Consider the following 56,846-nt stretch of genomic DNA (forward strand, 5'->3'; position numbering starts at 1 on the left):
TCAGCATCAAACGCACGGCGGGCATCCTGTCCCACCAAACCACCAAGATCAAATGCTACGACCGGCTGAACTCGCCGTGCTCTGATACTCGCTCTGACGATTGTCACGACCTATCGGTCAGCTGGCTAGGCGGACGCCGACCGGGGGGACGTGGCCCAGCGAGGATTGCAGGGTTCGGCTTATGTCGGCGCCGACGGCCCACAGGGCTCGGACTGCCTGTTGGTCGTCGCGGCGGGATACGTCGAGGGTTACTGATACTGCGGCCACCACCTGCAGTGGGCCGCCCAGGGTGATCGGGACGGCGTACGTTCGGTAGCCTTCGACGCACTCTTCGTGTTCTTCGGCCCAGCTGCGGTCGCGGATCGAGGCGACCTGGGCTCGTAGTTGTTTGCTGGTTTTGACGCTGTGCCGGGTGCGGGGAGTGACCTGGCCCTGGTCGAGCAGGGACATCGTGTGTTCGGCCTCGGGGCTGTGGGCCAGGAAGAGTTTGCCGGAGGCGCTGAACCAGATCGGCATGCGCATGCCGGCCGCCGTGCTCATGCGGGTGTCGCGGCGGCCCGCCAGGCGTTCCAGCAGCAGGCTGTCGTGGCCGTCGCGCACCGCCAGATGGACCGCCGCCTTGGTGACCGAGTGCAGGTCGAGCAGGGCGGGGCGGGCCAGGCGGCGCAGGTTGGCCGGGCCGGGCACCAGCTGCCCGAGTTCGAACATGCGCCAGCCCAGCTGGTAGCCGTCGGCCACCCGGTCGAGCAGGCTCAGCTCGACCAGCTCCTGGGCCAGGCGGTACGCGGTGGCCTTGGGGATGCCGGAGCGGCGGCTGAGGTCGGTGAGGCCCAGCGTCGGGCGGTTGCCGTCGAAGGCCGACAGCAGCAGCTTGGCCTTGCCCAGCACCGAGGGCGGGTGGCTGTTCGGCATCGCGGCCTCCTCGTGTTGTCCACTTGGACAACAGCGATTCTGATCCCGACCGGGGGCCGGTGTCCAGGGCTGGATGTAAAACCTCGGCAACTTATGTTTCCGCTGGGTGCGAGCTTGGACCGCTCACTGGACCCTGTTGTTACGCCGTCTCGACGCCGGTGGCGACACTGTCCGGCATGGCGAAGAGCGAGATCACCGTCGATGATCCTGCTATGACTGACGCGCACGTTCCCCGGCAGGTCGACGCCGGGCGGGCCAGCACGCGGGAGCAGTTGCTCGACGCGGCCATCCACATTGCCGGCTCCCTGGGGCCGGACAAGGTCACCTATCGCTCGGTGGGCGCGCAGGCGGGCATGTCGCACAGTCTCGTCCGGTTCTATTTCGGCACCCGGGAGGCCCTGCTCAGCCAGGCCTTCGAACGGGCCGCGCGCCGTGACGCGGCCGAGGCCGGACTGTTCGCGCGCGACCTCGAGTCGTTCGCGGCGGGGCTGGTCCGCACGATCAGTGAGGGACCGGACCGGCAGCTCATCCAGTACGACTATCTGCTGCGGGCCGTGCGCGGCGGGGGTCCGCTGGGGCCGGTGACCGAGCTCTACGACTACTACATCGACCAGGTCGCCGGCACCCTGGCCGGGCTCGGCATCGACGACCCGGACGGCACCCTGGCCACCCTGGTCTTCGCCGCCCTGGACGGGCTCGTGCTGCAGCATGCGATCTATCGTCGGGGCGAGCGCACCGAGCAGGCCCTGGCCGAGCTGCGCCGGGTGCTGGCCACTCGGGTGAAGTAGGCGGTCCGGTCACCAGACCTACCGCATTGTCCGGCCGAGGGCTCGGGGCGAGGGTGAGCCCCATGAACATCATCGGGTACACCGACCGGCTCAGTTACCGGCCCGGCGAGACTGTTCACGCCCGCTTCAGCACCACCGCCGACAGCTTCACGGCGCGGCTGGTGCGGTTGTTCAACGGCGACCCCCACCCGCTCGGCCCGGGCGTGGACATCCGGGACGTCGCTTCGCCGCTCGACGGGCAGACTTTCGCGGGCCGGGTGCAGCCGATCCGGGCCGGCTCGTGCCTCGCGATCGCCGAGTCGCCGCTCGACGGCCGCGACGTACATCTGAGCTTCTGGGCCCGGCCCACGCTGGTCCCGTGCCCGCACCCGCAGACCCTGGTCGCGCTGGGGGACACGGTCGAGCTGGCCATCACCGCCGAGGGGCGCTGGGCGCTGGGAACGGCGGAGTCGGCCGGTGCGGTCGACCCGCAGCGGTGGTATCACGTCACGCTGACGGTCGGCGGTGGCACGGCCCGCGCGGTCATCTCGTCACCGCACCTCGATGACGTCGACCTGTCGGTGGCGGCCGAGCAGCCGGAGCGGCTCGGGCTCACGTTCGCGGCCCGCCCGGACGGCGACTGGTTCACCGGCTTCTTCAACGGGCGCATCGAGTCGCCGGTGCTCGAGGGCCTGGCCGAATGGGACTTCGGCCCTTCCCGTACGCCCCGGCAGGTCGCCAACCGGCTCGGTGCCACCTTCGCCGGTCGCACCCACAACTTCCCGCTGCGGGCCTGCCTCGGCCACGCCGGCGCGGGTGACGACGCCGACCCCCGGCTCAGTCCCGAGTCGTACCGGACCATCCACTTCCACGACGACGACCTGGACGACGCCCGCTGGTCCGACGACCTGACCCTCGACCTGACCGGCGACCTGCCCAGCGGCGTCTACGGCGTCGCGGTGACCGCGGCCGACGGCACCGAGGACACGTTGCCGTTCGTGGTGGCGCCGCTGGAACCCACCGCACCGGTGCTGCTCGTGCTGCCCACGCTGAGTTACCTGGCCTACAGCTGCGAGCACGTGATGGCCGACCCCGGTTCGCGCGACTATCTCAGGGGCGTCGGCGTGGCCGACGTGCCCGAGTTCGGCGGTAACAAGCACGACCGCTATCTGCTGGCCGAGGGCCTGCGCAGCCTTTACGACGTACACACCGACGGTTCTGGGTATTGCTTCACCTCGACCCGGAAACCTCTGCCCAACGTGCGGCACGACCACCGCTGGGCCGCCGTCGCCGGTGGCGACACGTCGGCCCACCAGTTCAGCGCCGACCTGCACATCGTGGCCTGGCTGACCCAGCAGGGCTACGACTTCGACGTGGTCACCGACGAGGAGGTGCACGCGGGCGGGGCCGAACTGCTCGGCCGCTACCGCGTCGTGCTGACCGGTAGTCACCCCGAGTATCCGACGACAACGATGTTCCGGGCCTACCAGTCCTATCTCGACACCGGTGGGCGGCTGATGTATCTGGGCGGCAACGGTTTCTACTGGGTCACCGCGATCGACCCCGAAGAGGGCCACACCATCGAGATCCGGCGGACGGCCGGGATCCGGGCCTGGCAACCGGAACCGGGGGAGTGGCATTTCCTGACCACCGGCGAGCTGGGCGGCCTGTGGCGCACGCGGGGCATCCCGCCGCAGCGACTCGTCGGCGTGGGCATGGCCTCGCAAGGCTTCGACCTCAACCGCCCGTACGACGTGAAGGTCGATGTGGCCGACCCGCGCTGGTCGTTCGTGTTCGAGGGTACCGAGCGGCCCGGCGACCGGATCGGTGACTTCGCGTCGATGGTGAACGGCTCGGGCGCGGCCGGCGTCGAGATCGACCGGGCCGACACCGCGCTCGGCACCTCGCACGACGCCGTGATCCTGGCCTCGGCGACGGGCTTCAGCCGGTCGTACGGGCTGGATCCGATCGAGGTCGCGCTGCCCGACGGCTGTTACGACGGGCCGACCAGCGACAAGGTGCGGGCCGACCTGGTGCTCGAACCCAAACCGGAGCAGGGCGCCGTCTTCTCGGTGTCGAGCATCGCGTGGTGCGGCTCGCTGCTCGTCGACGGCGGGAAGAACGACGTCTCCCGGATCACGCGCAACGTGCTGCAGACCTTTCTGACGCAAGACCGGCTGCCCTTCAACCACAACTGAGAGGACACGGCCATGCGCCATCCTTTGTTCGACGCCCTGACCGCCGACGAGATCAGCCGGGTGGCGGCCGCGATCCGGGCCGAGGGGATCGGGGGGACCCGCCCCGGCTTCACCTCCGTGTTCACCGACGAGCCGGACAAACACCAGCTGCGGGCCGGGCAGACGCCGCCGCGCCGGGCCCGGGCGATGATTCTCGACCGGGACACCGCCGGCACCTTCGACGTGGTCGTCGACGTGGACGCGGGCAAGGTCGTCTCGAGCACCCCGATCACCGACGGCTCGGCCCCCGTGCTGCTGCAGGAGTTCGAGCTGGCCCCCGAGCTCATCAAGCAGGACCCGCGCTACCGCGAAGCGCTGGCCAAGCGCGGCATCACCGACATGGACAAGGTGCAGATCGATCCCTGGGGCGTCGGCAACATGGGCGACGTGCCGGTCGACGGTCGCCGCATGGCCGGGTCGGTCTCGTACTACCGCCACTTCCCGGACGACAACGGGTACGCCCACCCGATCGAGGGCGTCGTGGCCGTCGTCGACCTGCAAGCGCGGCAGGTCGTGGCCGTACACGACTTCGGCGTACGCCCGATGAACCCGCTCGAAGCGAACTACACGGCCGACGCCAACCAGCCGATGCGTACGGACATCGCGCCTCTGGAGATCACCCAGCCCGAGGGGGTCGGGTTCCGGCTCGACGGGCCCGAGCTGACCTGGCAGAAGTGGCGCTTCCGGATCGGCATGCACCCGCTCGAAGGGCTGGTGCTGCACGCCGTCGAGTACCGCGACGGCGAGGACTACCGCTCGATCATGCACCGCGGCTCGCTGGCCGAGATGGTCGTGCCCTACGGCGACCCGTCGTCCGAGCACTTCTGGCGCAGCGCCTTCGACGTCGGCGAGTTCGGGCTGGGCAAGCTGGCCAACTCGCTGCGGCTGGGCTGCGACTGCCTGGGCGAGATCGTCTACATGGACGCGGTGCTGGCCGGCGAGGACGGCGAACCGGTGACGATCGAGAACGCGATCTGCATCCACGAGGAGGACGACGGCATCCTCTGGAAGCACACCGACTGGGTGACCGGGAAGGTCGACGTCCGCCGCTCGCGCCGGCTGGTGGTCAGCTTCATCGCCACCGTCGGCAACTACCACTACGGCTTCTTCTGGTACTTCTACCAGGACGCCTCGATCCAGATGGAGATCAAGCTGCTGGGCATCGTGCAGACGCGCGCGGTGGCCGAGGGGGAGCCGACGCCGCACGGCACGCCGGTCAGCGAGAACCTCGTGGCGACCTACCACCAGCACCTGTTCTCGTTCCGCCTCGACATGGAGGTCGACGGCTGGCAGAACACCGTCGTGCAGAACGACGCCTACAGCCCGCCGGTCGGCCCGGAGAACCCGCACGGCAACGCGATCGGCGTCCGCCGCACCGTGATCGGCACCGAGAACGCGGGCGACTGGGTCACCAACACGCAGAGCTCCCGCAACTGGACAGTGGTCAACCGCGGCAAGACCAACCGCTGGGGTACGCCCGTGGGGTACAAGTTCCTGCCGGGCTGGAGCTCGGCGACCATGCTGGCGCAGCCACCCTCACTGATCGCCGAGCGCGCCGGGTTCGCCACCCGCAACATGTGGGTGACCCCGTACCGGCCGGACGAGATGCGGTCGGCGGGGGAGTACCCCAACCAGAGCCGCTCGGGCGACGGCCTGCCCCGATGGACGAAGCAGGACCGGCCGACCGAGGACACCGACGTCGTGCTGTGGCACACCCTCGGCGTCACCCACATCCCGCGGGCCGAGGACTGGCCGGTCATGCCGGTCGAGAAGGCCGGGTTCCACTTGCTGCCGGTCAACTTCTTCGACCGGAACCCGGCGCTGGACGTGCCGCCCACCGAGGCGAAGCGCTGCCACTGATGGGCCGCCTCACCACCGCGGTCGCCGTCGCCTGCGTGGGCCTGCACGTCATCGTGCTGGCCCGCGGCGGCGCCGGGATGCTGGCCATGACGGCGCCGATGCTGACCCTGTCGGCGCTGTGCCTGCTGTGCGCGGTCCGGGCCCGCGACCACGTCGAGCACCTGACGATGGTCGCCACCGCCGTCGCCATGGCCGGCCTGCACCTGCTCACCGGCCACGACGACCCGCTCATGCAGGCCGCGGTCGGCCTGGCCGGGGTGCAGGCGGTGCTCGCCCTCGTGGGCCTGCGGACCGGTCACCGGAACGCCACGCGAGCCATCCGGCCCTTCGCGCTCGACGATGCGAGGACCCCCACCGAAGGGATCCGTTGACGTGACCCACGAAGACGCCACGGCCCTGGCCGCGCTCGTCGCCACCGGCCAGGCCAGCCCGACCGAGCTGGTCACGGCCGCGATCGGGCGGATCGAGGAGCTCGACGGCCGGCTCAACGCGGTCGTCCACCGCCGGTTCGAGCAGGCCCTCGAGGAGGCGGCCGGGCCGCTGCCGGACGGCCCGTTCCGCGGTGTTCCCATCGTGCTCAAGGATCTGCGCAGCGGCAGCGCCGGCGACCCCGACTATCAGGGCAACGCCTTCCTGCGCGATGTCGACCACCGTGCCGCGCACGACGCCCACGTGACGGCTGGTCTGCGGCGGGCCGGGTTCGTCATTCTCGGACGCACCAACACCCCCGAGTTCGGGCTCGTATCGACGACCGAACCGAAGGCGTTCGGCCCGACCCGGAACCCGTGGGACCTGACCCGCTCGCCGGGCGGGTCATCCGGGGGCTCGGCCGTGGCCGTCGCCACCGGGATGGTGCCGCTGGCCCAGGGCACCGACGGCGGCGGCTCGCTGCGCATGCCGTCCGCGCACTGCGGGGTGTTCGGCTTCAAGAGCAGCCGGGGCCGGGTCAGCGCCGGACCCGACGAGGGCGACGCGCTGGCCGCCCACAACGTCTACGGCGTCATCACCCGCAGCGTGCGCGACAGCGCGGCCGTCCTCGACGCGATCGCCGGCGAGCACAGCGGCGACCCGGTGGTGGCGCCGCGCCCGGCCACGACGTTCCTCGACGCCGTGACTGCCGCGCCGGGCTCGTTGCGGATCGGGGTGATGCTGGTCGACGACGTGAACGGCTACCCGGTCGACCCGCGGGTGAACGCGGTCGTGCGGCGGATGGCCGACCGGCTGACCGCGCTCGGCCACCGCGTCGAGGAGGCGTACCCGGCCGCGATGACCGACCCCGCGTACCTCGAGCACTGGCTGGGCCTGCTCAGCCCCAGCGTCACCGTGCTGATGGACGACCTGGCCGCCCAAGCCGGGCGGCCGTTGCGCCGCGACGAGTTCGAGGAGGTGACGTGGTGGTGGGCCGATCAGGGGGCGAAGGTGTCCGCGGCCGACTACGTACGCCACGAGACCTGGCGCGACGACTTCCGGCGCCGGATGGCCGCGTGGTGGACCGGCGGCTTCGACCTGCTGTTGAGTCCGGTGGTGCCCAACCCGCCCCCTGAGCTGGGCGTCTTCGACGGCCCGGACGGGATCCGGAAGTCGATCGACATCCTCTGCTTCACGCCGCAGTTCAACACCACCGGCCAGCCGGCCATGGCGGTGCCGGCTTCGCTTCCGTCGGAAGGGCTCCCGATCGGCGTGCAGTTCGCTGCCGCCTATGGCCGCGAGGAGTTGCTGTTCTCGCTGGCCGGGCAGCTCGAGGCCGCGCACCCGTGGACCGGGGCATGATCACCGGACCGGCCGACCGGCACATCCGCGCGGCCGCCGATTACCTGGCCCTGCCTCTCTCCGAGGCCGACATCGCTGTCCTGCAGGCCGAGATCGCGCCGATGATCGAGCTGCTGGGCGGGCTCGACGCCATGGTCGAGCCGCTGCCGCCGGTGCGATATCCGCGTACGCCCGGCCACCGCCCGGATCCGGCCGACGACCCGTACAACGGCTGGGCCGTACGCACCGAGATCATCGGCGCCGAAGGCGGTCCGTTGGCCGGGCATCGCATCGCCGTCAAGGACACCGTGAGCGTGGCCGGGGTGCCGATGACGGCCGGATCGGCGACGCTGCAAGGCTTCGCGCCCGACTTCGACGCCACCATCGTGACCCGCATCCTCGACGCGGGCGGTGTGCTGGCCGGCAAGGCCAACTGCGAGTACTTCTGTTACGGCGCGGGCAGCCACACCAGCGCCCACGGCGTGGTGCGCAACCCGTGGGACCCCACCCGCTCGGCCGGTGGGTCGTCGTCGGGCAGCGCGGTGCTGGTCGCCTCGGGCGCGGTCACGATGGCCGTGGGCGGCGACCAGGGCGGCTCGATCCGGGTGCCCGCCGCGCATTGCGGCATCTACGGGCTCAAGCCGACCCACGGGCTCGTGCCCTACACGGGCGTGATGCCGGTCGACCCGTCGATCGACCACGTCGGGCCGATGACCGCGACCGTGGCCGGCAACGCGCTGCTGCTCGACGTGCTGGCCGGGCCGGACGGCCTCGATCCGCGCCAGATCGGCGTACGCCGGGGAAGGTATTCGGACGCGGTGGCCGGGGGCGCCGAAGGGCTGCGGATCGGGGTGCTGGCCGAGGGATTCGGGCAGCCGCGGTCCGAGCCGGGCGTGGAAGAACTGGTCCGCGCGGCGGTCGACCGGCTCGCAGCGGCCGGGGCCACCGTCGTCGAGGTCTCCGTGCCTCAGCACCGCACGATGATGAGCGTCTGGGCGGCGATCATTCTCGAGGGCACGGTCCAGGTCGCGATGCTCGGCAACGGTGGTTGGCCGGGCATCACCGGGCTCAACCAGACCGCGCTGATGCGGGCCCACTCGGCCTGGCGGCAGCGTGCCCACCTGCTGTCGGCGCCCATCCAGACCGGGCTGGTCGCGGGCCACTACCTGCGTGAGGTCTACGGGGGCGTCTACTACGCCAAGGCGCAGAACCTGGTCCGGGTCGCGCGCCAGGCGTACGACGCCGCCCTGGCCGACGTCGACGTCCTCGCACTGCCCACCGTGCCGTTCGTGGCGCCCCCGCTGCCCACCGGGCGCAGCCGGGCCGAGATGTCGTCCCCGGGCTTCGATCCGGTCGTCAACACGGCCCCCTTCGACTGCACCGGGCACCCCGCCTTGTCCGTGCCCTGCGGGCTGAGCGAAGGACTGCCGGCCGGTCTGATGCTCGTCGGCCGGCACTGGGACGAGGCGACGCTCTACCGCGCCGCAGGCGCTCTCGAACGGGCCGGCGACTGGCGTGAGTGGCGGTCCGGTGGGCGGTCCGAACGCGTTGATCCGGCCCGGCCCCCGACCGAAGATCAGGCATCGCTAGCTGGGAGGACAGTGTGACCGAGAAGCTGTTGATCGCCGGGGAGTGGGTGCCGGCCGCCTCGGGCGCCACGAGCACCACGTACGACCCGTCCACCGCCTCACCGCTGGCCGAGTTCGCCGAGGCCGGCCCGGCCGACGTCGACGCCGCGGTGGCCGCCGCCCGGTCCGCGTTCGAGGACCCGGCCTGGCGCGACCTGACCCCCGACGCCCGCGGGCGCCTGCTCTGGAAGGTCGCCGACCTGATCGAGCGCGACGCGGCCGCCATCGCCGAGTTGGAGACCCGCGACCAGGGCCAGCCGATCGCCATGTCGACCGGGGTCAACGTCACCCTGGCGGCCCAGGTGTTTCGCTACTACGCGGGCTGGGCCACCAAGATCGAGGGCAAGCTGTCCTCGGTCTCGGTGCCGGACACGCTGCACTACACCCGGCGCGAGCCGCTCGGCGTGGTCGGCCTGATCACCCCCTGGAACTTCCCCTTCGCCATCGCCGCCTGGAAGCTCGCGCCCGCGCTGGCCACCGGCAACACGGTGGTGCTGAAGCCGGCCGAGCAGACGCCGCTGAGCACGCTGCGGCTGGGCGAGCTGTGCGTCGAGGCGGGCATCCCGGCCGGTGTGGTCAACGTGCTCACCGGCGGACCCGAGGCGGGGAAGGCGCTGGTGGCCCACCGCGGCGTCAACAAGATCTCGTTCACCGGCTCGACCGAGGTCGGGCAGCAGATCGCGGCCGCGGCCGCCATCGACCTCAAGCGGGTCGGGCTCGAGCTGGGCGGCAAGGCGCCGAGCATCATCACGCGCGGGGCCGACATCGACGCCGCGGTCATCGGGAACCTGCAGGGCGCGCTGTTCAACACCGGGCAGGCGTGCGGGGCGTACACCCGGTTCTACGTCGACAGCAAGCGGGCCGACGAGTTCACCGAGAAGATCGCGGCGGCCGCGCAGACGCTCAAGGTCGGGCCGGGCCTCGACTTCGACACGGTGCTCGGCCCGCTGGTCTCACAGGAGCAGCTCGACCGGGTGGCGGGCTACGTCGACGGTGGTGTCGCCCAGGGCGCCCAGCTGGTCACCGGGGGCGGCCGCGCTTCCGGCCCGGGGCTCGACGCGGGCTACTTCTTCAGCCCGACCGTGTTCTCCGGCGTGCGCGACGACATGACCATCGCCCGCGAGGAGATCTTCGGGCCGGTTTTGTCGATCTTCAGTTACGACGACGAGGACGAGGTCGTGGCCCGGGCCAACGCCACCGACTACGGGCTGGCCGCGGTCGTCTGGACGCACGACCTGACCGAGGCCCACCGGCTGGCCGCCCGCATCCAGGCCGGCACGGTCTTCGTCAACCAGCTGCCGCTGATCGACCCGGGCGCGCCGTGGGGCGGGTTCGGGCTGTCCGGCTGGGGGCGCGAGATGGGCACGTTCGCGCTCGACGAGTTCACCGAGACCAAGGGCGTATGGGTCAACCTGGCCCGGTGACGGCCGTGCCCGGGCGGCCTCGATCCGGCCCGCCGGCGGACGGGACCGAGCAGCGTCGACCCGGCCCGCCGGTGGACGGGACCAGGCGGCCTCGATCCGGCCCGCCGGTGGACGTGTCCGGGCAGCCTCGACCCGGCCTGCCGGCGGACGGGACCGGGCTGTGTCGACCCGGCCCGGCGGCGGATGTGTCCGGGCGGTCTCGATCTGGCCCGGCGATGGACGTGTCTGGGCGGTCTCGATCTGGCCCGCCGGTGGACGTGTCTGGGCGGTCTCGATCTGGCCCGGCGATGGACGTGTCTGGGCGGTCTCGATCTGGCCCGCCGGTGGACGTCACCGGGCGGCCGGAGACGCTCGTCGACGTGCTCACCCGGCGCGCCGAGGACGACCCGGCCGCGGTGGTGGCGACGTTTCTGGGCGAGGGCAGCATCACGGTCGGCGAGCTGATCCACGGGGCCGAGCGGGTCGCCCGGCAGCTGTCCTCGCCTGCCCTCGGCCTCGGCCCCGGGGCGGCGGTGGTCACCTGTCTCCGCCCCGGGACCGCCCTCGCCACCGTCGTCGCGGGAGTGGCCCGGGCCGGGTGTGTCGAGGTGCCGGCCGCCCTCGACATGCCCGGCTGGGGCGGGCCCCGCGCCGAGGTGCCGGCTGCCCTCGACACGCCGGGCTCGGGCGGTCTCCGGGCCGCGGTGGCGCTGCTCGGCACCGGGGCCTTGGCCGCCAACCCGGCGCTGGCCACGTTGGCCCCGATCGTGTTGACCGTGGACGACGGCGGTGGGCCGGGAACGCTGGACGAGCTGAGGCCCGGACCGTTGCGCCGGCCGCCCGAACCCGGTGATCCCGCGCTGGTGCTCAGTACCTCGGGCACCACCGGCCGGCCCAAAGGGGTGCTGCTGCCGCACTTCGCCGGGGTCCGGCACGCGCGGCGGGTGAGCGACTCGATGGGGTACGGCCCGGGCGACGTCCTCTACAACGCGTTCCCGTGGAACCACGTCAACATCCGGCACACCGGGTTGCTGGCCGCCCTCGTCAGCGGGGCGCGGTTGCTGGCGGTGCCGCGCTTCTCGGCTTCGGCGTTCTGGGCCACCTGCAGGGCCGAGGGCGTCACCGCGTTCAACTTCATGGGTGCGGTCGCGGCTATCCTGCTGCGCGGGCCGGGCGACCGCGATCACCAGGTGACCCGGGCCTATGGCGGGCCGGCGCCGCGGTGGCTGGCCGAGCAGTTCCTCGACCGGTTCGGGGTCGAGCTGGTCGAGGCGTACGCGTGCACCGAGCTCGGCGACGTCACGTCCAACCGCTTCGGCGACCGGGCGTTCGGCACAGCCGGAAAGACCCTTCCCGAGTACGACGTGACGGTGCGCGACAACGACGGCCGGGCGATCACCGAGGGCGAGATCGGGGCGATCACCGTCCGCGCCCGCCAGCCGCACATCAGCACGCTCGGCTATACCGCTGTCGACCAGCCGCCGCCGGAATGGATCACTACGGGGGATCTCGGGCGGTTCGACGGCGACCGCCTCGTCTTCTGCGGGCGGCACTCCGACGTGGTCCGGCGGCGTGGCGAGAACATCTCGGCCTGGGACGTCGAGACGGTCGTCGGCGCGATGCCCGGTGTCCGCGAGGCCGCCGCGGCCGGCGTGCCCTCCGAATTCACCGAGGAGGACCTGCTCGTCGCCGTCGCCGGCGAGGTGACGGCCGAGGACGTGCACGCATGGTGCCGCGACCGGCTGCCCCGGCACGCGTGGCCGCGCTACGTCGCCGTGCTCGACGCCCTGCCCCGCAACGCCGCCACCAAGGTCAGCAAACCCGCCCTGCGCGCCCCGGCCGTCGTGGCCGCCGCCACCGATCTCGAACATTTGAGGCGCGCGCCCGAAGAACATCTGGCGGCCACGCCCGAGGAACGTCTGGCGGCTTCGCCCGAAGAACATCTGACGGCCACGTCTGAGGAACGTCTGGCGGCCACGTCCGAGGAACGTCTGGCGGCTTCGCCCGAAGAACATCTGACGGCCACGTCTGAGGAACGTCTGGCGGCCACGTCTGAGGAACGTCTGGCGGCTTCGCCCGAAGCGCGTCTGGCGGCTACGCCCGAAGAGCACCTGACGGCCACGCCCGGAGAACACCTGGGGCGAATGCCCGGAAAGGAACGCTGATGCGAGTCCTGGATCTGACCGACGAGTTGGGCGCGGCCGCCGTCCGGGCCCTGGTGGGTCTCGGCGCCGATGTTGTGCGGGTGCCTGCCGTTCCGGCCGATCGGGCCGCCGCGCTGCACTGGTACGCCGGCACCCGCCTCGCGGCCGACGGCCCGGGCGTGCTCGATGCGCTCGCGGCCGAGGCCGACGTCGTCGTCGAGAGCGGGCCCGTCCGGGCGCTGCGCGGCGTCACCGCGGACGGTGAGTCCCGCTGGCCTGACCTGGTCCACGTGGTGGTCACGCCGTTCGGGCTGACCGGGCCGCGCCGCGACTGGTTGGCCGACGACCTCGTGGTGGCCTCGGCCGGCGGCATGACCTGGCTCGGCGGGCGGGCTGAAGGGCCGCCGAAGCCGCCTCCGCGCGAGTCCGCCCTGCAGGTTGCGGGGGCGCAGGCGGCCATCGGCGCCTATCTCGGCCTGCTCGCCCGCGACCGTGACGGCCTCGGGCAGCTGGTCGACGTGTCGGCCCAGCAGGCGGTCGCGGCCACCCTCGAGACCGGGGCCATCGCCTGGATCCACGGCGGTGCCTTCCCCCGGCGGACGGGCGGGGTCTACGGCCACGTCGCCCACCGGGTGTTCCGGGCGTCCGACGGGGCCGCGGCCGGCGGCTACTCGGGCAGCAACCGCATGTGGACCGACCTGCTGGCCTGGATGGTGGAGGCGGGCGAGGCCGAGGACCTGACCGACGAGAAGTACGCCGACGCGGTGTTCCGTTGGAACGCCCGGCCGCACGTCGACGAGGTGGTGGCGCGCTTCGCGGCCCGGCGTACGGCGGCCGAGCTGGGCGCCGAGGGCCGGCGGCGCGCACTGCCGTGGGCCGAGGTGAGCCGGGCCGACCAGCTGGCCACCAACGAGCAGCTGCGCGCGCGGGACTTCTTCGTCGAGGTGGACGGGCTCACCGACGTCGGCTACGCCGTCCGCCTGCCGGGCCTGCCGTCGCCCCGCGCCCTCGCCGCCCCGCAGCCGGTGGCCGAGCCGGTCACCTGGCGCGAGCCGCGTCGCCCGGCGCCCCCGGCGGCGACGTCCGACCGGTCCGCGCTAGCAGACCGGCCCGCGCTAGCAGACCGGTCCGCGCTAGCAGACCGGCCCGCGCTAGCAGACCGGCCCGCGCTAGCAGACCGGCCCGCGCTAGCGGACCGGTCCGCGTCGTCCGACCGGCCCGCGTTGGCCGGGCTGCGGGTGCTCGACCTGACCTGGGTGCTGGCCGGGCCGTACGCCACCCGGCAGCTCGCCGATCACGGCGCCGACGTCATCAAGGTCGAGTCGATGCACCGCCAGGACCCGACCCGGTTCGCGCCCTCGATGCGGCTGCGGCCCGGGGCCACCCACGACGATGGCGGCTACTTCCTCAACTTCAATCGCGGGAAACGCTCGATCGCCGTCAACATGCGCACCGCCGAGGGACAGGAACTGGTCCGACGGCTGGCCGCCACCTGCGACGTCATCATCGACAACTACAGCCCCGGCACGATGGCCAAGTGGGGCCTGGACCACGCGTCGCTCGGCCGGCCCGACCTGATCGCCGTCTCGATGTCCGGGGTCGGCCAGGACGGTCCGTGGCGCAACGCGGTCACCTTCGCCGACACCCTGGCCGCGATGTCCGGCCTCACCCACGAGACGGCCGACCCGGGCGGCGACCCGCAGGGACTGACGTTCGGCCTGGGCGACATGGTGGCGGCCAACGCGGCTGTGCTGGCCGTGCTGGCATTGCGGGCCGAGGGCCGGGGCGGCTTCGTCGACCTGTCCCAGCTCGAGGCCATGGCCGCCGCGATGGGCCCGGCCGTGCTGGAACAGCAGCTCGGCGCTCCGGCCACCGGCGCCACGCCCGAGCACCCCCACCGGCTCGCCGACCGGGTACCGCACGGCGTATACCCCGCGCGCGGCGACGACCGGTGGGTGGCGATCGCCGTCACCGACGACGCCCAGTGGCGGGCCCTGGCCGACCTCGCCGGCATTCCGAGCGCCGACGTCGCTGGCATTCCGAGTGCCGACGTCGCTGGCATTCCGAGTGCCGACGTCGCTGGTATTCCGAGTGCCGACGTCGCTGGTATTCCGAGCGCCGACCTCGGCCGGGTTGAGCGAAAGGCCGACGAGGACCGCATCGACGCCGCGCTGGCCGCCTGGACCGCCCAGCGGGACGCCGCCGAGGTGGCCGAGCAGCTGCAGTCGCACGGCATCCCCGCCGCCGTGGTGGCCACCGGCGAGGACCTCACCGAGCACGACCCGCAGCTCGCCGCGCGCGGCTTCTACCCCGTGCTGCGGCACCCTCTGGCCGGCGCCGTCCGGCACGAGGGCACGGTGCTGCACCTGTCCCGGACCCCCGCCCGCGTCGACCGCCCGGCCCCGCTGCTGGGCGAGCACACGAGCGAGGTTCTCACCGAACTGCTCGGCGGCGTCACCGTCGAGCCGACCGTCCTGGAGTGATGCCGTGACCTTCCTCAACGTCGACGTGGCGGCCGGGGTCGCCACCGTGGTGATCGACCGCCCGCCCGCCAACGCCGTCAACCCGGAGCTGATCGACGAGTTCCTGACCGTCCTGCCCGGTCTGGCCCGCGATCCGGCCGTACGCTGCCTCGTCCTGACCGGCGTGGGCCGCTTCTTCATCGCCGGGGCCGACATCGCCGTGATGCGCGACCTGTCGCTGGACAACCACGTGCGGATGCGCCGCTGGATCGAGGTGCAGCGCCTGCTGGAACTGGCCCCCAAGCCGGTGGTGGCCGCCATCAACGGCCACGCCCTGGGCGGCGGGGCCGAGCTGTCGCTGGCCTGCGACCTGCGCATCGCCGCCGCGTCGGCCGGGTTCGGCTTCCCCGAGATGCAGCTCGGCCTGTTCCCGGGCGCCGGTGGCAGCCAGCGCCTGCCCCGCCTGCTCGGCCTGCACAAGGCCAAGCTGCTGATGATCGAGGGCCGCCGCCTGACCGCCGTCGAGGCCCTGGAACTCGGCCTGCTCGACGAGGTGGTTCCCGACGAGGACTTCCCGGCCGTGGTGGCCGAGCGGGCCCGTGACCTGGCGGCCAAGCCGACGGCCACGATCGGCCTGCTCAAGACGTCGATGCTGGCCGGCGCGCCGCTCGACATCGAGGGCGCGATGGCCGTCGAGTGGGAAGCCGTCCAGCAGGTCATCGCCTCCGACGACGCGGCCGAGGGCCTGCAGTCCTTCCTCGACAAGCGAAAGCCGACCTTCCAGGGGCGGTGAAAGTATGGAGGCATGCAGCGACCGCATCGGGTGGTAGTCCTCGTCCTCGACGGGGCGCTCCCGCTCGACGTCGGGATCGGGGCCGAGGTCTTCCATCCCGAGACCGGGTTCCCCTACGAGGTGTCGACGTGCGGGGTCACGGCCGGAACGGTGCCGGCCCACGGGGACTTCGGGTTCGCGGTCCCGCGCGGCCTCGACGCCCTGGCCGAGGCGGATACGGTCCTCGTTCCGGGGTACGCCCCGCCCGGCCGGCCGATCTCGGTCAAGGTGCGCGAGGCGCTCCGGACCGCCGCCGGCCGCGGGGCCCGGATCGCCTCGATCTGCTACGGCGCCTTCGCCCTGGCCGATGCCGGCCTGCTCGACGGCCTGCGCGCGACGACGCACTGGGACGCGGCCGACAAGCTCGCGAAGCGGCATCCGCAGATCACGGTCGAGCCGAACGTGCTCTTCGTCGACGAGGGAGCCGTCCTCACCTCGGCCGGGGCCGCCGCCGGGCTCGACCTGTGCCTGCACATCGTCCGGCGCGACCTCGGCGTGGGCGCGGCCAACGAGATCGCCCGGGGCCTCGTCACCGCGCCCTACCGCGCCGGGGGTCAGGCCCAGTACCTGCCGAGGACCAACTCGGCCGCCGCCCAGGGCGAGACCCTGGCCGCGACCCGCGAATGGGCCCTGAAGCGGCTCGACCAGCCGCTCACGATCGCCGGGCTCGCCGCCCACGCGCGGATGTCGCCTCGCACGTTCCTGCGCCGCTTCACCGAGGAGACGGGCAGCACTCCGCTGCAGTGGATCCTGCGGGCCCGGGTCGACACCGCCCGCGAACTGCTGGAGAGTACGAGGCTGTCGATCGACCACGTCGCGCGCGAGGTCGGCCTGGGCACCGCCTCGAACCTCCGCCTGCACTTCCGCCGGCTGCTGGACGTGTCGCCCACCGAATACCGCGCCACCTTCGCCGGGCGAAACAAACCCTAGGCGACCTCGATCGCCACCTTGCCGCGGATCCCGTGGGCCCGCCGGTTCTCCGAGATCTCGTGGGCCTCGGCCAGGCGGTCGAGCGGCAGCGTCGCACCGATGACCGGCTTGACGAGTCCGCGCTCGACCAGCGCGGTCAGCGCGTCCAGCTTTCCGCGGTTCTGCCGGGTGAAAACGAAGTGGTAGGCCGCGTTCTTGTCCCAGGCCGCGATGAGGTTCTGCGGCTGCGCGAGGTCGACGATGCTGACGACCCGTCCGGCGTCGGCCAGGGTCAGCGGGCTCCGGGTGAGCGCGTCGCCGCCGATCGTGTCGTAGACGACGTCGACCCCCTGGCCGCCCGTCGTCCGGGCCACGGCCTCGACGTAGTCCGTCGTGTAGTCGATCGTCTCGTCCGCGCCGAGCGAGCGGACGAACTCGTGGTCGGCGGTCTTGGCGGTGGTGAGGACCCGGGCCCCCATCGCCTTGGCGACCTGGATCGCGATCGTGCCGACCCCGCCCGCGCCGCCGTGGACCAGGATCGTCTCGCCCACGGTGAGCCGGGCCCGTGTCACCAGGGACTCCCAGACCGTTCCGCCGACAAGGGTCAGGCTCGCCGCCTCGAGGTGGCTGAGGTTGCGAGGCTTGCGGCCGACCAGGTCGACGTCAGCCACGTGCTGCTCGGCGTACGAGCCGGGGCCGCCGAAGATCCGGGGCGTGTAGTACACCTCGTCGCCGGCGCGGAACTCGGTCACGTGCGACCCGGTTTCCTCGACGACGCCGGAGATGTCGTGCCCGATGATCGCCGGCAGCGGCACCTGGTCGGCGTAGTCGCCGCGACGGATCTGGAAGTCGAGCGGGTTGACGGCGGTCGCGTGAACGCGCACCCGCACCTGGCGCGGTCCCACCTCCGCCACGGGCACGTCGCGCAACTCGAACGCGTCGACCCCGCCGAATCGGGTGAGCACCACGGCCTTCATCAGATCAGTCATGACACTCAGAGTCGCGCGCCCGAAGTACGTCATCCAGTGGCGGCAATGCCAATATCCGCGAGGATAGTGACAGCCCCTACAGCCCCTCGACGAACGGGGTGTCCACGCCCAGCTCGCCCACCTTGCGGGAGCCGCCCGGGTTGCCCAGGGGCTCGTCGCGGCCGGGCAGGGCCAGGGTGAAGAAGTTGCGGGAGTCCTCGACGAACTGGGTGCGGGCCTCGTCGCCGCGGGCCTTGCGGTCGACGAAGATGGCCTCGACCGGGCACTCGACCTCGCACGCGCCGCAGTCGATGCACTCGGCGGCGTTGATGTAGCTCTTGCGGTCGCCGACGTAGATGCAGTCGACGGGGCAGACGTCCATGCAGGCCCGGTCGTTGACGTCGACGCAGTCCTGACCGATCACGTACGGCATCGCAGTCTCCTAGACGGTTTCGGTGGAGTGGCCGGGGAACAGCGCGGCCTCGGGGTCGAGCTCGACCGCGGCGTTGTTGACCGCCGTGGCCACCTCGCCGAAGCCGACGGACATCAGCCGCACCTTGCCCGCGTACTCGGTGACGTCGCCGGCGGCGTAGACGGCGGTCAGGTTGGTGCGCATCCGCTGGTCGACGACGATCGTGCGGCCGGACAGCTCGATGCCCCAGTCGGCCATCGGGCCCAGGTTCGAGATGAAGCCCAGCGCGGCGATGACGCTGTCCGCCTTGACCAGCTCGTCGTCCAGGCGGACCTGGGACACCCAGTCGTCGCCCAGCACCTCGGTCACCTCGCAGTTGACCCGGAAGGCCACGCCGGCCCGCTCGGCCTCGGCGATCGAGGCGGCGTGGGCCCGGAACCGGGCCCGCCGGTGCACCACGGTCACGCTGCGGGCCAGCGGCACCAACGCGTTGGCCCAGTCGATGGCGCTGTCGCCGCCGCCGACCACCACCACGTCGCGGTCTGCGTGGGCGCTGAGGTCGGGCACGAAGTACGACAGGCCGCGGCCCAGGAACTCCTCGCCGGCCGGCAGCGTCCGCGGGGTGAAGGTGCCGATGCCCGCGGTCAGGATGACCGCGCCCGCGTCGATGACGGTACCGTCGGACAGCGTGAGCTGCGGGCGACCGGTCTCGTGGGCGAGCCCGACCGCCTGCCGCTCCAGCAGGTAGCTCGTGCCGAACGCGTCGGCCTGGGCGGTCAGCCCGTCGACCAGCTCGCGGCCGGTGACGGCGGGCAGGCCCGCGACGTCGCGCACGACCTTCTGCGGGTAGAGCGCGGCGATCTGCCCACCGAGCTGGGGCAACGCGTCGACCAGGACGGTGCGCAGGCCGCGGAAGCCGGCGCAGAACGCGCCGTACAGGCCGGTCGGCCCGGCGCCGACGATGGCCAGGTCCGTGTTGATGGTCGTGGGTGGCATGGGCTGACGGTAGGAATCGCCGGGCACCGTGCCGATCCCGCTGTACCACTGAGTGGACCGTGGACCGCTGAGCGGAACGCGTTTCGGTGGGTGGACTCCTGTGCTGTGGCCGGCCCGCGATCGGTGGTTCTCTCCCCTCACTGAACAGCAAGAGGGGAGACCATCCATGGTCGCAGAATCCGCGCCGCGCACCCCGCGAGCCGAGCGTCCCCGGCGCTCACGCCGTGGTCGCCTGCCCGGGCGCCAGGACTGGTCGAGCTGGCCGCACTACCAGGCGGCCGCCGCCGGCTTCCGCGGCTACTGGTACCCGGTCGCGTTCTCGTCGCAGATCACCGGCAAGCCGACCGCCGTCACCCTGGCCGGCGAGCGGATCATGGTGATGCGGGACAACGGCACGGTGTACGCGCTCAAGGACCGCTGCCCGCACCGCGGTGTCCCGCTCAGCTACGGCAGCCAGCAGTTCCCGGGCACCGTCAGCTGCGTCTACCACGGCTGGACGTTCGACTTGAAGACCGGTGACCTGGCCGCGGCCATCACCGACGGGCCCAACTCGCCGATCTGCGGCAAGGTCACCCAGCCCACGTTCGAGGCGGCGGAGCGTCTGGGCATGGTGTGGCTGTTCGTCGGCGACGGCGAGGACGCCCCGCCGATCGACGAGCAGCTGCCCGAGGAGCTGGTCGGCAACGCGGCCGTGGTCGGCGTGCGGATCCAGCCCCGCGAGGGCAACTGGCGGTTCGCGGCCGAGAACGGCTACGACGAGGGCCACGCCAAGTACCTGCACCGGACGGCGCTGTGGCGGCTGTTCAAGGCGATGCCGGTGCACAACGACACCCGGATCGTGAAGCGCGGCCGCTGGATCTACCGCGTGCAGGACAACCAGTACTGGGAGGCCGACTTCCCGGGCCTGGGCAAGTGGAGCGGCAAAGCCTGGTACAAGATCGATCCCACGCGCAAGAACAAAGAAAAGGTCAACAGCAACATCGGCAACACCGGCGGCGCGGCCAAGATCAACGAGGTCATCGCGGCCCAGGAGTTCCCCGGCTTCGCGTCGATCTCGATGCCGGGCGTGCTGCGCATCGCCTACCCCGGCTTCATCCACTACGAGTTCTACGTGCCGGTCGACGCCGACAACCACCTGTACGTGGGTGTCATGGTCAACTTCGCCGAGGGCCTGGCCACCCTGCCCTTCTACGCCAAGTATCTGGGCGCGATCCGCTGGCTGTTCCACGGCCAGTTCTCGGGCCAGGACAAGTGGATGGTCGAGGTGACCGACGCCCCGCCGGAGCGCCTCTACCGCCCCGACGACTCGCTGCTGCAGTGGCGCAAGCTGGCCGAGGACGTCACCGAGGAGCGCCTGGAGCAGCTCAAGGGGCAGGGCATCACGGAGGCGGACGCGCGCCCGGAGGTCACCCGCTGATGGGCGAGATCGTGCTCGGCGTCGCGGCCTCCCACTCGACGCTGATGAACACCCACTGGGACAAGGTGGCCGGCATCGACCGGGCCGAGCGTTTTCGGGATGCATTAGAAGAAGCTCGCGACGCCATCGCCGAGGCCCGGCCGGACAACGTCGTCATCATCGGTTCCAACCACTTCCGCGGTTTCTGGCTCGACCTGATCCCGTCGTTCACGCTCGGTGTCGACGAGGTGATCGCGGCCGGTGACGGCGGCACCCCGAAAGGCCCGCAGAAATCGGATCCGGTGTTCGCGCAGGCGCTCGCCGAGGATCTGGTCGAGCGGGGGACCGAGGTCGCGATCAGCGCCAAGATGACGATCGACCACGGGCAGAGCCACGCCGTGCAGTACCTGCTGCGCGACCTCGACGTGCCGGTCACCCCACTCGTGATCAACGTCTTCGCCACGCCGCTGCCGACCGTGAAGCGCTGCGTCGAGCTGGGCGGCAACATCGCCCGCGCGATTGAGCGCAGCGGCCAGCGCGTCGTGGTCGTCGCGAGCGGTGGGCTGAGCCACCAGCTGCCCTGGCCCAGCCGCTGGCAGGACCCGGACGGCGACGACGAGGAGTTCCTGGTCGAGGCGTGGCGCAACGGCCGCGGCGAGTGGGAGAAGTACGACAAGCGCCGCCGCGAGATCATCGTCGGCGCCCGGCCCACCCTGTTCCCCGAGTTCGACGAGGCCTTCCTGGGCCGGCTCGACCGGGGCGAGCTGGGCCACTACACCGACTGGACCACCGCGCGGATCGGCGAGGAGGCCGGCAACGGCGGCCAGGAGATCCGCACCTGGCTCACCATGGCGGCCGCGCTCGGCTTCGCGCCGGGGGAAACCTTGGCCTACAGCCCGATGCCGGAGTGGCTGACCGGCATGGGCGTCGGCGTGATCCGTCCCGAGGCCGCCGGAGGGCCCGGCGCGGAGCGTGATCGGTGAGCGAGCTGCTCGCCGAGGTACTGCGCCGCATCACGCCCGAACGGCTGCGAGCGGCGGCGGTCGCCGTCACCTCGATCCCGAGCCCGACCGGACGGGAGGCGACCCTCGCCGCCTGGCTGGCCGACCAGATGCAGATGTCGGGAATTTCCGGACAGGTACAGCGGATCGACGACGATCAGGCCAACGCCGTCGGCCGCGTCGGAAGCCGCCGTACCGGACGCGACCTCATGCTCTACGCCCCGATCGACACGCTCACCACCGGCGATCCGGCCGAGGACGTGCCGTGGATCGGGCCGGAGTTGCGACCGGACATGCGGCCGGAGGCGATGGCCGACGGTGACTTCGTGCAGGGCCTGGGCGCCGGCAACCCCAAGGGTCACGCCGCCTGCGTCCTGGTGGTCGGTCAGGCGTACGCGGAAGCGGTCGAGGCGGTCGAAGCCGAGCCGAAGGGTGATCTGGTGCTGGCTTTCGGCGCCGGCGGCATGCCGACGAACGCGATCGGAAGCGGACGAGCGAACACCGGCCACGGCGTCGGAGCGTCGTTCCTGCTCGAGCGCGGCTGGTACACCGACCACGCGATCATCGCCAAACCCGGTGACTTCGTGGCGTACGACGAGGTCGGCCTGTGCTGGTTCGAGCTGACGGTCAAGGGCATTCACACGTACGCGGGCAGTCGCCACCGCCTGGCCTACGAGAACCCGATCGTCACCGCGGCCGAGCTGATCGTCCGCCTCGAGCGATGGCTGGCCGGCTTCCCGGCCCGGCACCGCACGGCCACGGCCGCCCCGCAAGGCATCATCGGCTCGGTCGCCGGCGGCTGGGAGCGGATGCTCGCCGTGACCCCGGCCGCCTGCCGCATCCGCTTGGACATCCGCCTGGCCCCCGGCCAGACCCCATTGGCCGTACGCCGGGAACTCGAGGCCTTTGTCGGTGCCGACGCCGAGTGCGAGCTGGTGGCGCACATCCCGGCCACCACCACCGACCCCGGCAGCTGGGTGATCACCGAGACGATCCGCGCGTGGGAGGCGGCGTCCGGCCGGCCGCACGCGCCCGTTCCGGACAACAGCGGCGCCACCGACGCCAACATCCTGCGGGCGCGCGGCATCCCCACGGCCCGGGTCGGCATGCCCAAGGCGCCGCTGCCCGGCATCGACTTCGCGCTCGGCATGAACACCGTGCAGGTGACCGAGATGCGGCGGCTCAGCGAGGTGCTGGCCCGCGTCGCGGTCGCGAACTCCGAGGAGGAACGATGACAGCAGCACCCGAAGGCAAGTACGCCGACGCGGGCGGGGCGAAGTACCACTACCTCGACCTGGGCGAAGGGCTCGACACCGTCTTCCTGCACGGCGGCGGCCCCGGCTGCACCGGCTGGAGCGACTTCGGCCCGGTGGCCGAGCTGTTCGCGGCCGACCGCCGGGTGGTCATCCCCGACATCCTCCAGTACGGCCGGTCGGAGAAGGTGCGCATCACCGGCCCGATGTGGGACTTCCACGCGGCCAGCCAGGTCAAGCTGCTGGACGCGCTGGGCATCGAGCGGGCCGACTTCGTCTGCAACTCGTGGGGCGGCACGATCGCGCTCAATTTGGCCGCGAAACACCCCGATCGCGTACGGTCGCTGGTCGTCACCGGCAGCATGCCGGTCTTCTACGGCCCGCTGGCTCCGCTGCCCGAGAACGGCCACCGCGGCCGGACGGCGCGCGACGTCTACTACGGCGGCGAGGGCCCGACCCGCGAGAAGATGCGGCAGCTCATCACCCGCCTGGAGTGGTGGGACGCCGCCGCGCTGCCCGAGTCGACGCTCGACATGCGTTACGAGCAGAGCCTCGATCCGGAGGAGCGCGCGCTCGCGGCGATGAGCGACTCGCCGCGCGGCGACTGGCAGGACCTCACCGCCGAGCTCGGCCAGGTGCAGGCGCCGGCGCTGTTCATGTGGGGCCGCGAGGACGCGTTCCTCACCCCGGACTACCCGATGATGCTGGCCCGCATGGTGCCGAACGGGAACCTGCACGTGATGGACCACGTGTCCCACCACCTGCAGGAGGAACAGCCCGAGCGCTACCACGCCATCGTCGCCGCGTTCCTGAACGACTGCGCCCGCCGAGAAGAGGTTTCCCAGTGAAGATCATTTTGTGGTTGACCGGCGCCGCCCTGCTGGTGGTGGCCGGCCGCGAGCTCGCCAAGCGCAGCAACACCCAAGTCCACCGCATCAACCAGCCGTAGGAGAGCCATGTCCATCTGGACCGACCTGTCGCCGTTGCCGTTCTCGCTCTCGTACGTCGACGCGGGCGGCGTGAAGACCCGGACGCTGCGGGCCGGCGCGGGCGCCCCGGTGGTGTTCCTGCACGGCACGAGCGGGCACCTCGAGGCCTTCACGCGCAACATCGGGCCGCACGCCGAGCACTACGAGGTGCACGCGATCGACATGCTGGGGCACGGCTACACCGGCAAGCCCAACCACCCGTACGAGATCCCGCTCTATGTGAAGCACCTGCTCGACTACCTCGACGCCGTCGGGATCGAGAAGGCGCACATCGTCGGCGAGTCGCTCGGCGGCTGGGTCGGCGCCCGCACCGCCGTCGACCACCCGGATCGGATCGCCAGTCTGCAACTGCTGTGCGCGGGCGGCACGGTGGCCAACCCCGAGGTCATGCAGCGCATCGACTCCAGCACCCGGCAGGCGGTGGCCACCGACGACGTCGAGCTGACCCGCAAGCGGCTGCGGCTGCTCATGGCCGACCCGGTCAACGCGACCGAGGAGCTGGTCGACGTGCGGCACCGGATCTACCACGAGCCCGACTTCGTGGCCAACATCGACAACCTGCTGTCGCTGCAGAAGATGGAGATCCGGCAGCGCAACCTGCTGACCCCTGCGCAAATGGCCAAGATCACCCAGCCCGCCCTGATCGTCTGGGGGCGCAAGAACCCGTTCGGTGACGTGCCCGAGGCCCAGGCCATGCACGAGGCCATTGCCGGCTCGCAGCTCGAGCTGTTCGAGGAGACCGGGCACTGGCCGCAGCACGAGCAGGCAGCCCTCTACAACCCGCTGTCGCTCGAGTTCCTGGCCAAGGCGGCCGGCTGATGCGGGCCCTGCGCATCCACGACTGGGGCAAGGACCCGGTGGTGGAGGACATAGCCGAGCCGGTCCGCGAGCCGGGCCAGGTGCTGGTCCAGGTGCAGGCGGCGGCGCTGGCCCACCTCGACCTGACCGTAGCGTCGGGCAACTTTGCGATGAAGCCGCCGCTGCCGTACACGGGTGGGGTCGAGGGCAGCGGCGTGGTGCTGGAAGCCGACGACCTGGAGCCGGGCACCCAGGTGATGCTGCGCGGGGGCGGTCTCGGGCTGCTGCGCGACGGCACCTGGCAGGAAAGAGTGGTGGTGCCGCGCAAGGCGGTCACCGTGCTCGACCCGCAGCTGCCGGCCGAGGTGGCGGCGACGTTCTTCGTACCCATGACGACCGGCTCGATCGTGCTGCACGACGTGGCGAAGGTGCAGCCGGGCGAGAAGGTGGCCGTGGTCGGCGCGGCCGGCGCGGTGGGCGCCTCGGTGGCGCAGCAGGCCGTGCTGGCCGGGGCCGAGGTCACCGGGTTCGTCGGCCGTGAAGACCAATTGGCCGGCGTGCCCGCGGGCGTCACCGGCGTTGCCCTCGGCGAGGAGAGGGGCGAGGAGTTCGACCTGCTGGTGGACACGCTGGGCGGCGAGGGCCTGATCGGCCGTACGGGCTGGGTGCGCAAGGGCGGGCGGGCCGTCGTGGTCGGCTACGTGGCCGGCACCGAGGTCACCATCGACCTGCCGAGCTGGCTGCTGGCCGACGTGGCCCTGCTGCCGGTCAACATGATCCGGCACGAGCGGCGGGCCCGGGAGCTGGCGCCCGAGCTGATCCGCCGGCTCGCGGCCGGTGAGCTGGGCGTAGCCGTCGAGTCGGTGGACCTCGACAACGCCGCTGACGCGCTGGAGCGGATGCGTTCCGGGCACATCCGCGGGCGCGCGGTCATCACGTTCTGATCCTCTTTTCGGTCCGGTCGGCGGAAACGTTCCGTTGACCGGACCGTTGCGTTGCGGAGCGAGCGGCGGCTGGACGAACCTCGGATGATGATGGAGACCAGCCCCAGCCCCGGCTGTTTGTTCCAACCCGACCCCCGCGAGCCGCACCCCGCGCCCGACAGCAACAGCGTCCTCGGCAAGGTGCGGCGCATCCTCGAAGTGTTCGGCCTCGACGACGAGACGCTCAGCCTCAGCGAACTGGCCCGCCGCACCGGTCTGGCCAAGGCCTCGGTGCACCGGCTGAGCCAGGAACTCGTGCAGTGGGGCCTGCTGGAGCGCCGCAACGGCGAGTACCGGCTCGGCATGCGCCTGTTCGAGATCGGTCAGCGGGTGCCGCGCCAGCGGATCCTGCGCGACCTGGCCCGTCCGCTCATGATCGACCTCGTCCAGGCCACCAACGAGACCTCGCACCTGGCCGTGTCGGACGGGCTCGAGGTGCTCTACCTGGACAAGGTCTCGGGCGAGCAGACCCAGATCAGCCGGCCGTCGCGGGTCGCCGGGCGGATGCCGTTGCACTGCACCGCGACCGGCAAGGCGCTGCTCGCGTTCGGGCCGCGCCAGCTGCTCGAGGAGGTCATGTCGGCCCCGCTGACCCGGGTCACGCCGCGCACCACGGTCGCGCCGGGTCTGCTCGGACAGGAGCTGCGCAAGGCCCGCGAGCAGGGCTATGTGGCCGAGTTCGAGCAGACCCGGATCGGCTACATGAGCGTGGCCATCCCGCTCACCGGCGCGACCGGCGCCGTCGTGGCGGCCCTGTCGGTGACCGCCCCGACGACGCGGGCCAAGGTGGACCGGTTCGCCGGCCTGCTCAACCTGGTCGGCCGCCGGATGACCAAGCTGCTCAGCGCCCAGGAGTTCTGACCGCGGCCACGATGTGGGCCGCGGTCTTGGCCGCGTACGCCTCGATCGAGACCATCGGGTTGACGCCGGGCGCCGTGGGCAGGGCCGAGGCGTCGGCCACGTAGACGCCCTTCACGTCGAACAGTTGGCCCTCGCCGTCGACGACCGTGCCGGTGGCACACGTGCCCGACTGGTGCGCCGAGAGCGTCAGCACGTCCGGCCCGTCCAGCTTGCTCAACACGGTCAGGAACGCCTCGAAGTCCTCGCCCTCGCGCCAGCGCGGATCGCCGGGCAGGAACGTGAAGATCTCGCGCGCGCCCGCCCCGCGCAGCAGCCGGGCCAGCTCGACGTGGCAGCGCCGCACCACCTCGAGGTCGACCTCGTCGGTCAGGTCCCAGCGGATCAGCGGCATCCCGTCCGGGCCCAGTTCCACCCGGCCCGAGCCGTGGTCGCGGGCGAAGCCCCACACGCCGGAGACGTGCCGCAGCCGCAGCTGTTCGCGCTTGTGCGCCTCGCCGTCCTGCCACGGGGTGAGCGCCGTCCAGAAGCCGAGACCCATCGGCGCCGCCTCGACGACAAAACCGTGGTCGCCGGCCACGTGGTCGAAGTCGTGCGAGACGCTGGTCAGGATCTGCCCGGCCCAGCCCTTCACGTCCTCGTCGAAGACGCCGCTCATGAAGTACGACGGGTGCACGTGCAGGTTGTGGCCCACGGCGGGACCGCCCAGGCCCGAGGCGAGCAGCAGCGCGGGGCTGGCCAGGGCGCCGGCGGCCAGCACGACGATCGGGGCGTGGGCCACGACCTCGCGGTCGCCGGCCATGGCCCGTACGCCGGTGGCCCTGCCCTCTTCGACCAGGATCCGGCGCACGTCGCAGTTCGGGAGCAGCCGGGCCCCGGTGTCGCTGGCGTCCTGCAGGAAGGTCTTCATCGTCGACTGCTTGCACCCGGTCAGGCAGCCCGCGTTGCACTCGCCGCAGTAGCGCGACTCGTCGTCGCGGGCGTTGCGGGCCAGCGTCTGCCAGGCGTGCCCGGCCGCCTCGAAGCCCCGGATCAGGATCTTGTTGACCTCGTTGTGCACGGTGTTCGCCGGCGTGGCGTTGATGCGCTGCATGACCGCCCGCACATGCTCGCCGTACTCGTCGAGCCCCTGCATGCCCCGCGCCCGCCACTCGTCGACCACGTAGTCCGGGGTGGGCAGGCAGGCCATCGAGTTGACCGTGGTGCCGCCGCCGACCGTCGAGCCGGCCAGCAGCCCGACCGAGGCGCTGGTCGACCACAGGAAACCGCCACCCAGATACAGGTTGGGGAACGACAGCGCCTCGAGCTGGGGCAGGTCGGGCTCGTTGCGGTACGACCCTTTTTCCAGTACGAGGACCCGCAGCCCGGCCTCGCTCAGCCGGGCCGCCGCCACGCCACCGCCGGCGCCCGAGCCGATCACGATGGCGTCCGCGGTCAGGTCGTCGCCGGGTTCCACCGTACGCAAGGTCTTGGGGAATTCGGTCTCGGCCGGAGTCGGCAGCAGCGGGCCCGGGTAACCGATCGCGGGCCACGTCGGGTTCCTGGCCTCGGCGTCGGGCCCGGTGTAGAACATGGCCAGCACCGTGCTCTGCAGGATGATCGCGCCCGGATAGGTGTCCGGGTCGTCGAGGGCCTGCTTCCACCGGCGGGGGAGCTCGTCCTCCGTGACCCCGCTCAGGCTGTCCAGGGTGATCGCGATCTTCTGCTGGACGTGCGGGGCCAGCATCGGGATCACGGCGGCGGCGATCGCGTCGATGCCCAGGTCCGAAGCGCTCAGCCCGAGCAGGGTGGCCGCGTCGGCGTTGTCACCGTCGCCGGCCGGCACGCGGGGGATCAGGGTGTCGCAGACCGCTTTGAGCGTGGTGGGATTCATCCGAGAAACTCCAGGGTCACGGCGGCCACTTCGGCCGCCTTCTGCTCCATCAGGGGGATGGTGCCGCCCTCGATGACGGCGGTCTCGACGTTCTTGGCCGCGGTGAGGTGCGAACGGAGGCGCTCGACGTCGGGCAGCGCGAACGGGTCCTCCGACGCGCCGATCAGCAGCACCGGCGCGGTGACCAGGCCGATCCGGTCCTCCATCACGTAGCGGGCGCAGGCCAGGTGCCCCTCGGCCGGGTCGACGCCCGGGGCCAGCGCGTCGCGGATGAAGCGGTCGAGCAGATCGGGCCGGCCCGGCGGGTAGTACGGCTGCCGCAGGGCCCACAGCTTCGTCAGGTGGCTGCCGTCCTCGGCGGTGTCGGCCTCGTCCACGCCCGGCCCGCCCGCGTGGCCCTGGCGGTAGGCCGCGTCGGTGAACGGCGCCGACGACAGGATCAGCGCCGAGACCCGGGCCGGGGCCGCGGCGGCCATCTCGATCGCGACCGCGCCGCCGGTGTGGTGGCCCAGGACGGCCACCCGCTGCTCGCCGAGCGCGTCGAGCAGCGCCCACGCGCCGTCGGCGATGGCCTCGATCGTCTGCGGCGCGGCCAGCGGGGCGCTGAGCCCGAAGCCGCGCATGTCCATCGCGATCACCCGGTGGCCCGCGGCCAGCAGCGGCTGCACCTCGCGGAACTCGTCGTGCGAACGGGGGGTCTGGTGCAGCAGGAGCAGGGCCGGGCCGTCACCCAGCTCGGCGTAGTGCATCTGGCCGTACGGCGTCGTCGCGTAGCCGCGGATCGGTTGTGGGGTCATGCCCTCACCACACGCCTCCGGCCGGGCCCGCGCCCGGTCCGCGGTCCACCCAGCGGACCCGCCGGCGAAATCTCCGAACGTTGCGGTCCGGTCGCAGTCCGTTCAGCGGAACAGCCTGCTTAGTGAGGTAACCCACCGGTGCCAGGGTGAGCGCCAATCCGGTAGCCGGAAGGTGAACTCACCCCGGCGCCCCAGGGAGGTAGCCGATGAACGCAAACACAGCGCCTCTGGTCGAGGTGCGCGGCGTCTCGAAGAGATACCCGGGCGTTCTCGCGCTCGACGACGCCAGCCTCTCCGTGCGTCCCGGCGAAGTGGTCGCGCTGACCGGTGAGAACGGCTCGGGCAAGTCGACCCTGTCGAAGATCATCGGTGGCGCCGAGCAGCCCGACGGCGGCGTCGTCCTGGTCGACGGGGCCGAGACGGTGATCGCGAACCCGGCCACGGCCCTCAAGCTCGGCATCGTGATGATCAGCCAGGAGCTGACGCTGGCCCCGGAGCTGACCGTGGCCGAGAACGTCTTCCTGGGCCGGCTGCCCCGCCGCGGCCGGTTCATCGACTGGGCCACCATGCGGACCCGGGCCCGCGAGGAGCTGGCCGCGCTGGACGTGCACGTCGACGTGGACGCCAAGGTCGCCGACCTGTCGGTCGAGCTGCAGCAGGAGGTCGAGATCGCCCGCGCGGTCTCGTCCCAGGCCCGGCTGCTGATCCTGGACGAGGCCACCAGCTCGCTGTCCGAGCACGCCACCGAGCGGCTGCTCGAGCTGGTGCGCGAGCAGGCCCGGCGCGGTGTCGCGGTGCTGATGATCTCGCACCGCATGCCCGAGCTGTACTCGACGGCCGGCTCGGCGGTCGTGCTGCGCGACGGCCGCCTGGTCGGGACCGTGCCCCTGCCCGCCACCCCGGAGTCGCAGCTGGTGCGGATGATGGTCGGCCGCGAGCTCAACGACTACTACGGCTCGCGCGACTGCACCCCCGGCGAGGTGGTGCTGCAGGTGCGCGACCTGGCCTCGGCCGACGGCGCGCTCGCCCCGACCTCGTTCGAGGTGCGCAGCGGCGAGATCGTCGGCATCGCCGGGCTCGTCGGGTCGGGCAAGGCCCAGCTCGGGATGGCGCTGGGCGGGGCCGTCGCGGCCTCGGGCGAGGTGCGGGTCAACGGCACGCCGGTCGCGCTGGGCGACCCGCGGCGGGCGCTGAGCGCCGGCATCGGCCTGGTGCCCGACGACCGCAAGCGGGCGGCCCTGCTGCCGACCCGCAGCGTCGCCCACAACATGACGCTGACCTGGCTGCCCAAGATCTCCCGGTTCGGCGTGGTCAGCCGCTCCGAGAACCGGCGGGTGCGCGAGGCCATCGCCGAGTACGGCGTCAAGACGTCCTCGCCGGCCAAGCTGATCACCCAGCTCTCGGGCGGCAACCAGCAGAAGGCCATCCTGGGCCGGATCTTCGCCCTGGGCTGCCCGGTCTACGTGCTCAGCGAACCCACCCGCGGGGTCGACGTCGGCTCCAAGAGCCAGATCTACGCCCTGCTGCAACGACTCACCGAGAACGGCGCCGCCGTCGTCATCATCAGCTCCGAGCTGCCCGAACTGATCGGCCTGGCCGACCGGGTCCTGGTCTGTTTCCAGGGCGCGGTGCACGGCGAGTGCAGTGGCGAGCAGCTCACCGAGGTGCACCTCAACGCCATCGCGGTCAGCGGCCGCACCCACACCGAGGACTTCGGAGAACCGTCATGAGCCAGGACACCACGATCCGCCGGGACGACGCCGGCCCGGCCTCGTCGCCACCCTCCGGGCGTTCCGGCCCCGGCGCGCTGCTGGCCGGCGTGTGGCGGGCCTCGGGCAACAGCACCGGGGTGCTGGCCGGCCTGATCCTGCTCGTCATTTTCTTGAGCATCAGCCAGCCGATCTTCCTGACCTGGGGCAACATTACGAACATCGTGGCCAGCAACAGTGTCGTGCTGGTGCTCGCGGTGGGCGCCACGTTCGTGATCATCGCGGGCGGCCTCGACCTGTCCACGGCTTCGGCGGCGGCGGTCACCGGCATGACGTACGGGCTGTTGCTCCAGCACGGGCAGGGCGCGCTGGTGGCGGTGGGCGGCGCGTTGCTCGTCGGGCTGCTGCTCGGCGTGATCAACGGGGTCCTCATCTCGTACGTGAAGATCTCGTTCCTGGTCGTCACGCTGGGCACCCTGTCGGTCTTCGAGAGCGCGGCGCTGGTGATGAGCCAGGGCAAGACGATCAACGTGTTCGCGATCGAGAACTTCAAGCCGATCTACAACATCACCAACGGCGAGGTCGCCGGGATCCCGTACGTGCTGATCTTCGACATCGTGCTGGTGGTGGTGGCCGCGCTGGTGCTGCGGTACACGACCTTCGGCCGCGGGGTGTACGCGCTGGGCTCGAACCGGGAGGCGGCCCGGCTCAACGGCATCAACGTCGACCGGACGACGCTGAGCGTGTTCGTCATCGCCGGTCTGGCCGCCGCGGTGGCCAGCCTCATCCAGGTCGGCCGGCTCACCGGGGCCAGCCCCGGCATCGACTCGACGCTGCTGCTGACGGTCGTGGCCGCCGTGCTGATCGGCGGCACCGCGTACACCGGCGGGGCCGGCGGCGTGGGCGGCACAGTGCTCGGCGTGCTGTTCCTGGGTGTGATCCAGAACGGCCTGACGCTGAGCAGCGTGTCGAGTTTCTGGCGGGGCACCGTGAACGGCGTGGTGCTGATCGTGGCCGTGGCCCTGGGTGTGGCCCGGGATCGCGGCTGGCTGCGGCTCAACCGTGGCAAGAAGGCGTAAGGGGATTCTCGTGGAAACAGTCATCCGGGCCGTGTGCGACACGTTCGCCCCGTCGCTGAGCGCCCCCGAGGGCGCCGACGAGGCGACGGTGGCCTTCTACCGAGACGGCGCGGCCGCCCGCGGCATCGACGTGGCCGTGGCCGGCGCGGTCGGCGGGCTCGACGCGCTCACCCGGGGCGCGGTGGCCGAGCTGGTGGAACGGCTCGGCTACGGCTTCGCCCAGGCCGACCTGGACACCCGCACGGCGACGCTGCACGCGGTGGCCGGTGAGTCGATGCGGCTGCGGCTGGCGGTGCGCCAGCTCAAGGCCATGACCCTGGCCACGCTGGTCGGGGCCGTGGACGACACCGGCACCAACCCGACCTGGCCCGCGCTGGGCTACCCGGGACCGGCCACCACGCCGCCGCCGGCGCCGAAGACGCTGCCGCTGGTGGCCCTGCCGCCCGGCTCGGCCGAGCTGGACGCCGACGTCGTGGTGATCGGGTCGGGCGCCGGCGGGGCGATCGTGGCCGCCCGCGCCGCCCAGGCCGGGAAGTCCGTGCTCGTGCTGGAGGCCGCGCAGTACCGCAACGAGGCCGACTTCCGGCAGATCGACTCGCTCGGCGCGGCCACGATGTTCCTGCGCGGCGGCTCGCTGTGGTCGTCGTCGGGGCAGATGGGCGTGCTGGCCGGCGCCACGCTGGGCGGCGGCACGGTCATCAACTCGATGGTCTGCCTGCGGACGCCGCAGCACATCCGCGAGCTGTGGGCCGCCTCCGGCCTGGACGGGCTGGACGGACCCGACTTCGACAAGTACACCGACATGGTGTGGGACCGGATCGGCGTCAACACCGACGCGACCCGGTACAACGCCAACACCCGGGCCATGATCACCGGGCTCGCCTCGCTCGGCCACAGCCACGAGCGACTGCCCCGCAACGCGGCCCGGGACGACGACTCCGAGCTGTGCGGCTACTGCAACGCCGGCTGCCAGCAGGGCAAGAAGCGGACGACCCTGCACACGTACCTGCAGGACGCCGTCGACGCCGGGGCGCGGATCGTCGTCGGCGCGCACGTCGACAAGATCGTTGTCGAGGACGGGCGGGCCACCGGTGTTCTCGCCACCGTCGACGGTTCCACCTCGCTGTCGGTGTCGGCGCGCAACGTCGTCGTGGCGGCCGGCGGCATCGAGTCACCCGCGGTGCTGCTGCGCTCCGGCATCGGCGGTCCCGCGGCCGGTAAGAACCTCACCCTGCACCCGGCCTGGATCGTCACCGGCGTCTACGAGGAGCCGATCGAGGCCTGGCACGGCCAGATCCAGTCGGCCGTCAGCTTCGACCTGACCCGGGTCGTCGACGGCGGGGGCTTCCTGGTCGAGAGCCTCGCCCTCAACCCGGGCACCTGGGGCGGGCAGTCCCCGTTCGTGGACGGCCGCACGACCCGCGACCAGCTCCGCAAACTGCCCTACTTCGCCACCTGGCACGGCGTCTCGCACGACCACGGCCGCGGCGAGGTCTATCTCGACGCCGACGGCCGGGCCGCCGTGCACTGGAACCTCGACGACGACGTCGACCACCGCATCGCCGTCCGGGCCCACACCGAACTGGCCCGGATGCACCGCGAGGCCGGCGCGACCGAGATCTTCACCTTCCACTGGAGCGACCAGCGCTGGAAGCGCGGCGAGGACTTCGACGCCTACCTCGCGCAGCTGGCCGACTCGCCGATCGACGACCACACCGCGTTCTCGGCCCACCAGATGGGCTCCTGCCGGCTCGGCGCCGACCCGGCCACCTCGGTGGCCGACGGCTGGGGACAACTGCACGACGTCGCGGGCGTCTGGATCGGGGACGCGTCCGCGTTGCCGACCGCGCCCGGCGTCAACCCCATGATCACGATCATGGCGCTGGCCGAGCGGACTGCCTCGGCCCTCGTCAAGACCTTCTAACAGCTCGCGCCCTCACCCCTCGGAGGAACCGTCATGCCCATTTCCCGGTGGAAAATTACCTCTTGTTCGCTTATGGGCGTCGCCGCCCTGCTCGGCGCCACGGCCTGCGGCGGGGGCGACGACGCCTCGGCCGCCGGCGGCACCAGCGGCCTCAAGGTCGCCTACTCGAGCCCGGTCGCCTCGCAGCCCGGCCAGCAGATCGTCACCAACGGCCTCAACGCCGGGGCCAAGGAGCTGGGCTGGGAGGTCAACGTCATCGACGCCAATCTGTCGCCCGACCAGCAGGTCTCCAACGTGCAGACGATGATCCAGCAGCAGGCGGCCGCGATCGGGCTGTGGGCCCTCGACTCCGGTGCCATGGAGGGCACCTACGCCCAGGCCAAGAGCGCCAACATCCCGGTCATCGGGGTCAACTCGGAGGGTGCGAACGTCTCCTCGACGGTGTGGTGGGGCGTCAACCGCTGTGACGACGACCAGTCGCCGTACCGGCAGGCGGCCAAGCAGATCGCCGAGACCCGCCCGGGCGGCAAGGTGATCGTCCTCGGTGGCCCGCCGGTGCCGTCGATCCAGGCCAACGTCAAGTGCTTCAGCGACGCGGCCAAGGCGGCCGGGCTGACCATCCTGGCCCAGATCGACAACACCAAGGACACCTCGGCCAACGCGGCCTCGCTGACCGCCGACACGTTCACCAAGTACCCGGACGTGGACGCGGTCTGGTCGTACAACGACTCGTCGGCCATCGGCGCGTCGACCTCGGCCACCCAGGCCGGGCGCAAGATCAGCGACGGCACCGGCGAGGGCATCATCATCCAGGGCTCGAACGGCGACCCGGACGCGATCGAGGCGGTCAAGCAGGGCCGGCTCAGCGGCACCTGGGACCCGGACTCGTACGCCACCGGCATGGCCGTCATCAAGGCCATGGACGACGCCAAGAAGGGCGTCACCGGCAAGAACTACGTGGTGACGGCGAAGTACTGGAGCCAGGCCAACATCGCCGAGTACAAGGACACGGCGACGCTCGGCTACACCCTGGCCACCATCCCGGTGACCGAGCGCTAGGTCCGGCGACAGCGAGAAGCCCCGGTCAACGGCGACCGGGGCTTCTTCTTGCGTACGTAATGACTAACCCCAGAGCGGGAAGCGGGGCGCGCCGAGGTCGATGTTGATGGTCTTGGGCGCGCTGTATTCCAGCATGGTCTCCCAGGAGAGTTCCCGGCCGAAGCCGCTGTCCTTCACGCCGCCCATGGGCGCGCCGGCCGGCAGGTCGAACCACTTGTTGACCCACACTATGCCGGCGTCGAGCTGACCGGCGATCCGGTGCGCGCGGGCCAGGTCGGTGGTCCACACGCCGGAGGCCAGGCCGTAGCGGGTCGCGTTGGCCCGCTCGACCACCTCGTCGTAGTCGCTGAACGTCTCGGCCACCGTCACCGGGCCGAACACCTCGTCGGTGACGACGTCGGCCTGGCCGGACGGATCGTGCAGCACGGTCGGGCGCAGGAAGAACCCGTCCTTGTACGTGGGGCCGAGCCCGAGCTCCTCGTCGCCGGCCAATACCCGTACGCCCTGGTCCTGGGCCTTCTTGACGTGTGCCAGCACCCGGTCGAAGTGCGGGCGGGAGACCAGCGGCCCGACCTGGGTGTCCGGGTCGAGCGCGTCCCCGACCCGGATCGAGCGAGCCAGCGCGGCGAACCGGTCGAGGAAGTCATCGGCGATCCGCTCGTGCAGCAGCAGCCGCGACGACGCGATGCAGGCCTCGCCGTTGGCCAGGTAGATGCCCATCGCCGCGTCGGCCACGGCCCGGCCCAGATCGGCATCCTCGGCCACGATCATCGCGCTCTTGCCGCCCAGCTCCATGATGGTCGGGGTCAGCGCGCCGGCCGCGGCCGCCATCACCGCCCGCGCGGTCGGCCCGCCGCCGGTCAGCGTCACCTTGGCCACGTCCGGGTGGCCGACCAGGGCCGCTCCCACCGTCGGCCCGAAGCCGGTCACCACGTTCACCACGCCGGGCGGCAACAGATCGGCGATCAGCCGGACGAACTCGAGCACGCTGGCCGAGGCGAACTCGCTCGGCTTCAGCACCACCGTGTTGCCGCAGGCCAGCGCGGGCGCCAGCTTGTTGGCCACGGTGATCAGCGGCGAGTTCCAGGGCAGGATCGCGGCGATCACGCCCAGCGGCTCGCGGACCGTGTAGACCAGGCTGTGCGGATCCTCGACCGGGATCTGGTCGCCGCGGTGCGAGCGCACCAGACCGGCGTAGTAGCGGTAGATGGCCGCGCTGGCCGGCACGTCGGCGATGCCCACCTCGCGCACCGGGCGGCCGTTCTCGGTCGGCAGCAACCGCGCGAACAGCTCGGCGTCGGCCTCGATCCGGTCGGCGACCGCGCCCAGGATCGCCTGCCGCGTGGCCGGGGTCGACCGGCGCCAGGCCGGCAGCGCCTTGCGGGCCGCCGCGACCGCGTCCTCGGCCTGCTGGGCGGTGCCGTTGCCGATGGCCGCCCAGGCGCTGCCCAGGCTCGGGTCGACCGCCTCGAACGCGTCGGGCGCGGACAGCCACTCGCCGCCGATGAACATCTGATAGTCCGCGCCGGGCCGGAACCGTTCCCGCACCGCCTCTGTCGTCATGCTTCTCCTCGGGTTGGGTCGGATCTCGAGCGTCGACCCCGCCCCGGGCGGCGGCAACCAGCACGTTCCGGTCACCGAACCTCTACTGCGCCGTATAGCCGCCGTCCACCGACCAGACGCTACCCGTGACGAAGGCGCTGCCGGGGTCGAGCAGCGGAAGGACCGCATGCGCGACCTCGGCCGGCGTGCCCCAGCGACCGAGCGGCACCTTGGCCGTGAACGCCGCCTGCACGGCAGCGTCGGCAGCCTGGTCGTCCTCGTTCATCGGCGTCCGCACCGGGCCCGGGGCCACGCAGTTGACCGTCACCCCGGTCCCGGCCAGTTCCAGCGCCAGCGACCGGGTCAGCGCGGCCACCGCGCCCTTGGTCGCCGCGTACCCGGCCCGGGCCGGCGCCCCGGTCGAGCCGAGCACCGACCCGATGGTCACGATGCGACCGTGCCCGCGGGTCACCATCGCCGGGGCGACGGCCCGGGTCGCCAGCCAGGTTCCCAGGACGTTCGTCTCGAAGGCGGCCCGGAACTCGTCCGGTGTGAGCTCGTCGAGCGTTCCCCGGGCCAGCCGCCCGGCCGCCGTCACCAGCCCGTCGACGGCGCCCCACCGCTGTTCCGCCGCAACCACCAGCCGGGCCAGGCCGTCGGCGTCGGTGGTGTCACCCGCGACGACCAGCACGTCGCCGCTGCCCAGCTCTTCGCGGGCGGCCGCGCAACGCTCCGGATCGCGGCCCAGCACGGCCACCGGCCGGCCCCGCTCGACCAGCGCACGCGCCACGGCCAGCCCGATCCCGCTGGTCCCACCGGTGATCACCACGGCTCCCATGAACCGATGGCACCGCACCCGGCCCCGCGGCGCACCGTCCGGGGACCGCTGAGCGGAACGCGAGCTCTGCGCCGCCGTCACCGCGGCCGCCCTGGTGTTGCCGGCCCGGCCGTACGGGAAATCAGGCCTCGGGGATCTCGCGGCCGAACGACTTCAGAGTGACTTCGGTGGGGTCGGGGCCGCCGCGTTTGCCCGTCTCCAGGGCGTCGATGGCCGCCAGGTCGGCATCGGTCAGGTCGAAGTCGAACACGTCGAAGTTCTCGGCTATGCGCTTCGGATTGGTCGACTTCGGGATGACCTGGCGGCCCTGCTGCAGGTGCCAGCGCAGCATGACCTGGGCTGGGCTCTTCCCGTACGCCGTGGCGATCTTGCCGATGACCGGGTCCTCGAGGGTGCTGGAATGGCCGCTGTCGCGGTAGAACGTGATGCCGCCGATCGGCGCCCAGGCCTGGGTGAGGATGCCGTGCCGTGCGCCGAACTCCTGCACCTCGCGCTGCTGGAAGTACGGGTGCACCTCGATCTGGTTGACCGCGGGCACGACCGTGGCCTTCTCGAGCAGCGCGGTCAGGTGCTCGACCATGAAATTGCTGACGCCGATCGCCCGCACCTTGCCGTCGGCCAGCAACGTCTCCAGGGCCCGGTAGGCGTCGAGGGTGCGCCCGAACTCCGAGGGCAGCGCCTGATGCAGGATCAGCAGGTCGATCCGGTCGACGCCGAGCTTGGCCGCGCTCTTGTCGAAACCGTGCAGGGTCTCCTCGTACCCGTAATCGCTGATCCAGATCTTGGTCTCCAGGAAGACTGGGGCGCCGGCCCGGGCGACGGCCTGACCCACCTGCCGTTCGTTGCCGTAGGCGGCGGCGGTGTCGACGTGCCGGTAGCCGGTCGACAGGGCCGCCTCGACCGCGGTCACGGTCTCGCCGGGCGGGGTCTGAAAGACGCCGAAGCCCAGCGAGGGCATCTCGACGCCGTTGTTGAGCGTGTACGACATGAGGTTCCTTTCAGGCGCGGGACACGGTGGTATACCCGCCGCTGTCGAAGGTAGGCACGCGCCGGCGGGGTCAGGGAGGTTCTGCTGGTACCCCTTTCGTCAGTGACTCCCACCGGGGCCGTCGGCGGGGTTTGCTGGGAGGCATGGAACTTCTGCCTGTTCGCCCGACGGTCAAGACGCCCGCGGAGGCGTTCACCGGGGACGTCTACATGACGCCGATCTTCAACGGCGCCGGGCCGTCGCGGATGACCGTCGCCCTGGTCCGGTTCACGCCGGGTGCGCGCACCAACTGGCACTCGCACGCCGTGGGCCAGACCCTGCACGTCACCGAGGGTGTCGGCCTGGTCGGCACCCGGGACGGCCACGTGCTGCGCATCCACGCCGGTGAGACCGTGGTCTGCCCGCCCGATGAGGAGCACTGGCACGGCGCCGGGCCCGACACTTTTATGAGTCACCTGGCCCTGCTCGAGGCCAAGCCGGACGGCGGCGACCCCACCACGTGGCAGGAGCCCGTGCCGGCCGACACCTATCACGACGCTGCTCGGGAGGCCTGATGCGAGGCGCGATCATGTACGCCCCCGGTGACGTCCGGGTGGAGAACCGGGCCGACCCGCGGATCGAGGCGCCCACGGACGCGGTCGTCCGCCTGTCCGCGACCTGCGTCTGCGGGTCCGACCTGTGGCCGTACCGGGGGATCCAGCCGATGGACGGCCCGGCCCCGATGGGTCACGAGTACGTGGGCATCGTCGAGGAGGTCGGGGCCGAGGTGACCTCGGTGCGGCCGGGCCAGTTCGTGGTCGGCTCGTTCTGGGCCTCGGACAACACCTGTGAGATCTGCCGGGCCGGCTACCAGTCGGGCTGCGTGCACCGGGTGCCGATGGGCTCGCTGGGTTCGCAGGCCGAGTTCCTGCGGGTGCCCCTGGCCGACGGCACGCTGGTGGCGACGCCCGAGGTGCCCGACGCCGATCTGGTCCCGAGCTACCTGGCCGCCTCGGACGTTCTGGGTACGGGCTGGTTCGCCGCCGTCGCGGCCGAGGCCGGCCCGGGTAAGACCGTGGCCGTCGTCGGTGACGGCGCGGTCGGCCTGCTCGGCGTGCTGGCGGCCCGGCAGCTGGGCGCGGAACGGATCATCGCGATGAGCCGCCACGAGTCGCGGCAGAAGCTGGCGGTGGAGTTCGGCGCGACCGACATCGTGGCCGAACGGGGCGACGCCGGCATCGCCGCGATCAAGGACCTGACCAACGGGCTGGGCGCGCACTCGGTGATCGAGGCGGTCGGCACGCAGGAGTCGATGATGCAGGCGATCCGGTCGACGCGGGCCGGCGGCCACGTCGGCTATGTCGGGGTGACCCACGACGTGAGCCTGCCCGGCATGGAGATGTTCTTCTCGCTGGTGCACCTGCACGGCGGCCCGGCGCCGGTCCGCCGCTTCCTGCCCGACCTGATGGAGCTGATCGGCAACCGCAGCATCGACCCGGGGCGGGTCTTCGACCTTTCGCTGCCGCTGGACCAGGCCGCCGAGGGCTACCGGGCCATGGACGAACGCCGCGCCATCAAGACCCTGCTGACCCTCTGAGGGGCTGCAGGGCCACCGCGACCGTGCACCCCCCGGGGCCGGTTTCCGGATGTTGCCTCAGGTCGCCCGGCCCGCGACCGATCAGGCTTCTGAGGTGGCTTCGGCGAGCGGGAGGACACAGACGTGTCGGATCAGACGGGTACCACGGACGAGCTCCTGGCCGAGCTCGAGAGCCGGGTCGAGGCGTACGAGCGCGGTTCGGCCACGGCCGAGTACAGCCCGGAGGGCCGGGTGCTGCGGGCCAACGACGCCTTTGCCGAGCTGGTGGGCCTCGATCCGGCCGAGGTCGCGGGGGCCGGCCACCGCTCGTTCGTCTCGCCCGAGATGGCCGAGTCGGCCGAGTACACGACCCTGTGGGAGCAGTTGCGGTCCGGCAGCAACCGCACCGGTGAGTTCCGGCTGCTTTGGCCGGGTGGTCACGACCGGTGGATCCGCTCGACCTTTGTGCCGGTGAAGAACCGGGCCGGCGAGGTGGTCAAGGTGATCGAGCACGCGCTCGACGTGACCGAGGGCAAGCGGGCCGCGGCCGACGCGCAGGGCAAGATCCAGGCGATCACGCGGTCGCAGGCGGTGATCGAGTTCGACCTCGAGGGCAACATCCTGGACGCCAACGACAACTTCCTCGACCTGGTCGGCTATGGCCGCGGCGAGGTGGTCGGCCGGCACCACCGGATGTTCGTCACGGCCGAAGAGGCGAAGTCCCAGGCGTACGCCAATTTTTGGCAACGGCTGGGGGCGGGCGAATTCTTCTCCGGCGAGTTCCGGCGGATCGGCCAGGGCGGGCGCGAGGTGTGGCTGCAGGCGGTGTACAACCCGATCCTGGGCGTCGACGGCCAGCCGTGGAAGGTGGTCAAGTTCGCGGTCGACGTCACCGAGGCCAAGAACCGCAACGCTGACTTCGAGGGCAAGGTCACCGCGATCCGGCGCTCGCAGGCCGTGATCGAGTTCGACCTCGAGGGCACCGTGCTCGAGGCCAACGACATGTTCCTCGACCTGATGGGCTATCGCCTGGACGAGATCCGGGGCCGGCACCACCGGATCTTCGTCGATGCCGACGAGGCCGGCCGGCCGGAGTACCAGGCCTTCTGGGAGAAGCTGGGACGCGGGGAGTTCCACTCCGCCGAGTACCGCCGCATCACCAAGGACGGCAGTCCGGTCTGGATCCGGGCCACGTACAACCCGATCCTCGACGCCGACGGCAAGCCGGTGAAGGTGGTCAAGTTCGCCAACGACGTCACGGCCGAGAAGCTGCGCAACGTCGAGTACGCCGGGCGCCTGGCCGCGATCGACCGTTCGCAGGCGGTGATCGAGTTCGATCTGGACGGCCGGATCCTCACAGCGAACGAGAACTTCCTGAACACGGTCGGGTACACGCTGGACGAGATCGCCGGCCGGCACCACAGCATGTTCTGCACCGACGAGTACGCCGCCTCGGCCGAGTACCGGGACCTCTGGGCGGGACTGCGCGGCGGCGAGTTCCGCTCCGGCCGTTTCCACCGGCGCGGCAAGGACGGCCGGGACGTCTGGATCCAGTCCAGCTACAACCCGATCCTCGACCTGTCCGGCCGACCGGTGAAGATCATCAAGTACGCCTACGACGTCACCGACCAGGTCCGTCTGGAACAACAGGTCAGCGTGCCGGCGTAGCTGATCCGGCCTCGCCGCGCTGGGTGAGCCGGCCGTCGACGTGACGCCCCGGGTGTCCGTCGAACAGGGTGCAGTCGTCGTCGTGGCGTTGCTCGACGTGGGGTGTGGTCTTGGCCGGGCACCATGTGTAGGGGTTGATCTCGGAAGCGCTCAGGGTCCACTGGATCCACCACATGGTGGCGTCCACCTGCTGGCCCAGGGCGGCGTGGGAGCCCTCGTGGCCGAGTTCGAGTTCGCAGCCCAGCTCGGTCTGCACGCTCGGCGCCTCCGCCGGCAGGCCGTCGAAGAAGGCCAGCTGGGCGGCGTCGAGCGTGATCCGGGCCGGGCAGTTCCGCAGGTCCTCGCTAGCGATCGACATGCATGTATCTGTGCCCGGGCGGAAGCGTTCTTAACCGGTTAATCAGCGCGACGGATGCCGGTGACTGTCGTGCGAGGCAGCCGACCGGCGCGGGAGTGGCCGGTCAGCGTCGTTCCGTCGACGGTCACGTCGAAATCGAGGTTCAGGCGCATGGGTCGGGTCACCGACTGCCGCCACGTCGCCCGGGTGCCGTCGAAGGTGAGGTCGGCGAGCGGCACCGTCTCGGATTTCGTCGCGGCGGTGCCGCCGGACTCGGTGAAGACGTAGACGGCGGTCAGGGTGCCGATCGGGGTCCTCAGGCTGATGTCCCAGGTGCCCAGAAGGGGTGGCACGGCAAAAGTCCTTTCAGATCACCGCGGGCGTACGACCGGAATTGCGCCAGACGATGCCGCGGCGTTCGTACTCGAAGAGGCCGCCGAGTTGGCGAAGCGGGCCAGCAGCACCGGGATCGTCTCCACGCCCTCGTCCGGATCGCCGGTGACGGGCCCGCCGGCCCCGGGCACCACGACGTAGCCGGGGCGGTCGGGATCGAGCCGCCGGGGGAGGAGCGCTCGGCCCGCGGGGTCAGTCGAGGCGTGACGTCACGGGCCCGGCCGGCCACGACGGCCTGGTCTAGGTGCTTGAGCCGGGTGATCAGCGACCGCCGGATCCGCAGCTGGTCGGGCTGGTCGTCGAAGAGCGCCAGCACCAGCGGCAGCGTGGCCGGCTCGTGCAGGGCCTGGCCGAGGAAGCGGGCCCGCCGGCTCGGCCGCGGCAGCGCGTCGAGCACCTGCATCGACGGCATCACGAACCGGCGCACATCGCCCAGTCGCCGGCGGGGGAGACCCGTCGTTGTTCGAGGACGGCGTCGAGGTGCCGCGAGATCATCGCCCGCAGCAGCCCATCGCGCCCGCCGAAGTGGTATCGCACCGCCGAGTGGTTGGCGTTGCCGGCGGCCTCACCCACCTGGCGCCGCTGGGCATCCGGGTGCTCGGGGTGGCCCCGAGTCACGTGCCGACCGAGGGCAACATCCTGGCCGCGCCAGCGGCCGGCGTGGACCTCGCCGACTCCGTTGATGCTGCTCGGCCCGATCGGCCGCGCCGGCACCCCCGACGACATCGCCCGGGTGGCCCTGTTCTGCGCGTCCGACCTTTCCACCTTCATGACCGGCAGCACCCTGCTGGCCGACGGAGGCACCACCGCCTGAGAAGAAAGAACCATGAGCCGCCTGAACGGCAAAGTCGTCATGATCACCGGCGTGGGCAAGGGGTTGGGCCGCCAGAACGCCATCCGGATGGCTCAGGAGGGGGCGTCGCTGGCCATCTCCGACCGGCACGAGGAACGCCTGGCCGAGACGGCCGCGTTGTGCGCGGAAACCGGGGCGAAGGTGCTCTCCGTGGTATGCGACGTCACGAAGCCGGGCCACCTCGAGAACTGCGGCGCGGCCGTCGTTCTCATAACCCGACCTGGTGGAACTTCGAGTTCCCCAACAATCGCGGTGCAAGTGTCCGGCTCTCCAGAACGGAGTTCCCTTTCGATGTCGACTTCGATCTCGAGGACGGCGCCGACCACGAGCTGGCCCGCGGGCTCGATGCGGTGGAAGTGGAGGCCTTACTGGCCGAAATAGCCAACAGCCCCTCGTCGAGTCCTAGTGGGCGCTGACCGGGAAGTTCTGGTGGAAGAGGTCGTCCGGGTCGACTGCGGCTTTGACGGCCCGTAACCGTTGCCGGGTTGTGGGTGGGAAGGCCTCGAGCAGGCGTTGCGGGGTGAAGGTCGACTCGAAGCTCAGGTAGAGACCGTCCAGGGCCGGCCGCAGCTTGTCGAAGGCGGCGTCGAAATCCGTCCGGCCGGGGGCGGCGACCGCGGTGATCGAGAAGTTCTGGTGGCGGTGGGCGTACGCCGTCGCGTCGGGTGGGACGTCGTTGATGGCGCCGCCGGCCGAACGGATCTGCAGCAGTTGACCGAAGCCCGCGTCGACCAGGTCGGCGATGCGGCCGGCGACCGGCTCGTCGAGGTGGACGGCCAGGCCGCTGTGGGTGCGCGCCCGCTGCTGGCCGGTCTGTGGGGCGTGCGTCGCGGTGACCACCGAGGCGTACGGCGTGAGCTGGACGTGCCGGCCGAGCAGCGGCGCGACCCGCAGGAACGGCGTCAGGGCGGGCTCGGCGTCCGCGTCGGTGACGACCACGGTGGCCAGGGCGACCCCGTCACCCAGCAGATACAGGAACGCCGAGACCGTACGCGGCGCCGCTTCCACGGTTTCGCCCCAGCGCCGCAGGAACGAGGCCACGTCGGGCACGCGGTACTGGAAGGTGGCGTGCGCGACGACCGGGACGCGGGCGGCTCGGAACGTGAACGAGGTGACCACGCCGATGTTGGCCCCGGCCCCGCGTATGGCCCAGAACAGCTCCGGCTCGTGCTCGGCGTCGACGGTCCGGATCGTGCCGTCGGCGGTTACCAGCTCCGCGGACGTGAGCCGGTCGATGGTCAGGCCGTGGGCCCGGCCCAGCAGCCCGAGCCCGCCGGTGGTGGCGAGCCCGCCCACCCCGACGTCGCCGGAGTCGCCGGAGCTGATGGCCAGCCCCAGCGGGCTCAGCTCGGCGGCGACATCGCCCCACCGGGCGCCGGGCTCTATGCGTACCAAATTGTCTTGTAGGGGTTCGACGGCGTCGAGCCGGGACAGGTCGATGACCGTGCCGCCGTCGTTGGTGGCGACACTGCTGATCCCGTGGCCACCGCTGCGGACGGCCAGCGGGCCGCCGGACTCCCGGGCGAACCCGAGAGCCGCGGCGACCTCGTCGGCCGACCGGGGCCGGACCACCGCGGCCGGCGAACCGGTCGCGGTGTAGACGTGCCGGACGGACCGGTAGGCGGGATCGCCGGGCCGGATGATGTCGAGCATCGCCGTACCCCTCAGCCCTGGTCCGCGGCGGCTCGGGGGCCGGCTGTCTGGTCGATGAAGTAGTGCAGGGTGTGGCCGGCGATCGGGCTCGTCGCGGCGGCCACCTCGGCCACGTGCACACCCACGTCGGTGGCCGGGATCCAGTTCGGGTCGTCGATGCCGGCCAGCCGGCGCGGGCGGGTGCGGATGAACCCCAGCACCAGCTCGTACACGCGCGGCCCGCGCCCGTCGAGTTCGGCCGCGAGCGTGCGGGTCAGCGACTTCGTGGCCGCGCTGCCCGCGGCGACCGCCGCCGCCAGCGGGAAGGGCAGGTCGGCCGACAGCCCGTTGAGTTGCAGGATCATGCCGTCCGCGTCCAGCAGCGGGACGAAGGCGCGGTAGGCGCGGAACACCGTCGTCTGGTTCTGCCGCAGCTGGTCCTCCCACTCCGGATCGGTCAGCTCGAGCAACGGTTTGCGGCCCTGCCGGCCCCAGTCGGCCACGCTGATCACGACGCCGTGCAGGCCGCCGAACTCGGTGGCCAGGGCGGCCGCCTCCTCGCTCAGGCTCGGGTCGAGCAGGTCGAGTTCGCGGACGTGCAGCCGCGGATCGTCGATGCGGCGCGCGAATTCCTCGAGGCGCCCGGCCGAGCGCGAGGTGGCCACGACGGTGGCGCCGGCGACGAGCAGGGCCCGTACGATTCCTTCGCCCACGCCGCCGGCCCCGCCGACGACGACCACAGTGGACCCGGACAGATCGGTTCCGGGTTGCGCCCACTCGGGCGCGATCAGGGTGTCAGTCATCAGCCGCGGATGAACTCGAGCAGGTCCAGGTCGAACTCCTGCTGGTAGTCGCCCGCGATGCCGTGCGGCGCGCCCTCGTACACCTTGAGGGTGGCGTTCTTGACCAGCTGCACCGATTTGAGCGCGGCGTCGGCGATGGGGACGATCTGGTCGTCGCTGCCGTGCGCGATGAACATCGGCATGTCGAGCGCCTTCAAGTCCTCCGTGAAGTCGGTCTCGGAGAAGACGGCCACGCAGTCGTACGCCGCCTTGAGCCCGACCTGCATGCTGAGCCGCCAGAACTGGTCCCGCTGGCCCTGCGAGATCTTCGAACCGGCCCGGTTGGCCCCGAAGAACTGCCACGCCAGATCCTGGTAGAACTGCGAACGGTCACCGGCCACCCCGGCCCGGATGGCGTCGAACACCTCGATCGGGGCGCCGTCCGGGTTGCTGTCCGACTTGATCATGACCGGCGGGATCGCCCCGGCCGTGACGACCTTCACGACGTTGCCCCGGCCGTGCTGGGCCGCGAACCGCACCGCCTCGCCGCCGCCGGTGGAGTGGCCGACGACGATGACATCCTTCAGCCCGAGCTGGTCGACCAGAGAGGCCAGATCCGCGGCGTACGTGTCCATGTCGTTGCCCAGCCACGTCTGCGTGGACCGGCCGTGCCCGCGCCGGTCGTGCGCGATGGCCCGGAAACCGTGGTCGGCCATCAGCTTGAGCTCCACGTCCCAGGCGTCACTGCTCAGGGGCCAGCCGTGGCTGAAGATCACCGGCTGCCCGCTGCCCCAGTCCTTGTAGAAGATCTCGGCCCCGTCGGTGGTGGTGATGTAAGGCATGTCGCTGTCCTCTCCGCTGCCGTTCTGGCTGCTCCTACATTCGCCAGTTCGGAGCGGACGCGCATACGTGCATTGACTGGTGTCGTCCGGTGCTTCCGAGCCGAGCGGGGCCGCGGAGATGATCAACGACCGCTAGGCTCCCCTGCGTGATCGGGAACCTGGTGGCCGTGCTGGCCCTGACCCCTGCCGTGGCCGGCGTGCCCGCCGCGCTCGCCCCGGCCGTGCCCGCGCCCTCGGACGTGCGCGTGGCCTGGACCTCGGACGCGCACACCGACGTGGCGATCACCTGGGCCGAGACCGGCGTGACGCGCAACCGGGTCACCCTCGTCCGGGCCGATGACGATGCGCCCGCGAACGTGGGGCCGAAGATCGTCGAGGCCGACCAGCCCGACCGTACGTTGCTGTGGCAGGGCTTGTACGACACCGATTACCGCGTACGCGTGGTGGCGATCGACGCCGACGGCGGCGAGATCAGCGATCCGGCGTACTCACCGGTCTTCGACACCGACCGCGACCCGGCCGCCCGCATCGTCGGCGTGGTGCCCCGCGAGGACGGGTCGATCCTGATGACCTGGCGGCCGGGCACCTACACCGACCCCAACCCGGGCGACCCCCTTGACACCCCGGGCCCGCCGCGTTACATCCCCGTCGCCTCGCTCTTCGAATTCAACGAGTACGAGGATCTGGCCCCGCCCACCACCGAGACCTCGTTCGTCGTGCCGGCCCGCCGGTCGCCGGTCGACGTCGGTGTGCGCTCGGCCCCGAACGGCTGGTACGGCTACACGGTCGCCAGCGCCTCGGTGGCGGGCAGCCGGCTGACCGCGAAGATCCCGGCCCGGGCCACGACCGGCGGCACGGTGACCGTGACCGGCGAGGCCGTCAAGCTCGGCCGCCTGTGCGACCCGGGCCCGTGCCCCACCTTCGAGGAGGCCGACGCTGCCCGCGAACTGCAACTGCAGGAGCGCACCGGGACAACGTGGCGCACGGTCGCGACGACAAAAGCCCGCCAGGACGGGAAGTACACGTTCGAAACCTCGTTCGCCGGCACGCGCGACTACCGCGTGATCGCCCCGGCTGTCGCGCGGGCCTCGAGCGGGGTCGCTCACGAGTACGCCGCGACGGCCGCCACCACGACAACCGGCGCCACCGGCCCGGCCGGCGGCGACAGTGGCGGCGGCGACAACGGGGGCGGTGCCGGTGGGGGCCTGCCGATCACCGGCGCCCCGGTGGCCGCCCTCGCGGCGGCCGGTGGCCTGCTGGTGGCGGGCGGCGCCGTACTGGCCCTGACCGGCCGCCGCCGACGTTCCGCCCCGGCCGGCCGGTAGCACCGGAACAGCCCCACGAACCTTGGTCCGTGGGGCCGTCACCTCTGTCAGTGCTCTCAGGCGAGCACGCGCACGGCTTCGATGCTGAGCGAACGGCCGACGGTGCCGAGCTGGATCTGCCCGGTGCGGCGGGCACACTGCAGCCCCTGCCAGCCGACGCTGGCCACGTGGGCCTGGGCGCACACGCCCGGGAGGGCGCTCAGCCGCAGGGCTTCCAGACGCAGCGAGCGGCCCTGGGTGCCGACGGCGAGGTTGCCCTGCCGTCCGGTGCACTTGGTCCGCTGCCAGCCCTGGTTCTGCACGTGGGCCTGGGCGCACAGGCCGCCGGCGCGGCGGGTCGAGACGGCCAGCGCCTCGAGACGCAGGGAACGGCCGACGGTGCCGGCCACGGCGACGCGGCGGTTGCTGGAGCAGCGCCAGCCCTGCCAGCCGACGTTCTGGACGTGAGCGTTGACGCAGACGGCGTCGCGGTCCCGGCGCATGACCATGACGGCGGCCGGGCTGAGCGCCGGAGCCCTGACGGTCGCGACGGGGGAGGGCGGGGCGGCGGGGGCCGCGGAGGCGGGGCCGCCGGCCACCGGCAGGCCGATCACGGAGACGAGCAGGCCGGTCAGCGCCGCCATACGGAGGAGGTGCGGAATCTTTGCCATGAAGGGAAGAGCGAGGACCGGCCGGGTCATGACGACAGTTCGCAGGTATTCGGCCGGATCTCACCCGAAAGGTAGACATGGTCAGCGGCTGGTCACCGCCGCCGCATCAGGTGGGTGATCCCCATTCGTCAAGACACCTTGATGTCGGTGAGGTGGATGGAGACCACGAGCGGTTCGGGCACGCGGGCGCCGTTCTCGTCGTGTGGGTAGATCATCCGGGTGGTAGGGATGGTCAGACCTGAGACCTCGACGAAGGACGAGGTGTATTCGGCGGCCGGGGTCTTGCCGGCGATGTCGACCGTGTAGTCGCGGCGGTGGATGAGCCCGTCGTCGCCGATGTACAGCGTCTGCCGGGAGCTGTGGGTGGCGATGTCGTCCGGGTACGTGATCACCAGCCGCCGGAAGTCGCGGCCGTCCTCGATCCAGCCGCCGATCTCGTCGGCCCGCACGCCCGGGAACGTGAGTGAGATGGGCTCGGTGACATACGTCCACATGGCGTAGCCGGAGAAGTAGGCCAGCTGCAGCCGCGTCCACGGCGTCGCGAAGTCGTGCCCGGCGAACGAGGCCCGCGGGTCGAGCAGCTCCTCGACGACGGCTCCGTTGTCATCCTCGACGGCGATGCGGTCCGGGGTGAAGTCGGTGTGGTGCCCGTCGGCGAAGAACGGTTCCTGGCGGGTGTGCTCGCGGTGCAGGTTGACGGTCACCTGCACGTCGTCGAGGGCGCCCGGGTGGCCCTTCAGCGCCCACAGCGCGCCACCGAAGAACTGGCGCGCCGTGATCTGGCTGGCCCGTTCCCAGGCGGCACGGCCACCGTAGGCGGCCAGGACCTCGTCCAGCAGATCGGACATGACAGTTCTCCTCAGGATCGCAGGAAGCTCAGGACGTCGCCGGCGAATGCGGCGCGGTGCTGGAACAGGAAGCCGTGGGCGGCGTCCGGATAGATGACGACCCGCGCGTCCGGGATGAGCCCGCCGAGCAGGTGGGTGTAGCGGGGCAGGATCATCGGGTCGCTGTCGCCGTTGGCGACCAGCGTCGGCGCCGCGATCCCGCTCACGCGCTCGAGCCGCCCGTGATCGGGAATGCCCCAGGCGCAGATGGCGTCGTACTGCGCCGTGCGGGTTTGCCAGGTGGTGGCCTGGTCCCGGTCCTCCGTGCGGGCGTACAGGCGACCCAGCACCTGCTGCCCAGCCGTGCGACTCTCTTCCGAGCCGGTGAAGAACACACCGAGATAGTCGCCCGGTCCGGTCTCCGGTTTGCCGACCGCTCCGATCACCTCGGGCGCCCAGCCGTGCATGCCCGGCGCGCCCTGCGGTGCGGCCGAGGCCAGCACCAGCCGGCGTACGGTGTCGGGGCGGATCAACGCGACCTCCTGGGCCACGAAGCTGCCCAGCGAGAACCCGAGCACGTCGGCCCGCCCGACGCCGAGCGCGTCGAGGAACACCAGAGCGTCCCGGGCCATCTCGGCCACGGTCGACGGGGTGCGGCCCGACGAGCCACCGACCCCGGCGTTGTCGAACGCGATGACCCGGCGCTCGGCCGCCAGCGCGTCCACCAGCGCGGGATCCCAGCTGTCGAGGTTGCCGCGGAAGTGCGGCAGCAGCAGGAGCGGTTCACCGGCGCCGGTCTCGCGGTAGGCGTAGTCGTTGCCGTCAGCCGCCGTGACCACTGAGTTCTTGGCCGTCGCGTAGCTCTCCACGATCGTTCTCCCTTCGTCGGATCCAGAGTGACCCGCCGTCGGCGACCGGTCATAGGTAGGACGACTTGTCCGTGTTGCCCCGGGCGTCAGGCCCGGTCGAACGACTTATGCGTGCCGCGCGCCGAATTCGTAGCTTCGAAAACAGACCGACACACAGGAGGGCAGTAACCGCATGTCTGTCGAAACGCGTCTGCGGGCGCACCTGCGGGACACCGAAACCGTGATCATCCAGACCGTCCGGCCCGACGGTTCGCCGTGGCGGACCCCGATCTGGGCCGTCGACGCGGACGGAGGCAGCTATATCCGCTCGTCGCACGGCCCGGCCTCGGCCTGGTACAGCCGGGCGACCGGACCCGGCGGGCTTGCGGTGATCATCGACGACGAGGAGGTGCCGGTCACCTTGACGCCGGTGACCGACGAGCACCTGCAGGACGACGTCGACCTCGCCTACCGCACCAAGTACGAGGCACAACCCCAGTTCGTCGGCAATCTGGTCAGCCCCACCGCGCGGCCGACGACGGTGCGGCTCGACCCGGTCCGGCCGTCATCGCGGTGACGGGGCTCAGGCGTCGGGCAGGCCGACCAGGGGCTTGGCCCAGGAGCGGCCCTGTGCATTCTTGAGGATGAGGTATTCCGCATCCACGTGGGGCTCGATCGCGCTGTGTTTGTCGTTGGGGGCGCCGATGATGAGCTGGAAGCCCAGGCCGCGCCAGGCGCCGATGGCCCGGCCGGTGAAGTGGGCGTCGGCCTTGATCAGGGCCTCGTCGAGGAACACCGGGGCGTAGCGGGGGCGGGCGGCCCCGGCGTCGCCCAGCTGGTAGCGCAGGGCGGCGCCGACGATGAAGGCGACCAGCTCTTGGGACTCACCGCCCGACTTCTCGCCGATGTGGTCGTACACCGCGACGTGGTTGCCGTCGATGTCGCGTTTCTCGGCGCTGATCCGGACGTGGGTGCGGACGTCGACCAGGTCGGCGAAGTCGGGAGCGGTGCGCCGGATGCGGTCGATCACCTTGGCCATGCGGCCGTAGGCGCGTTCCCGGTCGGTGTCGGTGGCGGCCTGGTCGATGTGGGCGCGGATCTCGCGCAACTCCTTGCGGAACCGGGCCCGTACGGTGGAATGGCTCTCTTGCGGGTCGATGCGCAACCGGTGGCGGTCGTCGGCGAAAGGCAGGTCGGCCAGGATGCGGTTGACCGGGTCGATCCGGTCCCGGATCTCGCGGACCGCGGCCGCCAGCTCGCTGTCGAGGCCGGTCAGGTCGTTGCCGGACAGCTTGAGCAGGCTGTCGCGCCATTCGGCCTCGAGCTCGTGCAGGCCGCTGGTCTCCAGGTCGGTCAGCAGGCGGTCGAAGTCGCGGTAGGCGGCGTCCGGATCGGTGCCGAGGTTCGGGTTGGGCCAGCGCTCGAGGAACGTCGCGAAGATGTCGAGCAGCGAGTTCCGCGCGCGGTGGGCGCTGTCGGCCGCCGCCTGCTGGTTTGCGCGGAGCCGTTCGGCCGCCTGCTTCACGGCCGTGTCGAACGCGGCGGCGTTGTCGGTGATCAGCGCTTCGAGGTAAGCCCGATGGTCGTCGCTGACCTCGACGCCGGACTGCGCGGCCGTGTCGAGCGCCCGCTGCGCCTGGTCCACCTCGTCGACTGTCGACTCCCAGGACCCGCCGAGCTTCTCGACCTGGTCCTTCTGCCGGCCGACCCGTTCGGTCAGCTGCCGGACCCGCGTCCGCAGGTCGTCCACCTGACGCTGCAGCTGATCGACCTTGGGGTTGCCGGAACGGATCTCGTCGACCACCCGGTTCCAGCGGTCGCGCTGCGCGACAACAGCATCGACGTCGACCTGGTCCCACGACAGCTTGGTCAGATACTGATACGTGCTGCGCCTGGTCTCGAACGATTCGAGGTTCTGCTGGGTCCCGGCCACCGCCTCGGTCGCCTCGGTCAGGCGTCGGGCGCCCTCGACGATCCTGTCCTCGAGGTCGGTCAGCAGCCGGTTGTTGGTGAAACCGAGGACGTTGGCCCGGCCGCTGCCGCCGTGGGCGCCCCGGCCGCCCTGCGACATCTGGCCGGTGATCGTGAGCGCCTTGGGGTGCTGCGACAACTGCCGGGGGGTGTCGACGCAGACGTAGTCGAACCGCCGCGCCAGCTCGCCCCGGAGCCAGGCCGTGAACGGCGACGGCTGGTAGTCGAGCCGGCCGGCCAGGGTCTTCCGGTCCGGCCTGACCTCGTCGCGCAGTCCGGTGCGGACACCCTCGAACTGGATCCGCCGGGCGGTCGGCACCGCGTTGATCGCCTCGCGGAACTCGGTCAGCCGCCCGGCGTCGATCAGCATGCGGGTCGCGAACCCGCCCAGGGCCAGGTTGAACGCCCCGCGCCACGGCTCGAACTCGGTCTGCACCTCGATCAGCTCGCCGACGAACGGCAGGTCGGCCGGGGTGAGCCCGGCCGCCTCGGCCAGCATGGCCCGGGCCACGTGCAGCTCGGTCGGGATGTTGCCCCGGCGCGCCTTGACCGCGGCGTGCTCGGCCCGCCAGGCGACCAGATCGCGTTCGGCCTGCTTCGCCTCGGCCTTGGCCTCGGCGAACTCGTCCTGCGCGGTGGTACGGGCGTCGGTGTCACCGAGCGCCCGGTGTGCCGTCTCGACCAGCGCGGCGAACTCGTCCCCGGTCGCGACGGCGGCGCCGATGCCGGTGAGCTCGCCGTCCAGTTGGGCCCGCGCGCGTTTGACGTCCTCGAACCGCTGCTCGACCGCGCGGACCTCGCGCAGGGCGGTCTCGAGCCGGTCGCCGCCGGAGGCCCGGAGCGTGTCGGTCGCCGCCGACAGCTGCGTCTCGGCCGCCGCGACCTGGGCGTTGATCTCCGACAGTTCGGCCTCGGCCCGCCGGTGCTGTCCGGCCAGATCTTCCTCAGCCGTACGCAACATGTCGAGCCGTTGTTCGTGCCGCCACAACGACGCCGGGGACGACGTGTCGGTGAACGCCCCGACCTCGTCGATCAGGCGCAGCGTCTCGGCCGCGTCGTCGATCGTCCGCCGGTGCCCGCGGATCGGGGTCAGCGCCTTCACCTGCTGGCGGGCCGTGATCATGCGGGTGCGGGTGCCGGACAGCTCGTCGAACTGCTGCACCACCGCGTCGGCCGTGGCCAGGGTCGACGGCTCCTCGAGGACCATCGTCTTGTACAGGGCGTCGACGGTGGTGATCTGCTGACCGGCCTGGATCCGGCCCAGCAGCGCCACGGCCTTGTGCCCGTCACCGGCGGCGCCGATGCCGAGCGAGTTGTGCAGCCGCGCGGTGAAGTCGCGGTCGGTGTCGAAGCAGGTCAGACCGGTGGCCACGACCTCGGCCCGGGCGAGCCGGTTCTTGGCCGGGCCCTCCAGCGTCGGCAGGGCGTACGCGTGGTCGCAGGTGGCGCGGACCGTCGTCACGTCGTCCAGGGTGCGGGCCGACGACGGCACGTACCAGGCCCGCAGCGCGGTGAACTCGGCGCCGGACTGGTCGGCCCAGGTCATCGCGATGGCCGACCAGGTGTCGCGGCCGTCGCCGCGCAGTACGCGGAACTTGGTCTCGCCACCGGACCGCGACTCGTCGAGCTTGCCCCGGGCGTACGACAGGATGTTGCGCTGGTCCTTGCCCCGGGGCCGGCCGATCACGCCACCGTTGGAGGCCCCGTTGAACGGGGTCGTGTGCGGCATGAGCAGCGCGATGTAGGAGTCCATCAGCGTCGATTTGCCCGAGCCGGAACCACCGCTGAGCAGGGTCGCACCGGGCGCCAGGCGCAGGCGGTGATAGCCGTCGTAGCCACCCCAGTTGACCAGCTGCAGGTCGCGCGCCACCCACTGCTGACCGCGCGAGGCGGCCGGGATCAGCCCGAACAACGTGTCGATCATGCTCATGCCGGGGCCTCGTTCCGTTCGCGCAGCCACTGCTCGAGCTCGGCCAGCTTGGTGGTGCTGAGCACGACCTCGACCAGCGGCGTGATGCGGTAGCGACCGGCCGACTCCTCGACCAGCAGACCCTCGGTGACCAGGCGTTGCACCGCGTTGCGGACCTCTTGCTGACCGCGGGCCAGGTTGCGGTCCTCCGGGTCGAAATACGTCAGCACGGTCTGCTCGAGCTCCTCGACGTCGACCCGGGCCGACGTCTCGCCGGTGCCGCGTTCCCGCTGGAAGACCGTGCGCAGGTGGACCAGCACCAGCGTCTCGGCCCGGTTGTAGGGGTCGTCCTTGAGCAGGATCGGCACGTCCAGCTCGGCCGGGCGCACCTGCTCCTTGTAGGCGACGCCGCGGTCGTGGTCGACCACCAGGCGGACGAACAGGTCGTTGAGCCGGGAGGCGATGATCTGCTGGTTCTCGAGCAGGGTGCGCCACTGGGCCGAATGCTTGTCGGCCCGCAGGAACTTGCGCCGCAGCAGCTGGACCAGCACCCGGCGGACCTCCGCGTCGAGCGTGCCGGCGTCACCGGCGAACAGCTCGGCCGGGTCGTCCTCCATCGAGATCGGGTCGATGAACCCGGTGTCCGGCTCAGTCATCGTCGCCGCTCCTCTCCACCGTCGCCGTCGCGCCGCCGAGAGCGAATCGTCGCCGGGTCTGATCGGGCCGGACCGTGTCGACCACCGTGATCTCGGCCGTCTCGGTCAGCCCGGAGTCGTACGCGATTTCCAGCAGGCCGAGAAGATCGACCGGCCGCCGCAGGTCCTCGGCCGCGGCCCGGAACGCGGCCGTCACATCCACCGTGCCGGTCTCGCCGGCGAAGGCCGTCAGATGCTCGCGCAGCTCGGCGTAGCGCGGGCCGCCCCAGGCCCGGGTGTCCGCGGACGGCAGGTCGGCGTCGTCGTCCCACTCGCGCAACGGCTCGGGCGGCTGGGGCGGTTGCAGGTCGCTCATCCGCTGCCGCAGGTGCCCGACGTCGGCCACGGGCAGGCGACGCAGCGGGTCGACGGCCTCGCCCCGCCGCGAGCCCGGAACCCACTTGTGCAGGCTGGTCATCACGCTGCGGAGCAGCTCGTCGACCTGACGGTCGCGCATCGGGTCGTGGTTGCGGACCTGGCTGGTGATGACGTGGGAGGCCTGCCGCTGGGCGGTCAGCACCTCTTTGACGCCCTGTTCGATGCGGCGGGAGATCTCGTTGAGCTCGCGCCGTTGCTGTTCCGGCAGCAGCTCGGCGAACCGGTGCCGCAGCACCGTGCGCACCTGACCCCACATGTCGTCGATCTGGGCCGGGTCGCCGATCAGCCGCAACGCCCCGGCGAAGGCCCGGCCCTCGGGCGTGGCGTCGAGAATCTGCTGGCCGCGGCTCAGGTATTCGCGCAGCACGTCGCCGGTCGGCCGGACGTCGTGCCGCAGCTCGGCCACCACGTCGCGCTGGATCGCCTTGATCGACTCGGCCACGCGGGCGAAGTCGGCGGGCAGCTCGCGGGCCAGGTGGAGCACGTTCTCGGCCGCTTCGAGCAGCTGCTCGTCCTCGGCCGTCTCGACCGGGCCGCCCTGCTCGAGCCGGGTGAGCTCTCGCCGGCGTACGTCGATCTCGTCGTGCAGACGCTGCATGCGGGCCCCCGCGTCGGGGTCGGCGTCGCGGGCGAGCCGCTCGATCGCCTCGAGCAGGGTGCGGACCCGGGACTGCGACACCCTCGTGCGCACGCCACCGACGCGGCCGGCAATTTCGAGGGCGCCGACACCGTACGCGGACAGCCGGTAGACCTCGACGTCGTCGTCCGACACCTGCCGGATCAGCCACCCGGCCTGCACCCACTGCCGGCACAGGTCACGCGCGTTCCCGGCCGGCAGCGGCTCGTGACCCGCGGCCCGCAACTGCTCGAGCGCGTCGTTGATCTCGGCGTGGGTGTCGGCCACGGCCACTGCCGGCCGCTCGGCGGTGAACACCATCGCCAGCACGGTCACCACGAACGGAGCGTGATTCTGATGGAGGAGAGCGAGCATGGGATTCTGAAAAGCCCGCAGTGCGCCCAGGTAGGCGCCTTCTACCCCTCGTGTGACCATCGACGGCAGCCTACGACGTGGGTACGACATGAAGCCGCCTCGCGTGACGGCGGTCGCACCCGCCCCGGTGGTCAGCGGTGGCGGCCGCTGAGGACGTCGAGGACGTCGGTGTAGCGGCCCTCGGCCTCGGCGTCGCGGAGCCATCTGACCCGCTCGACCAGGATCTGCGGGGCGTCCGGCTGGGTCTGCAGCAGGGCCATCACCTCGTCGAGGAAGTCGTTCAGGGGCATCGCGGTGGGGTCGTCCTGCTGGTTCATCAGCGTCGTCCGGACTCCGGGTGGGGCCAATTCGATGACGCGTACGGCGGTGCCGTCGAGTTGCACGCGGAGGCTCTCAGTGAAGGAGTGGATTGCCGCTTTTGTTGCGTTGTACGTGGGCGTGGCCGGCAGTGGCACGTAGGCCAGGCCGGACGTCACGGTCATCACGGTGGCCCGGGGCTGCTGGAGCAGGGTGGGCAGGAACGCGGCGACCAGGCGGATCGGGCCGAGCAGGTTGGTGGTCACGGTGTTCTCGGCGGTGGCCAGGAAGGACGGGTCGCGCAGGTCCTCGGTCAGCATGATGCCGGCCATCGTGATCAGCGTGTCCAGCCCGGGGTGGCGGTCGAGGACCTCGGCCGCGGCGGTCTCGATCGAGGCCGGGTCGCAGGTGTCGATGCGTACGGTGTCGAGGCCGGGGTGGTCGGCGCGGATCTTCTGCAGCAGGTCGGTGCGGCGGCCGCCGACGATGACCTGGCTGCCGGTGGCCTGGAGGCGCAGGGCCAGACC

Annotated in this window: 51 protein-coding genes (1 of these 51 running past the window's edge); 29 read left to right on the forward strand and 22 right to left on the reverse strand. The window is 71.6% G+C overall.

Annotation, left to right across the window (positions count from 1 at the left end; translation table 11 throughout):
• Positions 1-117: 117 nt before the first annotated feature.
• A complete protein-coding gene (locus tag M1L60_RS43755) occupies positions 118-912 on the reverse strand; it encodes an IclR family transcriptional regulator (RefSeq protein WP_253243528.1) in 795 nt (264 codons plus the stop codon).
• Between the two features lie 212 nt (positions 913-1,124).
• Between M1L60_RS43755 and M1L60_RS43760 the strand changes: the two genes are divergently transcribed.
• The 11 genes from M1L60_RS43760 to M1L60_RS43810 all read left to right on the forward strand — a co-directional run bounded on the left by M1L60_RS43760 (position 1,125) and on the right by M1L60_RS43810 (position 16,924).
• Positions 1,125-1,700, forward strand: coding sequence for a TetR/AcrR family transcriptional regulator (locus M1L60_RS43760; protein WP_253243529.1), 576 nt, complete (start codon positions 1,125-1,127; stop codon positions 1,698-1,700).
• A gap of 62 nt (positions 1,701-1,762) precedes the next feature.
• Positions 1,763-3,877, forward strand: coding sequence for a N,N-dimethylformamidase beta subunit family domain-containing protein (locus M1L60_RS43765; RefSeq protein WP_253243530.1), 2,115 nt, complete (start codon positions 1,763-1,765; stop codon positions 3,875-3,877).
• 12 nt (positions 3,878-3,889) lie between these two features.
• Positions 3,890-5,776, forward strand: a complete 1,887-nt coding sequence (locus tag M1L60_RS43770; RefSeq protein WP_253243531.1) for a primary-amine oxidase — start codon at positions 3,890-3,892, stop codon at positions 5,774-5,776.
• Complete coding sequence (locus M1L60_RS43775) at positions 5,776-6,147, forward strand: hypothetical protein (RefSeq protein WP_253243532.1); 372 nt, start codon at positions 5,776-5,778, stop codon at positions 6,145-6,147. Before M1L60_RS43770 ends, M1L60_RS43775 begins: the two co-directional genes overlap by 1 nt.
• 1 nt (position 6,148) lies before the next feature.
• Positions 6,149-7,546, forward strand: coding sequence for an amidase (locus M1L60_RS43780; protein WP_253243533.1), 1,398 nt, complete (start codon positions 6,149-6,151; stop codon positions 7,544-7,546).
• The gene (locus M1L60_RS43785; protein WP_253243534.1) at positions 7,543-9,132 is read left to right on the forward strand and encodes an amidase; all 1,590 of its coding nucleotides are present in this window, start codon (positions 7,543-7,545) and stop codon (positions 9,130-9,132) included. The genes M1L60_RS43780 and M1L60_RS43785 overlap by 4 nt, the downstream gene beginning before the upstream one ends.
• Positions 9,129-10,577 (forward strand): aldehyde dehydrogenase family protein, encoded by a 1,449-nt coding sequence (locus M1L60_RS43790; protein WP_253243535.1) that lies wholly within the window; start codon positions 9,129-9,131, stop codon positions 10,575-10,577. The genes M1L60_RS43785 and M1L60_RS43790 overlap by 4 nt, the downstream gene beginning before the upstream one ends.
• 323 nt (positions 10,578-10,900) lie before the next feature.
• Entirely contained in the window at positions 10,901-12,721 is a 1,821-nt protein-coding gene (locus M1L60_RS43795) for a class I adenylate-forming enzyme family protein (protein WP_253243536.1), read from the forward strand.
• Positions 12,721-15,183, forward strand: a complete 2,463-nt coding sequence (locus M1L60_RS43800; protein WP_253243537.1) for a CaiB/BaiF CoA-transferase family protein — start codon at positions 12,721-12,723, stop codon at positions 15,181-15,183. Before M1L60_RS43795 ends, M1L60_RS43800 begins: the two co-directional genes overlap by 1 nt.
• 4 nt (positions 15,184-15,187) lie before the next feature.
• Positions 15,188-15,955: an enoyl-CoA hydratase/isomerase family protein gene (locus tag M1L60_RS43805; protein ID WP_253243538.1), complete on the forward strand. Its 768-nt coding sequence runs from the start codon at positions 15,188-15,190 to the stop codon at positions 15,953-15,955.
• Positions 15,956-15,967: 12 nt separating this feature from the next.
• Positions 15,968-16,924 carry a GlxA family transcriptional regulator gene (locus M1L60_RS43810; RefSeq protein WP_253243539.1) on the forward strand — a complete coding sequence of 319 codons (957 nt, stop codon included), beginning with the start codon at positions 15,968-15,970 and terminating at the stop codon, positions 16,922-16,924.
• Here the strand turns inward: M1L60_RS43810 and M1L60_RS43815 are convergent.
• From M1L60_RS43815 to M1L60_RS43825, 3 genes are all read right to left on the reverse strand, one after another.
• Positions 16,921-17,892: a zinc-dependent alcohol dehydrogenase family protein gene (locus M1L60_RS43815; protein WP_253243540.1), complete on the reverse strand. Its 972-nt coding sequence runs from the start codon at positions 17,890-17,892 to the stop codon at positions 16,921-16,923. The genes M1L60_RS43810 and M1L60_RS43815 overlap by 4 nt on opposite strands.
• A gap of 76 nt (positions 17,893-17,968) precedes the next feature.
• On the reverse strand, positions 17,969-18,304 hold the full coding sequence (locus tag M1L60_RS43820; RefSeq protein ID WP_253243541.1) for a ferredoxin family protein: 336 nt from the start codon (positions 18,302-18,304) through the stop codon (positions 17,969-17,971).
• Positions 18,305-18,313: 9 nt separating this feature from the next.
• A complete protein-coding gene (locus M1L60_RS43825; RefSeq protein ID WP_253243542.1) occupies positions 18,314-19,279 on the reverse strand; it encodes an NAD(P)/FAD-dependent oxidoreductase in 966 nt (321 codons plus the stop codon).
• A 166-nt stretch (positions 19,280-19,445) separates the two neighbouring features.
• Here M1L60_RS43825 and M1L60_RS43830 point away from each other — a divergent pair, with 166 nt between their 5' ends.
• From M1L60_RS43830 to M1L60_RS43860, 7 genes are all read left to right on the forward strand, one after another.
• Positions 19,446-20,696 (forward strand): Rieske 2Fe-2S domain-containing protein, encoded by a 1,251-nt coding sequence (locus M1L60_RS43830; RefSeq protein ID WP_253243543.1) that lies wholly within the window; start codon positions 19,446-19,448, stop codon positions 20,694-20,696.
• Positions 20,696-21,658, forward strand: a complete 963-nt coding sequence (locus M1L60_RS43835) for a DODA-type extradiol aromatic ring-opening family dioxygenase (protein ID WP_253243544.1) — start codon at positions 20,696-20,698, stop codon at positions 21,656-21,658. Before M1L60_RS43830 ends, M1L60_RS43835 begins: the two co-directional genes overlap by 1 nt.
• Positions 21,655-22,911 (forward strand): peptidase dimerization domain-containing protein, encoded by a 1,257-nt coding sequence (locus tag M1L60_RS43840; protein ID WP_253243545.1) that lies wholly within the window; start codon positions 21,655-21,657, stop codon positions 22,909-22,911. The genes M1L60_RS43835 and M1L60_RS43840 overlap by 4 nt, the downstream gene beginning before the upstream one ends.
• Entirely contained in the window at positions 22,908-23,777 is an 870-nt protein-coding gene (locus tag M1L60_RS43845; protein WP_253243546.1) for an alpha/beta fold hydrolase, read from the forward strand. Before M1L60_RS43840 ends, M1L60_RS43845 begins: the two co-directional genes overlap by 4 nt.
• Positions 23,778-23,885: 108 nt before the next feature.
• Positions 23,886-24,737, forward strand: a complete 852-nt coding sequence (locus M1L60_RS43850; protein WP_253243547.1) for an alpha/beta fold hydrolase — start codon at positions 23,886-23,888, stop codon at positions 24,735-24,737.
• Positions 24,737-25,660 carry a quinone oxidoreductase family protein gene (locus M1L60_RS43855; protein ID WP_253243548.1) on the forward strand — a complete coding sequence of 308 codons (924 nt, stop codon included), beginning with the start codon at positions 24,737-24,739 and terminating at the stop codon, positions 25,658-25,660. The genes M1L60_RS43850 and M1L60_RS43855 overlap by 1 nt, the downstream gene beginning before the upstream one ends.
• Before the next feature lie 84 nt (positions 25,661-25,744).
• Positions 25,745-26,560, forward strand: coding sequence for an IclR family transcriptional regulator (locus M1L60_RS43860; RefSeq protein WP_253243549.1), 816 nt, complete (start codon positions 25,745-25,747; stop codon positions 26,558-26,560).
• Here the strand turns inward: M1L60_RS43860 and M1L60_RS43865 are convergent.
• The gene (locus M1L60_RS43865; RefSeq protein ID WP_253243550.1) at positions 26,541-28,430 is read right to left on the reverse strand and encodes a GMC family oxidoreductase N-terminal domain-containing protein; all 1,890 of its coding nucleotides are present in this window, start codon (positions 28,428-28,430) and stop codon (positions 26,541-26,543) included. The genes M1L60_RS43860 and M1L60_RS43865 overlap by 20 nt on opposite strands.
• Positions 28,427-29,227 (reverse strand): alpha/beta fold hydrolase, encoded by an 801-nt coding sequence (locus M1L60_RS43870; protein ID WP_253243551.1) that lies wholly within the window; start codon positions 29,225-29,227, stop codon positions 28,427-28,429. The genes M1L60_RS43865 and M1L60_RS43870 overlap by 4 nt, the downstream gene beginning before the upstream one ends.
• 206 nt (positions 29,228-29,433) lie before the next feature.
• On the opposite strand from M1L60_RS43870, the gene M1L60_RS43875 reads away from it, so the two are divergent.
• The 4 genes from M1L60_RS43875 (at position 29,434) to M1L60_RS43890 (ending at position 34,998) form a co-directional block, all read left to right on the forward strand.
• Positions 29,434-30,957, forward strand: coding sequence for a sugar ABC transporter ATP-binding protein (locus tag M1L60_RS43875; RefSeq protein ID WP_253243552.1), 1,524 nt, complete (start codon positions 29,434-29,436; stop codon positions 30,955-30,957).
• On the forward strand, positions 30,954-32,015 hold the full coding sequence (locus M1L60_RS43880) for an ABC transporter permease (protein WP_253243553.1): 1,062 nt from the start codon (positions 30,954-30,956) through the stop codon (positions 32,013-32,015). The genes M1L60_RS43875 and M1L60_RS43880 overlap by 4 nt, the downstream gene beginning before the upstream one ends.
• A gap of 10 nt (positions 32,016-32,025) precedes the next feature.
• Positions 32,026-33,939, forward strand: a complete 1,914-nt coding sequence (locus M1L60_RS43885) for a GMC family oxidoreductase (RefSeq protein WP_253243554.1) — start codon at positions 32,026-32,028, stop codon at positions 33,937-33,939.
• 72 nt (positions 33,940-34,011) lie between these two features.
• Positions 34,012-34,998: a sugar ABC transporter substrate-binding protein gene (locus tag M1L60_RS43890; RefSeq protein WP_253243555.1), complete on the forward strand. Its 987-nt coding sequence runs from the start codon at positions 34,012-34,014 to the stop codon at positions 34,996-34,998.
• Positions 34,999-35,061: 63 nt separating this feature from the next.
• Here M1L60_RS43890 and M1L60_RS43895 read toward each other — a convergent pair whose 3' ends face one another.
• From M1L60_RS43895 to M1L60_RS43905, 3 genes are all read right to left on the reverse strand, one after another.
• Entirely contained in the window at positions 35,062-36,561 is a 1,500-nt protein-coding gene (locus M1L60_RS43895) for an aldehyde dehydrogenase family protein (RefSeq protein WP_253243556.1), read from the reverse strand.
• A gap of 82 nt (positions 36,562-36,643) precedes the next feature.
• Positions 36,644-37,378 (reverse strand): SDR family NAD(P)-dependent oxidoreductase, encoded by a 735-nt coding sequence (locus tag M1L60_RS43900; protein ID WP_253243557.1) that lies wholly within the window; start codon positions 37,376-37,378, stop codon positions 36,644-36,646.
• Positions 37,379-37,499: 121 nt separating this feature from the next.
• Positions 37,500-38,366, reverse strand: coding sequence for an aldo/keto reductase (locus M1L60_RS43905; protein WP_253243558.1), 867 nt, complete (start codon positions 38,364-38,366; stop codon positions 37,500-37,502).
• A 143-nt stretch (positions 38,367-38,509) separates the two neighbouring features.
• Between M1L60_RS43905 and M1L60_RS43910 the strand changes: the two genes are divergently transcribed.
• From M1L60_RS43910 to M1L60_RS43920, 3 genes are all read left to right on the forward strand, one after another.
• Positions 38,510-38,920 carry a (R)-mandelonitrile lyase gene (locus M1L60_RS43910; protein WP_253243559.1) on the forward strand — a complete coding sequence of 137 codons (411 nt, stop codon included), beginning with the start codon at positions 38,510-38,512 and terminating at the stop codon, positions 38,918-38,920.
• Positions 38,920-39,942 carry a zinc-dependent alcohol dehydrogenase family protein gene (locus M1L60_RS43915; RefSeq protein ID WP_253243560.1) on the forward strand — a complete coding sequence of 341 codons (1,023 nt, stop codon included), beginning with the start codon at positions 38,920-38,922 and terminating at the stop codon, positions 39,940-39,942. Before M1L60_RS43910 ends, M1L60_RS43915 begins: the two co-directional genes overlap by 1 nt.
• A gap of 123 nt (positions 39,943-40,065) precedes the next feature.
• The gene (locus tag M1L60_RS43920) at positions 40,066-41,589 is read left to right on the forward strand and encodes a PAS domain-containing protein (RefSeq protein WP_253243561.1); all 1,524 of its coding nucleotides are present in this window, start codon (positions 40,066-40,068) and stop codon (positions 41,587-41,589) included.
• On the opposite strand, the gene M1L60_RS43925 is transcribed toward M1L60_RS43920, so the two are convergent.
• From M1L60_RS43925 to M1L60_RS43935, 3 genes are all read right to left on the reverse strand, one after another.
• Entirely contained in the window at positions 41,573-41,947 is a 375-nt protein-coding gene (locus M1L60_RS43925; RefSeq protein ID WP_253243562.1) for a hypothetical protein, read from the reverse strand. The two genes, M1L60_RS43920 and M1L60_RS43925, sit on opposite strands and share 17 nt — an antisense overlap.
• 38 nt (positions 41,948-41,985) lie before the next feature.
• Complete coding sequence (locus M1L60_RS43930) at positions 41,986-42,279, reverse strand: hypothetical protein (protein WP_253243563.1); 294 nt, start codon at positions 42,277-42,279, stop codon at positions 41,986-41,988.
• Positions 42,280-42,730: 451 nt separating this feature from the next.
• Complete coding sequence (locus M1L60_RS43935) at positions 42,731-42,937, reverse strand: hypothetical protein (protein ID WP_253243564.1); 207 nt, start codon at positions 42,935-42,937, stop codon at positions 42,731-42,733.
• Between the two features lie 64 nt (positions 42,938-43,001).
• Between M1L60_RS43935 and M1L60_RS43940 the strand changes: the two genes are divergently transcribed.
• Complete coding sequence (locus tag M1L60_RS43940) at positions 43,002-43,133, forward strand: SDR family oxidoreductase (RefSeq protein ID WP_253243565.1); 132 nt, start codon at positions 43,002-43,004, stop codon at positions 43,131-43,133.
• Between the two features lie 12 nt (positions 43,134-43,145).
• A complete protein-coding gene (locus M1L60_RS43945; RefSeq protein WP_253243566.1) occupies positions 43,146-43,553 on the forward strand; it encodes an SDR family NAD(P)-dependent oxidoreductase in 408 nt (135 codons plus the stop codon).
• A gap of 21 nt (positions 43,554-43,574) precedes the next feature.
• Here M1L60_RS43945 and M1L60_RS43950 read toward each other — a convergent pair whose 3' ends face one another.
• Genes M1L60_RS43950 through M1L60_RS43960 form a run of 3 tightly spaced genes read right to left on the reverse strand, consistent with a single transcriptional unit; the run spans position 43,575 to position 46,428 of the window.
• Positions 43,575-44,825, reverse strand: a complete 1,251-nt coding sequence (locus M1L60_RS43950; RefSeq protein WP_253243567.1) for an FAD-binding oxidoreductase — start codon at positions 44,823-44,825, stop codon at positions 43,575-43,577.
• 11 nt (positions 44,826-44,836) lie between these two features.
• Entirely contained in the window at positions 44,837-45,607 is a 771-nt protein-coding gene (locus tag M1L60_RS43955) for an SDR family oxidoreductase (protein ID WP_253243568.1), read from the reverse strand.
• On the reverse strand, positions 45,607-46,428 hold the full coding sequence (locus M1L60_RS43960) for an alpha/beta fold hydrolase (RefSeq protein WP_253243569.1): 822 nt from the start codon (positions 46,426-46,428) through the stop codon (positions 45,607-45,609). The genes M1L60_RS43955 and M1L60_RS43960 overlap by 1 nt, the downstream gene beginning before the upstream one ends.
• A gap of 146 nt (positions 46,429-46,574) precedes the next feature.
• Here M1L60_RS43960 and M1L60_RS43965 point away from each other — a divergent pair, with 146 nt between their 5' ends.
• Positions 46,575-47,753 (forward strand): hypothetical protein, encoded by a 1,179-nt coding sequence (locus tag M1L60_RS43965; RefSeq protein WP_253243570.1) that lies wholly within the window; start codon positions 46,575-46,577, stop codon positions 47,751-47,753.
• Positions 47,754-47,809: 56 nt separating this feature from the next.
• Here M1L60_RS43965 and M1L60_RS43970 read toward each other — a convergent pair whose 3' ends face one another.
• The 3 genes from M1L60_RS43970 to M1L60_RS43980 form a co-directional block, all read right to left on the reverse strand.
• Positions 47,810-48,403 (reverse strand): hypothetical protein, encoded by a 594-nt coding sequence (locus M1L60_RS43970; protein ID WP_253243571.1) that lies wholly within the window; start codon positions 48,401-48,403, stop codon positions 47,810-47,812.
• Positions 48,404-48,531: 128 nt separating this feature from the next.
• Positions 48,532-49,251, reverse strand: a complete 720-nt coding sequence (locus tag M1L60_RS43975) for a hypothetical protein (protein ID WP_253243572.1) — start codon at positions 49,249-49,251, stop codon at positions 48,532-48,534.
• Between the two features lie 11 nt (positions 49,252-49,262).
• Positions 49,263-50,099 (reverse strand): alpha/beta fold hydrolase, encoded by an 837-nt coding sequence (locus tag M1L60_RS43980; protein WP_253243573.1) that lies wholly within the window; start codon positions 50,097-50,099, stop codon positions 49,263-49,265.
• A 172-nt stretch (positions 50,100-50,271) separates the two neighbouring features.
• Here M1L60_RS43980 and M1L60_RS43985 point away from each other — a divergent pair, with 172 nt between their 5' ends.
• Entirely contained in the window at positions 50,272-50,655 is a 384-nt protein-coding gene (locus tag M1L60_RS43985) for a DUF2255 family protein (protein ID WP_253243574.1), read from the forward strand.
• Positions 50,656-50,661: 6 nt separating this feature from the next.
• Here the strand turns inward: M1L60_RS43985 and M1L60_RS43990 are convergent, their stop codons facing one another.
• The 4 genes in view from M1L60_RS43990 to M1L60_RS44005 are tightly spaced (at most 41 nt apart) and all read right to left on the reverse strand, a layout consistent with a single transcriptional unit that may run on beyond the window.
• Positions 50,662-53,979 (reverse strand): ATP-binding protein, encoded by a 3,318-nt coding sequence (locus tag M1L60_RS43990; RefSeq protein ID WP_253243575.1) that lies wholly within the window; start codon positions 53,977-53,979, stop codon positions 50,662-50,664.
• On the reverse strand, positions 53,976-54,614 hold the full coding sequence (locus M1L60_RS43995; RefSeq protein WP_253243576.1) for a DUF4194 domain-containing protein: 639 nt from the start codon (positions 54,612-54,614) through the stop codon (positions 53,976-53,978). Before M1L60_RS43995 ends, M1L60_RS43990 begins: the two co-directional genes overlap by 4 nt.
• Entirely contained in the window at positions 54,607-56,112 is a 1,506-nt protein-coding gene (locus M1L60_RS44000) for a DUF3375 domain-containing protein (RefSeq protein ID WP_256518630.1), read from the reverse strand. Before M1L60_RS44000 ends, M1L60_RS43995 begins: the two co-directional genes overlap by 8 nt.
• 41 nt (positions 56,113-56,153) lie before the next feature.
• A protein-coding gene (locus M1L60_RS44005; RefSeq protein ID WP_253243578.1) for an SDR family oxidoreductase crosses the window boundary here: on the reverse strand, positions 56,154-56,846 show its 3' portion. Its footprint extends 45 nt past the window's final position; the window shows 693 of its 738 coding nt (coding positions 46-738); the start codon falls outside the window, past its right edge; the stop codon is at positions 56,154-56,156.

The organism is Paractinoplanes aksuensis, assembly GCF_024137025.1.
Taxonomy (GTDB): domain Bacteria; phylum Actinomycetota; class Actinomycetes; order Mycobacteriales; family Micromonosporaceae; genus Actinoplanes; species Actinoplanes aksuensis.

Excerpts from the sequence above, each read along its gene's own strand:
- M1L60_RS43880 (WP_253243553.1), top strand. The coding sequence starts at position 30,954 with ATGAGCCAGGACACCACGATCCGCCGGGACGACGCCGGCCCGGCCTCG.
- M1L60_RS43940 (WP_253243565.1), top strand. The coding sequence starts at position 43,002 with ATGCTGCTCGGCCCGATCGGCCGCGCCGGCACCCCCGACGACATCGCC.
- M1L60_RS43960 (WP_253243569.1), bottom strand. The coding sequence starts at position 46,428 with ATGCCTTACATCACCACCACCGACGGGGCCGAGATCTTCTACAAGGAC.
- M1L60_RS43995 (WP_253243576.1), bottom strand. The coding sequence starts at position 54,614 with ATGACTGAGCCGGACACCGGGTTCATCGACCCGATCTCGATGGAGGAC.
- M1L60_RS43915 (WP_253243560.1), top strand. The coding sequence starts at position 38,920 with ATGCGAGGCGCGATCATGTACGCCCCCGGTGACGTCCGGGTGGAGAAC.
- M1L60_RS43855 (WP_253243548.1), top strand. The coding sequence starts at position 24,737 with ATGCGGGCCCTGCGCATCCACGACTGGGGCAAGGACCCGGTGGTGGAG.
- M1L60_RS43970 (WP_253243571.1), bottom strand. The coding sequence starts at position 48,403 with ATGGCAAAGATTCCGCACCTCCTCCGTATGGCGGCGCTGACCGGCCTG.
- M1L60_RS43905 (WP_253243558.1), bottom strand. The coding sequence starts at position 38,366 with ATGTCGTACACGCTCAACAACGGCGTCGAGATGCCCTCGCTGGGCTTC.
- M1L60_RS43785 (WP_253243534.1), top strand. The coding sequence starts at position 7,543 with ATGATCACCGGACCGGCCGACCGGCACATCCGCGCGGCCGCCGATTAC.
- M1L60_RS44000 (WP_256518630.1), bottom strand. The coding sequence starts at position 56,112 with ATGTCGTACCCACGTCGTAGGCTGCCGTCGATGGTCACACGAGGGGTA.
- M1L60_RS43945 (WP_253243566.1), top strand. The coding sequence starts at position 43,146 with ATGAGCCGCCTGAACGGCAAAGTCGTCATGATCACCGGCGTGGGCAAG.
- M1L60_RS43815 (WP_253243540.1), bottom strand. The coding sequence starts at position 17,892 with ATGACTGATCTGATGAAGGCCGTGGTGCTCACCCGATTCGGCGGGGTC.
- M1L60_RS43975 (WP_253243572.1), bottom strand. The coding sequence starts at position 49,251 with ATGTCCGATCTGCTGGACGAGGTCCTGGCCGCCTACGGTGGCCGTGCC.
- M1L60_RS43900 (WP_253243557.1), bottom strand. The coding sequence starts at position 37,378 with ATGGGAGCCGTGGTGATCACCGGTGGGACCAGCGGGATCGGGCTGGCC.
- M1L60_RS43870 (WP_253243551.1), bottom strand. The coding sequence starts at position 29,227 with ATGACCCCACAACCGATCCGCGGCTACGCGACGACGCCGTACGGCCAG.
- M1L60_RS43985 (WP_253243574.1), top strand. The coding sequence starts at position 50,272 with ATGTCTGTCGAAACGCGTCTGCGGGCGCACCTGCGGGACACCGAAACC.
- M1L60_RS43755 (WP_253243528.1), bottom strand. The coding sequence starts at position 912 with ATGCCGAACAGCCACCCGCCCTCGGTGCTGGGCAAGGCCAAGCTGCTG.
- M1L60_RS43800 (WP_253243537.1), top strand. The coding sequence starts at position 12,721 with ATGCGAGTCCTGGATCTGACCGACGAGTTGGGCGCGGCCGCCGTCCGG.
- M1L60_RS43860 (WP_253243549.1), top strand. The coding sequence starts at position 25,745 with ATGATGATGGAGACCAGCCCCAGCCCCGGCTGTTTGTTCCAACCCGAC.
- M1L60_RS43765 (WP_253243530.1), top strand. The coding sequence starts at position 1,763 with ATGAACATCATCGGGTACACCGACCGGCTCAGTTACCGGCCCGGCGAG.
- M1L60_RS43890 (WP_253243555.1), top strand. The coding sequence starts at position 34,012 with ATGGGCGTCGCCGCCCTGCTCGGCGCCACGGCCTGCGGCGGGGGCGAC.
- M1L60_RS43895 (WP_253243556.1), bottom strand. The coding sequence starts at position 36,561 with ATGACGACAGAGGCGGTGCGGGAACGGTTCCGGCCCGGCGCGGACTAT.
- M1L60_RS43925 (WP_253243562.1), bottom strand. The coding sequence starts at position 41,947 with ATGTCGATCGCTAGCGAGGACCTGCGGAACTGCCCGGCCCGGATCACG.
- M1L60_RS43865 (WP_253243550.1), bottom strand. The coding sequence starts at position 28,430 with ATGAATCCCACCACGCTCAAAGCGGTCTGCGACACCCTGATCCCCCGC.
- M1L60_RS43775 (WP_253243532.1), top strand. The coding sequence starts at position 5,776 with ATGGGCCGCCTCACCACCGCGGTCGCCGTCGCCTGCGTGGGCCTGCAC.
- M1L60_RS43770 (WP_253243531.1), top strand. The coding sequence starts at position 3,890 with ATGCGCCATCCTTTGTTCGACGCCCTGACCGCCGACGAGATCAGCCGG.
- M1L60_RS43845 (WP_253243546.1), top strand. The coding sequence starts at position 22,908 with ATGACAGCAGCACCCGAAGGCAAGTACGCCGACGCGGGCGGGGCGAAG.
- M1L60_RS43955 (WP_253243568.1), bottom strand. The coding sequence starts at position 45,607 with ATGACTGACACCCTGATCGCGCCCGAGTGGGCGCAACCCGGAACCGAT.
- M1L60_RS43810 (WP_253243539.1), top strand. The coding sequence starts at position 15,968 with ATGCAGCGACCGCATCGGGTGGTAGTCCTCGTCCTCGACGGGGCGCTC.
- M1L60_RS43910 (WP_253243559.1), top strand. The coding sequence starts at position 38,510 with ATGGAACTTCTGCCTGTTCGCCCGACGGTCAAGACGCCCGCGGAGGCG.
- M1L60_RS43820 (WP_253243541.1), bottom strand. The coding sequence starts at position 18,304 with ATGCCGTACGTGATCGGTCAGGACTGCGTCGACGTCAACGACCGGGCC.
- M1L60_RS43760 (WP_253243529.1), top strand. The coding sequence starts at position 1,125 with ATGACTGACGCGCACGTTCCCCGGCAGGTCGACGCCGGGCGGGCCAGC.
- M1L60_RS43825 (WP_253243542.1), bottom strand. The coding sequence starts at position 19,279 with ATGCCACCCACGACCATCAACACGGACCTGGCCATCGTCGGCGCCGGG.
- M1L60_RS43950 (WP_253243567.1), bottom strand. The coding sequence starts at position 44,825 with ATGCTCGACATCATCCGGCCCGGCGATCCCGCCTACCGGTCCGTCCGG.
- M1L60_RS43835 (WP_253243544.1), top strand. The coding sequence starts at position 20,696 with ATGGGCGAGATCGTGCTCGGCGTCGCGGCCTCCCACTCGACGCTGATG.
- M1L60_RS43875 (WP_253243552.1), top strand. The coding sequence starts at position 29,434 with ATGAACGCAAACACAGCGCCTCTGGTCGAGGTGCGCGGCGTCTCGAAG.
- M1L60_RS43850 (WP_253243547.1), top strand. The coding sequence starts at position 23,886 with ATGTCCATCTGGACCGACCTGTCGCCGTTGCCGTTCTCGCTCTCGTAC.
- M1L60_RS43990 (WP_253243575.1), bottom strand. The coding sequence starts at position 53,979 with ATGAGCATGATCGACACGTTGTTCGGGCTGATCCCGGCCGCCTCGCGC.
- M1L60_RS43830 (WP_253243543.1), top strand. The coding sequence starts at position 19,446 with ATGGTCGCAGAATCCGCGCCGCGCACCCCGCGAGCCGAGCGTCCCCGG.